The 57671-nt window shown below is 42.7% G+C and carries 58 protein-coding genes and 1 riboswitch (1 of these 59 running past the window's edge); of the genes, 35 read left to right on the top strand and 23 right to left on the bottom strand.

The window, feature by feature from the left end:
- The first annotated feature begins 31 nt into the window (after positions 1-31).
- The 3 genes from ACKWCA_RS18285 to mtaB all read left to right on the top strand — a co-directional run bounded on the left by ACKWCA_RS18285 (position 32) and on the right by mtaB (position 3029).
- Positions 32-340, top strand: a complete 309-nt coding sequence (locus ACKWCA_RS18285; protein ID WP_413979672.1) for a type B 50S ribosomal protein L31 — start codon at positions 32-34, stop codon at positions 338-340.
- A gap of 89 nt (positions 341-429) precedes the next feature.
- Positions 430-1605: a GlmU family protein gene (locus ACKWCA_RS18280; RefSeq protein WP_413979671.1), complete on the top strand. Its 1176-nt coding sequence runs from the start codon at positions 430-432 to the stop codon at positions 1603-1605.
- Positions 1606-1700: 95 nt separating this feature from the next.
- Complete coding sequence (mtaB, locus tag ACKWCA_RS18275; RefSeq protein ID WP_413979670.1) at positions 1701-3029, top strand: tRNA (N(6)-L-threonylcarbamoyladenosine(37)-C(2))-methylthiotransferase MtaB; 1329 nt, start codon at positions 1701-1703, stop codon at positions 3027-3029.
- A 45-nt stretch (positions 3030-3074) separates the two neighbouring features.
- Here the strand turns inward: mtaB and ACKWCA_RS18270 are convergent, their stop codons facing one another.
- Positions 3075-3368, bottom strand: a complete 294-nt coding sequence (locus tag ACKWCA_RS18270) for a GNAT family N-acetyltransferase (protein ID WP_413979669.1) — start codon at positions 3366-3368, stop codon at positions 3075-3077.
- 172 nt (positions 3369-3540) lie between these two features.
- On the opposite strand from ACKWCA_RS18270, the gene ACKWCA_RS18265 reads away from it, so the two are divergent.
- Positions 3541-4203 (top strand): alpha/beta hydrolase, encoded by a 663-nt coding sequence (locus tag ACKWCA_RS18265; RefSeq protein ID WP_413979993.1) that lies wholly within the window; start codon positions 3541-3543, stop codon positions 4201-4203.
- Positions 4204-4248: 45 nt separating this feature from the next.
- Positions 4249-5199 (top strand): lytic transglycosylase domain-containing protein, encoded by a 951-nt coding sequence (locus tag ACKWCA_RS18260; RefSeq protein ID WP_413979668.1) that lies wholly within the window; start codon positions 4249-4251, stop codon positions 5197-5199.
- Positions 5200-5293: 94 nt separating this feature from the next.
- Here the strand turns inward: ACKWCA_RS18260 and ACKWCA_RS18255 are convergent, their stop codons facing one another.
- Positions 5294-5809 (bottom strand): DUF2892 domain-containing protein, encoded by a 516-nt coding sequence (locus ACKWCA_RS18255; RefSeq protein WP_413979667.1) that lies wholly within the window; start codon positions 5807-5809, stop codon positions 5294-5296.
- Between the two features lie 6 nt (positions 5810-5815).
- Positions 5816-6700, bottom strand: coding sequence for a DUF6263 family protein (locus ACKWCA_RS18250; RefSeq protein ID WP_413979666.1), 885 nt, complete (start codon positions 6698-6700; stop codon positions 5816-5818).
- A gap of 190 nt (positions 6701-6890) precedes the next feature.
- Between ACKWCA_RS18250 and rpmH the strand changes: the two genes are divergently transcribed.
- Together rpmH and carB are read left to right on the top strand one after the other, a co-directional pair.
- Positions 6891-7052, top strand: a complete 162-nt coding sequence (gene rpmH, locus ACKWCA_RS18245) for a 50S ribosomal protein L34 (RefSeq protein WP_084696363.1) — start codon at positions 6891-6893, stop codon at positions 7050-7052.
- A gap of 116 nt (positions 7053-7168) precedes the next feature.
- Positions 7169-10021, top strand: a complete 2853-nt coding sequence (carB, locus tag ACKWCA_RS18240) for a carbamoyl-phosphate synthase large subunit (protein ID WP_413979665.1) — start codon at positions 7169-7171, stop codon at positions 10019-10021.
- A gap of 90 nt (positions 10022-10111) precedes the next feature.
- On the opposite strand, the gene ACKWCA_RS18235 is transcribed toward carB, so the two are convergent.
- From ACKWCA_RS18235 to gndA, 3 genes are all read right to left on the bottom strand, one after another.
- Complete coding sequence (locus ACKWCA_RS18235; protein ID WP_413979664.1) at positions 10112-11626, bottom strand: NADP-dependent isocitrate dehydrogenase; 1515 nt, start codon at positions 11624-11626, stop codon at positions 10112-10114.
- Between the two features lie 190 nt (positions 11627-11816).
- Positions 11817-12872, bottom strand: coding sequence for a bestrophin family protein (locus tag ACKWCA_RS18230; protein ID WP_413979663.1), 1056 nt, complete (start codon positions 12870-12872; stop codon positions 11817-11819).
- Between the two features lie 21 nt (positions 12873-12893).
- The gene (gene gndA, locus ACKWCA_RS18225; protein WP_413979662.1) at positions 12894-14303 is read right to left on the bottom strand and encodes an NADP-dependent phosphogluconate dehydrogenase; all 1410 of its coding nucleotides are present in this window, start codon (positions 14301-14303) and stop codon (positions 12894-12896) included.
- A 255-nt stretch (positions 14304-14558) separates the two neighbouring features.
- Between gndA and zwf the strand changes: the two genes are divergently transcribed.
- Positions 14559-16088 (top strand): glucose-6-phosphate dehydrogenase, encoded by a 1530-nt coding sequence (gene zwf, locus ACKWCA_RS18220; protein WP_413979661.1) that lies wholly within the window; start codon positions 14559-14561, stop codon positions 16086-16088.
- Between the two features lie 34 nt (positions 16089-16122).
- Positions 16123-16842 (top strand): 6-phosphogluconolactonase, encoded by a 720-nt coding sequence (gene pgl / locus ACKWCA_RS18215; protein ID WP_413979660.1) that lies wholly within the window; start codon positions 16123-16125, stop codon positions 16840-16842.
- Here pgl and ACKWCA_RS18210 read toward each other — a convergent pair.
- From ACKWCA_RS18210 to ACKWCA_RS18185, 6 genes are all read right to left on the bottom strand, one after another.
- Positions 16832-17377: an acyl-CoA thioesterase gene (locus tag ACKWCA_RS18210; RefSeq protein ID WP_413979659.1), complete on the bottom strand. Its 546-nt coding sequence runs from the start codon at positions 17375-17377 to the stop codon at positions 16832-16834. The two genes, pgl and ACKWCA_RS18210, sit on opposite strands and share 11 nt — an antisense overlap.
- Before the next feature lie 9 nt (positions 17378-17386).
- Positions 17387-17752 (bottom strand): 6-phosphogluconate dehydrogenase, encoded by a 366-nt coding sequence (locus ACKWCA_RS18205; RefSeq protein ID WP_413979658.1) that lies wholly within the window; start codon positions 17750-17752, stop codon positions 17387-17389.
- Positions 17749-19116, bottom strand: coding sequence for a DNA recombination protein RmuC (locus tag ACKWCA_RS18200; RefSeq protein ID WP_413979657.1), 1368 nt, complete (start codon positions 19114-19116; stop codon positions 17749-17751). Before ACKWCA_RS18200 ends, ACKWCA_RS18205 begins: the two co-directional genes overlap by 4 nt.
- Before the next feature lie 65 nt (positions 19117-19181).
- The gene (locus ACKWCA_RS18195) at positions 19182-19964 is read right to left on the bottom strand and encodes an ABC transporter ATP-binding protein (RefSeq protein WP_413979992.1); all 783 of its coding nucleotides are present in this window, start codon (positions 19962-19964) and stop codon (positions 19182-19184) included.
- A 5-nt stretch (positions 19965-19969) separates the two neighbouring features.
- Positions 19970-21001: a FecCD family ABC transporter permease gene (locus tag ACKWCA_RS18190; RefSeq protein WP_413979656.1), complete on the bottom strand. Its 1032-nt coding sequence runs from the start codon at positions 20999-21001 to the stop codon at positions 19970-19972.
- Position 21002: 1 nt separating this feature from the next.
- On the bottom strand, positions 21003-22148 hold the full coding sequence (locus ACKWCA_RS18185) for an ABC transporter substrate-binding protein (protein ID WP_413979655.1): 1146 nt from the start codon (positions 22146-22148) through the stop codon (positions 21003-21005).
- A 70-nt stretch (positions 22149-22218) separates the two neighbouring features.
- Positions 22219-22468: riboswitch (cobalamin riboswitch) on the top strand.
- 33 nt (positions 22469-22501) lie between these two features.
- On the opposite strand from ACKWCA_RS18185, the gene ACKWCA_RS18180 reads away from it, so the two are divergent.
- Both ACKWCA_RS18180 and ACKWCA_RS18175 read left to right on the top strand, forming a co-directional pair.
- Entirely contained in the window at positions 22502-24334 is a 1833-nt protein-coding gene (locus ACKWCA_RS18180) for a TonB-dependent receptor plug domain-containing protein (RefSeq protein ID WP_413979654.1), read from the top strand.
- Positions 24335-24349: 15 nt separating this feature from the next.
- Positions 24350-25783, top strand: a complete 1434-nt coding sequence (locus ACKWCA_RS18175) for a DUF5074 domain-containing protein (protein WP_413979653.1) — start codon at positions 24350-24352, stop codon at positions 25781-25783.
- Between the two features lie 85 nt (positions 25784-25868).
- Here the strand turns inward: ACKWCA_RS18175 and ACKWCA_RS18170 are convergent, their stop codons facing one another.
- Both ACKWCA_RS18170 and ACKWCA_RS18165 read right to left on the bottom strand, forming a co-directional pair.
- Positions 25869-27353, bottom strand: a complete 1485-nt coding sequence (locus ACKWCA_RS18170) for a S41 family peptidase (RefSeq protein ID WP_413979652.1) — start codon at positions 27351-27353, stop codon at positions 25869-25871.
- Positions 27354-27403: 50 nt separating this feature from the next.
- A complete protein-coding gene (locus ACKWCA_RS18165; RefSeq protein ID WP_413979651.1) occupies positions 27404-28954 on the bottom strand; it encodes a S41 family peptidase in 1551 nt (516 codons plus the stop codon).
- A 243-nt stretch (positions 28955-29197) separates the two neighbouring features.
- Between ACKWCA_RS18165 and ACKWCA_RS18160 the strand changes: the two genes are divergently transcribed.
- From ACKWCA_RS18160 to ACKWCA_RS18135, 6 genes are all read left to right on the top strand, one after another.
- A complete protein-coding gene (locus ACKWCA_RS18160) occupies positions 29198-29707 on the top strand; it encodes an RNA polymerase sigma factor (protein WP_413979650.1) in 510 nt (169 codons plus the stop codon).
- On the top strand, positions 29694-30140 hold the full coding sequence (locus ACKWCA_RS18155) for a hypothetical protein (protein ID WP_413979649.1): 447 nt from the start codon (positions 29694-29696) through the stop codon (positions 30138-30140). The genes ACKWCA_RS18160 and ACKWCA_RS18155 overlap by 14 nt, the downstream gene beginning before the upstream one ends.
- A gap of 9 nt (positions 30141-30149) precedes the next feature.
- The gene (locus ACKWCA_RS18150) at positions 30150-30698 is read left to right on the top strand and encodes a DUF4252 domain-containing protein (protein ID WP_413979648.1); all 549 of its coding nucleotides are present in this window, start codon (positions 30150-30152) and stop codon (positions 30696-30698) included.
- 99 nt (positions 30699-30797) lie between these two features.
- Positions 30798-31343, top strand: coding sequence for a DUF4252 domain-containing protein (locus ACKWCA_RS18145; RefSeq protein WP_413979647.1), 546 nt, complete (start codon positions 30798-30800; stop codon positions 31341-31343).
- A 99-nt stretch (positions 31344-31442) separates the two neighbouring features.
- Positions 31443-31982, top strand: coding sequence for a DUF4252 domain-containing protein (locus ACKWCA_RS18140; protein WP_413979646.1), 540 nt, complete (start codon positions 31443-31445; stop codon positions 31980-31982).
- Between the two features lie 155 nt (positions 31983-32137).
- On the top strand, positions 32138-32947 hold the full coding sequence (locus ACKWCA_RS18135; protein ID WP_413979645.1) for a mechanosensitive ion channel family protein: 810 nt from the start codon (positions 32138-32140) through the stop codon (positions 32945-32947).
- A gap of 171 nt (positions 32948-33118) precedes the next feature.
- Here the strand turns inward: ACKWCA_RS18135 and purB are convergent, their stop codons facing one another.
- Entirely contained in the window at positions 33119-34462 is a 1344-nt protein-coding gene (purB, locus tag ACKWCA_RS18130) for an adenylosuccinate lyase (RefSeq protein WP_413979644.1), read from the bottom strand.
- 121 nt (positions 34463-34583) lie between these two features.
- The gene (locus ACKWCA_RS18125; RefSeq protein ID WP_413979643.1) at positions 34584-35144 is read right to left on the bottom strand and encodes an adenylosuccinate lyase; all 561 of its coding nucleotides are present in this window, start codon (positions 35142-35144) and stop codon (positions 34584-34586) included.
- Between the two features lie 36 nt (positions 35145-35180).
- Here ACKWCA_RS18125 and ACKWCA_RS18120 point away from each other — a divergent pair, with 36 nt between their 5' ends.
- Entirely contained in the window at positions 35181-35654 is a 474-nt protein-coding gene (locus ACKWCA_RS18120; RefSeq protein WP_413979642.1) for a heme-binding domain-containing protein, read from the top strand.
- Here ACKWCA_RS18120 and ACKWCA_RS18115 read toward each other — a convergent pair.
- A complete protein-coding gene (locus ACKWCA_RS18115; protein WP_413979641.1) occupies positions 35617-36312 on the bottom strand; it encodes an SIR2 family NAD-dependent protein deacylase in 696 nt (231 codons plus the stop codon). The two genes, ACKWCA_RS18120 and ACKWCA_RS18115, sit on opposite strands and share 38 nt — an antisense overlap.
- Positions 36313-36345: 33 nt before the next feature.
- On the opposite strand from ACKWCA_RS18115, the gene ACKWCA_RS18110 reads away from it, so the two are divergent.
- Together ACKWCA_RS18110 and ACKWCA_RS18105 are read left to right on the top strand one after the other, a co-directional pair.
- Entirely contained in the window at positions 36346-37002 is a 657-nt protein-coding gene (locus ACKWCA_RS18110) for a TrmH family RNA methyltransferase (protein WP_413979640.1), read from the top strand.
- 44 nt (positions 37003-37046) lie between these two features.
- Positions 37047-37577, top strand: a complete 531-nt coding sequence (locus ACKWCA_RS18105; RefSeq protein WP_413979639.1) for an SRPBCC family protein — start codon at positions 37047-37049, stop codon at positions 37575-37577.
- 77 nt (positions 37578-37654) lie between these two features.
- Here ACKWCA_RS18105 and ACKWCA_RS18100 read toward each other — a convergent pair whose 3' ends face one another.
- The 4 genes from ACKWCA_RS18100 to ACKWCA_RS18085 all read right to left on the bottom strand — a co-directional run bounded on the left by ACKWCA_RS18100 (position 37655) and on the right by ACKWCA_RS18085 (position 42850).
- Positions 37655-39346, bottom strand: coding sequence for an alpha-amylase family glycosyl hydrolase (locus ACKWCA_RS18100; RefSeq protein WP_413979638.1), 1692 nt, complete (start codon positions 39344-39346; stop codon positions 37655-37657).
- Between the two features lie 158 nt (positions 39347-39504).
- On the bottom strand, positions 39505-40290 hold the full coding sequence (locus tag ACKWCA_RS18095) for a carboxypeptidase-like regulatory domain-containing protein (protein ID WP_413979637.1): 786 nt from the start codon (positions 40288-40290) through the stop codon (positions 39505-39507).
- Between the two features lie 75 nt (positions 40291-40365).
- On the bottom strand, positions 40366-42138 hold the full coding sequence (locus tag ACKWCA_RS18090; protein WP_413979636.1) for a DEAD/DEAH box helicase: 1773 nt from the start codon (positions 42136-42138) through the stop codon (positions 40366-40368).
- A gap of 127 nt (positions 42139-42265) precedes the next feature.
- Positions 42266-42850, bottom strand: coding sequence for a non-canonical purine NTP diphosphatase (locus ACKWCA_RS18085; protein ID WP_413979635.1), 585 nt, complete (start codon positions 42848-42850; stop codon positions 42266-42268).
- A gap of 76 nt (positions 42851-42926) precedes the next feature.
- Between ACKWCA_RS18085 and ACKWCA_RS18080 the strand changes: the two genes are divergently transcribed.
- The 6 genes from ACKWCA_RS18080 (at position 42927) to serA (ending at position 48832) form a co-directional block, all read left to right on the top strand.
- A complete protein-coding gene (locus ACKWCA_RS18080; protein WP_413979634.1) occupies positions 42927-43379 on the top strand; it encodes a methyltransferase family protein in 453 nt (150 codons plus the stop codon).
- A 111-nt stretch (positions 43380-43490) separates the two neighbouring features.
- On the top strand, positions 43491-44102 hold the full coding sequence (locus tag ACKWCA_RS18075; protein ID WP_413979633.1) for a SatD family protein: 612 nt from the start codon (positions 43491-43493) through the stop codon (positions 44100-44102).
- A complete protein-coding gene (locus tag ACKWCA_RS18070) occupies positions 44099-44800 on the top strand; it encodes a DUF3307 domain-containing protein (protein ID WP_413979632.1) in 702 nt (233 codons plus the stop codon). The genes ACKWCA_RS18075 and ACKWCA_RS18070 overlap by 4 nt, the downstream gene beginning before the upstream one ends.
- Positions 44801-44811: 11 nt before the next feature.
- Complete coding sequence (locus ACKWCA_RS18065; protein WP_413979631.1) at positions 44812-45969, top strand: glycoside hydrolase 5 family protein; 1158 nt, start codon at positions 44812-44814, stop codon at positions 45967-45969.
- 4 nt (positions 45970-45973) lie between these two features.
- A complete protein-coding gene (locus ACKWCA_RS18060; protein ID WP_413979630.1) occupies positions 45974-46753 on the top strand; it encodes an alpha/beta fold hydrolase in 780 nt (259 codons plus the stop codon).
- A gap of 186 nt (positions 46754-46939) precedes the next feature.
- Positions 46940-48832, top strand: a complete 1893-nt coding sequence (gene serA / locus ACKWCA_RS18055) for a phosphoglycerate dehydrogenase (protein ID WP_413979629.1) — start codon at positions 46940-46942, stop codon at positions 48830-48832.
- Between the two features lie 28 nt (positions 48833-48860).
- On the opposite strand, the gene rlmH is transcribed toward serA, so the two are convergent.
- Positions 48861-49334, bottom strand: a complete 474-nt coding sequence (rlmH, locus tag ACKWCA_RS18050; protein ID WP_413979628.1) for a 23S rRNA (pseudouridine(1915)-N(3))-methyltransferase RlmH — start codon at positions 49332-49334, stop codon at positions 48861-48863.
- An 86-nt stretch (positions 49335-49420) separates the two neighbouring features.
- Here rlmH and nadC point away from each other — a divergent pair, with 86 nt between their 5' ends.
- The 4 genes from nadC to priA are packed head-to-tail and all read left to right on the top strand — an operon-like array spanning position 49421 to position 54155.
- Positions 49421-50278: a carboxylating nicotinate-nucleotide diphosphorylase gene (gene nadC, locus ACKWCA_RS18045; RefSeq protein ID WP_413979627.1), complete on the top strand. Its 858-nt coding sequence runs from the start codon at positions 49421-49423 to the stop codon at positions 50276-50278.
- 4 nt (positions 50279-50282) lie between these two features.
- Complete coding sequence (locus tag ACKWCA_RS18040; protein WP_413979626.1) at positions 50283-51263, top strand: YihY/virulence factor BrkB family protein; 981 nt, start codon at positions 50283-50285, stop codon at positions 51261-51263.
- Positions 51247-51684 carry a DUF2147 domain-containing protein gene (locus tag ACKWCA_RS18035; RefSeq protein ID WP_413979625.1) on the top strand — a complete coding sequence of 146 codons (438 nt, stop codon included), beginning with the start codon at positions 51247-51249 and terminating at the stop codon, positions 51682-51684. The genes ACKWCA_RS18040 and ACKWCA_RS18035 overlap by 17 nt, the downstream gene beginning before the upstream one ends.
- Before the next feature lie 14 nt (positions 51685-51698).
- A complete protein-coding gene (gene priA, locus ACKWCA_RS18030) occupies positions 51699-54155 on the top strand; it encodes a replication restart helicase PriA (RefSeq protein ID WP_413979624.1) in 2457 nt (818 codons plus the stop codon).
- A 131-nt stretch (positions 54156-54286) separates the two neighbouring features.
- Here priA and ACKWCA_RS18025 read toward each other — a convergent pair whose 3' ends face one another.
- A complete protein-coding gene (locus ACKWCA_RS18025; protein ID WP_413979623.1) occupies positions 54287-54979 on the bottom strand; it encodes a LytR/AlgR family response regulator transcription factor in 693 nt (230 codons plus the stop codon).
- 244 nt (positions 54980-55223) lie between these two features.
- Here ACKWCA_RS18025 and rpsF point away from each other — a divergent pair, with 244 nt between their 5' ends.
- From rpsF to hisS, 5 genes are all read left to right on the top strand, one after another.
- The gene (gene rpsF, locus ACKWCA_RS18020) at positions 55224-55565 is read left to right on the top strand and encodes a 30S ribosomal protein S6 (protein WP_413979622.1); all 342 of its coding nucleotides are present in this window, start codon (positions 55224-55226) and stop codon (positions 55563-55565) included.
- Between the two features lie 5 nt (positions 55566-55570).
- Positions 55571-55867: a 30S ribosomal protein S18 gene (gene rpsR / locus ACKWCA_RS18015; protein ID WP_413979621.1), complete on the top strand. Its 297-nt coding sequence runs from the start codon at positions 55571-55573 to the stop codon at positions 55865-55867.
- Between the two features lie 13 nt (positions 55868-55880).
- Entirely contained in the window at positions 55881-56330 is a 450-nt protein-coding gene (gene rplI / locus ACKWCA_RS18010; RefSeq protein WP_413979620.1) for a 50S ribosomal protein L9, read from the top strand.
- Positions 56331-56419: 89 nt separating this feature from the next.
- The gene (locus ACKWCA_RS18005) at positions 56420-56896 is read left to right on the top strand and encodes a DUF6495 family protein (RefSeq protein ID WP_413979619.1); all 477 of its coding nucleotides are present in this window, start codon (positions 56420-56422) and stop codon (positions 56894-56896) included.
- Positions 56897-56955: 59 nt separating this feature from the next.
- Positions 56956-57671 carry the 5' portion of a histidine--tRNA ligase gene (gene hisS / locus ACKWCA_RS18000; protein WP_413979618.1) on the top strand. It continues 661 nt past the right edge of the window, so only the first 716 of its 1377 coding nucleotides appear in the window; its start codon is at positions 56956-56958; its stop codon lies beyond the right edge, outside the window.

Genomic DNA, 57671 nt, shown 5'->3' with positions numbered 1-57671 from the left:
TGTCGGAATGGGTGCGTTAAATTTTATAACCATGAAAAAAGGAATACACCCAGAAAATTACAGGTTAGTAGCCTTCAAAGATATGTCCAATGACGATGTGTTTTTGACGAAATCGACTGCCGAGACCAAGGAAACCTTAGAGGTGGACGGCGTCGAATATCCATTAGTGAAGTTAGAGATTTCAAGAACATCCCATCCGTTTTACACTGGTAAAGCCAAATTCTTGGATACTGCAGGACGAATCGATAAGTTCAAAAGCAAGTACGACAAATTCAAGAAAAAAGCGGCACCTGCAGCTGAAGAAGCTCCTAAAGCTGAAGAAAGCAAGGAGGAGAAATAAGGAGTATCTTGTAGAATATACATACCGAACGCCTCCGATACTCAGTGTCGGAGGCGTTTTTTGTTACTTTTGCCCAAAATTCTATTTTGATGAACTACATCCTTTTTGATGGCCCGGTGCGGGATGCTTTGCTTCCCTTCACCTTTACAAGACCGGTAGCGGATATCCGTGTCGGTATTTTGACCATCCGTGAGAAATGGGAAAAATACCTCGGGAATACGATCACGACAATTACAGAAGATTATTTGACGGAGAAGTTTCCCATGGTCGAGATGCCTGAGAATGTGTTGATCAATGCTTCTTTTTTACCCACTGAACAACTGGTCAGTGCGATTCAGGATTTGAAGGAGAACGAAGCGATTTTTATGGAGGATGAGGTGATTGCCTTTTATTCCAAAGAATCGCAACAAGAAGTGGATTTCACCACCTATCACTGTATAGCTTTTAAGGAGGAGGTCTTTCGAATTGAACATACTTGGGATATTTTCTCGAAAAACGGGGAAGCTTTACAGGCCGATTTTGATTTGATTACGGCGGGAAGGAAAAGTGCTCCCATTTCCGATACCAATAACGTTATCCATGCAGAGCATATCTTTCTTGAAGAAGGCGCGAGTGTGGAATACAGTATTTTGAATGCCACCGAAGGGCCTATCTATATTGGCAAAAATGCACAAATCTGGGAAGGTAGCCTCATCCGGGGTGGTTTTGCCCTGTGTGATCATGCCGTGGTGAAGATGGGGGGTAAGATGTACGGTCCGACCACAATAGGCCCCCATTCAAAAGTATGTGGCGAAGTTAGCAATGCCGTAATATTTGGGTATTCCAGTAAGGGTCACGAAGGCTATTTAGGGAATGCGGTATTGGGGGAGTGGTGTAATATCGGTGCGGATAGCAATAATTCCAATTTGAAAAATAACTATGCTAAAGTGCGTATTTGGAATTATGAAACAGAAAGTTTTGATCAAACCGGACTCCAATTTTGCGGGTTGATGATGGGCGATCACAGTAAGACGGCCATCAACACCATGTTCAATACGGGAACAGTCATCGGCGTCAATTGCAATATCTACGTACCGGGATTTCCACGAAATTTCGTCCCTAGTTTTAGTTGGGGCGGTGCATCCGGTTTTACAGAGTATTTGCCCAAACGGGCCTTTGAGGCCGCCAAGGTCATGATGGCAAGACGGGGAGTAGAGTTCAATGAAACCGAAGCCAAGATTTTGGAGCATGTTTTTGAGCTGACCAAGAAATGGCGTAATTATTAAAATAGGAACTCCTTTTCATAAAAGGCAATGGAGTTTTGGTTGAAGTACTTCGTTCAAGTGCCAAAATCGTTGAATGAAACCATATCATCAGTATAGTGAAAAAAAAAGTCGCATTTTATACTTTAGGCTGTAAGCTGAACTTTTCGGAAACCTCTACGATTGCCAGAAGTTTTCAGGAAGAAGGATTTGAACGGGTGGACTTTTCCGATCATGCCGATTTATATGTCATCAATACCTGCTCGGTCACCGAGAATGCCGATAAGCGTTTTAAGACCATAGTGCGACAGGCCCAGAAAGTGAATCCTGAGGCCTTCGTGGCGGCAATTGGTTGCTATGCCCAATTAAAGCCTGAGGAACTTGTTGCGATCGACGGTGTGGATTTAGTGTTAGGAGCTACCGAAAAATTCAAGATCACCGACTATGTGAATGACCTTACCAAAAACGATTTGGGAGCGATACACTCCTGTGAAATAGAAGAGGCGGATTTCTATGTAGGCAGTTACGCCATCGGAGATCGTACGCGGGCCTTCTTAAAAGTGCAAGATGGTTGTGATTACAAATGTACGTATTGTACCATTCCGCTGGCTCGTGGGATATCTCGCAGCGATACTTTAGCAAATGTGTTACGCAATGCGGCCGAGATTTCAGCGAAGGGAATCAAGGAAATAGTGCTCACTGGAGTGAATATTGGTGATTATGGAAAAGGTGAATTCGGAAATAAGAAACATGAGCATACCTTTTTGGATTTGGTCAAAGCCCTAGATGAAGTGGACGGTATTCATCGCCTACGTATTTCGTCGATCGAGCCCAATCTTCTAAAAAACGAAACCATTGATTTTGTGGCTCAGAGTAACTCATTTGTGCCACATTTCCATATTCCGCTGCAAAGCGGTTCCGATGCGCTGTTAAAAAAGATGCGTCGACGGTATATGAGTGATCTATACGTCGAGCGGGTCAACCGAATAAAGGAGGTCATGCCCCACGCCTGTATCGGAGTAGATGTTATTGTTGGTTTTCCTGGAGAAACAGATGCCCATTTTTTAGAGACTTACCACTTTTTGAATGCTCTTGAGATATCTTACCTACATGTCTTTACCTATTCTGAACGGGATAATACGCCGGCCGCTGAAATGGATGATGCAGTGCCCAAAAAGGTGCGTAACAAGCGCAGTAAGATGTTACGCGGGCTCTCGGTCAAAAAGCGAAGGGCATTTTATGAGAGTCAATTGGGTACCACGCGAACGGTATTGTTCGAAAGCGAAAATAAACAGGGCTATATTCATGGCTTTACCGAAAATTATGTAAAGGTCAAGGCTCCTTGGAATCCTGAATTGGTCAATACCCTACATCAGGTTAGGCTAACCGAAATCGTCGAGGACGGTTTGGTGCGTTTTGAGTTTATGCCCAGTACGGTACAGGCATAAAAAAACCTCCTAAAAGGAGGTTTTCAATGTGCTTGAACTGTAGGGTTAGATACGTATTCCAACCGGTAGCATTTCTTTGTATTGCCTGTTCTTTCTTAAAAAACCTGCAATTTGAGGGCTTGTTGGTACCACCCTTTGATTTTTTTCTTGAATGTGGTGCAAAACAGATTTGATGAAATCTTCTCTAAAATCTTTTTTTTCAATAGCTTCGGGGATAACCAGTTTGGTTAAAAAAACCTTTCGTTCTTGCGAAGAATATTCAATCTTAGCTAGATGTCCGTCAACACTAGTTTCAAATTGACGCAAGAAACTGTTGTCCTTAATTTCTACTTCATTCATATAGTTTGATTTTAATATTTGGTTCAAGACAAAAAAATTACGGGGTTCTCAGTCCGTAATTTTATCTACTTTTACGTTAGTTGTTAAGGAGTAGGCCCTTTTTTTCTAAAGTAGTTTACAAAATTAGTGAAAAAAATGTGAAATTCCTAAAAAACCAAGCTTGAAAGCCCCAATGACAGATGATAAGATACATGTGTATTTGATGCCCGGGATGGCAGCCAATCCTTCTATATTTAGATATATTCAATTGCCGGAAGCCCAGTTTGAGCTTCATACACTGCATTGGTTCGTTCCACAGAAGAATATGAGTCTGTCTGAGTACGCTTTGAAGATGACAGAAGAAATAAAACATGAAACCCCGGTCTTATTAGGTGTTTCTTTTGGGGGAATGTTGGTACAAGAGATGGCCAGATACGTAAAGACCAAAAAAGTCATCGTAGTCTCAAGTGTCAAACACGAGTCTGAATTGCCAAAACGGATGCAATTTGCGAAGTACACCAAAATTCATAAATTATTACCAACCGGGATTGTGAACAATGTGGAGCTATTGGCTAAATACGCCTTTGGGGAAACCGTTACCAAGCGTTTGGCGCTCTACGAAGAATATCTTTCGATACGTGATAAACATTACATCGATTGGTCTATCGATCAAATCGTGAACTGGAAACCAGGTTATTGTCCTGATGGTATGGTTCATATTCATGGTGAAAAAGACAATGTGTTTCCTATTTCGAATATTAAGGATTGTATTCCTATTAAACAGGGCACACATACGATGATCATTCATCGAGCAAAATGGTTTAATGAGCACCTCCCCACAATTATTTTGCAATAAGCGAGTTGTATCTATACCTTTGAGTAACCAAATTAATCAAAAGCTATGAAAATCCTTAAGAATTTATTGATGGCCATCGGCGTCATTGTCGTCGTGAGTACCTTAATTTTTGCGGTGCAAAGTAAGAATGAGTTAATTCACTTAAAGGAGGAAATCGCCGAAAAAAATGTCGCTGATGGATACCAAATATCCGCTATAGATATTCCAGAGGATTTGAACTTCGCGGGCGAGAAAGTGCCTCAAGAAGATCCCGAGATTCTCGAACGTGTCGATCGTGAGTTTTTGGTGAATACGTATTGGCAGTCCAATGCCGTCTTATTGATGAAGCGAGCACACAAGTACTTTCCTATCATTGAACCGATTTTAGCCAAAAATGGCGTGCCCGATGATTTCAAGTATTTGGCAGTCGCTGAAAGTGGATTGCAAAATGTAGTTTCCCATGCGAAAGCTACTGGTTTTTGGCAGATTATGAAGGCTACCGGAAAACAGTACGGGTTAGAAATAAACCAGAACGTCGACGAACGTTATCATTTGGAAAAATCGACCGAGGTGGCGTGCAGGTACTTGAAGAAATACAAAGAAAAATACGGTTCATGGACCTTGGCTGCAGCAGCATATAACACGGGAACGGGATCGGTAGATAAGTATTTGAGAACTCAAAAGGTGCACGACTATTACGATTTGCTATTGGGCCAAGAAACCGGCCGCTATGTATTTAGGATTATGGCAATCAAGGAGATTTTATCCGATCCCCAAAAATATGGTTTTGAGCTGGAGGATGAGGATAAGTACCAAGCAGTGCCTACTTTTACTATAGAAGTGGATACGCCGGTCACGAACTTCGCTGATTTTGCAAAACAGTATGAAATCAACTATAAGATTTTAAAACGTCACAATCCCTGGTTGCGCGAACCACATCTGAACAATCAATCTGGAAAGAAATATACGATCGAGATTCCCAATAAGGGGTATTACAGGGAAACCACTGCGCCCTAATCGAATTTTAAAAGTAGAGTCATAAAAAACCCCGTATTCCGCTGTTAAGAAGAATACGGGGTTTTTCATGCCGTATAGAAATGATTCCAACTGGTTAAATTCGCTTCATCTGCTGTTGCATCATTCGAATCTGCTCTGTAAGCATATTGTTTTTATCCAATTTTTTGGCTTCGGACAGCAGCATGGTCGCTTCTCTTTTTCGCCGTTTTTGCATGGCGATACCAGCCAAACTAAGTTTTGCCATAGCGACATCGTAATCCATGGTCAAGCCTAACTTTAAGGCTTTTTTAAAGAATTTCTCGGCTTGTGTCAAATTTGTTTGGGAATGAATGATACCATGTAAGTAGTTGTAATACCCTTGCTGTTTCGTGGTTAGCGCCGCTTCGGGCTTACTTATTTTATCAAGCCATTTTTGCGTGCCCTGTAGATCTTGCTTTCGCATTCTAAGGAACGCGAGTAAGATCATTTCGTTTCTAAAATATAGGAAAATGAATATTAAGGAGAGCAAGATCAAGAAAATTCCGTTTCCGATATTTCCTTCGTAAAATTGATATCCTGCATAGGCGATAATGAGTCCCGCTATGATGAGTTTGAAAACTTTATTGAACATATGTCTTTATTCTTCTATTAGTTTGTATGTGATGGTTGATGTAATTGTGGTCGGTATTTCTTGATCACCCAATTGCGCCATAGTGGAAACCCCTTTTGCCTCGCTCTCGACGGTCATAAACTCGATAAAGCCTGTATTGCGATCGGCCGTTATTTCAGTGGTCTGTGACCCCATTAAGTTCATTGTGGTCGCCTGTTCGTTAATGTCCATCGTTACATCAGCGTTTCCTGAAATGGTCACGGTTTTATCTTCAAGTGCCTCCAAAGTCCAAGTATTTTGGGCATTCAGCTTACCGGTGTATTCATTCTGCCATGTATCGCCGACGGCTACCTGATGATCACTATATATGAAAGTCATCTGCTTATAACTACTGGAAAGCGCTTCCGAGCCAAATTCTTTCTCCAATGATTTTTTCATTAGGTTCTTTGAAAACTCATCTTCAAGTCCTGAAGAATTTGCCATTTGGGCCACTAAGCTATCTCCCCCGACGACCTCTAAAATATTACCTGTTTTTGCGAGCATCATTTCCACCGGCTGGTCCAAGAGGCTATTGAACATTTTTGATTGGATATCCTCCTCGGAAACCTCCTTGGCGCGAACGTTCATTAGTTCCCCCTGAATACTGGAGTCCATCAGCAGATTCAAATCCTTGAACTGAAAGGCAATGGTATAGGCATCATTGGATTCGCCGATGACGGTAAATTCTAGAATACCATCAAGAGTATTGGTCAGTACGTGTGACGCTCCATCCAGTTCTTGCGTAATGAGTTGCTTGGCATTTTGCTTTACCTTGAAGACATCCCCTTTTTTAAGTTGATACCCAAGAACGGTTTGCCCATTTAGGGTTATGCTGAAAAAAAAGATATAGAGTACCGCTAGTGTGTATTTCATAGAGCGATTTTAGACCTGAAAACGAATTCTGGCAAAAATACTAAAATCAAAACGTAGGGTAGCAGACGAGGCTGAAAAATATTTTCTCATTTGCATTTGGCAAAGAAAAAACTCTTCGTATATTTGCGCCCAGTTTTAGGCAAGCAATTTGGACTTGACCTTCACACAAGTTTTTAATACGTATTAAACGATGAGCAAAAGAACATTTCAACCTTCGAAGAGGAAAAGAAAAAATAAACACGGTTTTAGAGAGCGTATGGCTTCTGTAAACGGTAGAAAAGTTCTTGCCAGAAGAAGAGCTAAGGGTAGAAAAAAATTAACTGTATCATCCGAGCCGAGACACAAAAAATAAATGATTCCGTATTTTTAAAAATATTGAAGGTGTTACTTTTTTAAAGTAGCACCTTTTTTTTATGCCTTATTTACACTCTAAGTATCTAATTTTTAATTGCAAAGCACCTATAGAACATGCCGAAAAGAAAAAATTTAAAATCCGTTTTGATTATTGGTTCGGGCCCGATTATTATTGGCCAAGCCTGCGAGTTTGATTACGCCGGTTCGCAATCACTGCGCTCCCTGCGTGAAGATGGTATTGAGACCATATTGATCAATAGCAACCCAGCGACCATAATGACCGACCCTTCGATGGCCGATTTCGTGTATTTAAAACCGTTGACGACCAAATCGATTATCGAAATTCTGAAAATACATCCTCATATTGATGCTGTATTACCTACGATGGGAGGGCAAACTGCCCTAAACTTATGTATTGAGGCAGATGAGAAAGGTATTTGGGATGATTTCGATGTAGCCATGATCGGCGTCGATATCGATGCCATAAATATTACGGAAGATCGCGAGAAATTCCGAGAACTAATGGGCAAAATAGGAGTTGGCATGGCTCCTCAGGCCACAGCGACCTCTTTCTTAAAAGGAAAGGAAATCGCTCAAGAATTTGGTTTTCCATTAGTGATACGAGCTTCGTATACGCTTGGTGGAGCCGGGGCTTCCATAGTCTATAGACCTGAAGACTTCGACGAACTGCTCAGTAGAGGGCTAGAGATCTCACCTATTCATGAGGTGATGATCGATAAAGCCATGATGGGATGGAAAGAATTTGAGTTGGAGCTTCTTCGCGATAAGAACGACAATGTGGTCATCATTTGTGCGATTGAAAATATGGATCCCATGGGCATTCACACAGGTGATTCCATTACCGTGGCACCGGCCATGACCCTTTCGGATAAAACCTATCAAAAAATGCGTGATATGGCTATTCATATGATGCGCAGTATCGGTGATTTTGAAGGCGGATGTAATGTGCAGTTCGCAGTGAGTCCGGATGAAGCGGAAGAAATCATAGCGATTGAAATCAACCCAAGGGTTTCGCGTTCCTCGGCCTTGGCGTCTAAAGCAACAGGATATCCCATTGCAAAAGTCGCTACAAAACTCGCCATTGGCTATACTTTAGATGAATTGGAAAATCAGATTACCAAATCGACATCTGCACTTTTCGAACCTACCTTGGACTACGTTATCGTTAAAATACCGCGATGGAACTTCGATAAATTTGAAGGGTCTGACCGTACCTTGGGTCTACAAATGAAAGCAGTAGGTGAAGTAATGGGTATCGGCCGATCATTTCAGGAGGCTTTACACAAGGCCACCCAGTCCCTAGAAATCAAAAGAAACGGTTTAGGCGCCGATGGAAAGGGTTATAAGGATTATGACCAAATCATCAGCAAGTTGACAATTCCGAGCTGGGACAGGGTATTTGTGATTTATGATGCCATACAGATGGGCATTCCCTTAAGTCGAATACACGATATCACCAGAATAGACATGTGGTTCTTGAAGCAGTATGAAGAACTCTACCAACTGGAAAAGGAAATCTCGAAATACACCATCGCTACGCTTTCAAAGGAATTGTTGCTTGAAGCAAAGCAAAAAGGTTTTGCAGATCGCCAGATCGCGCATATGCTGGATTGTTATGAGAGTGAAGTATACAATAAGCGTACGGAGTTGAGTATCAATCGGGTGTATAAACTGGTCGATACCTGTGCCGCGGAGTTTAAAGCGATGACCCCCTATTACTACTCCACTTTCGAGGCAGAAGTCGAAACGGCCCAAGGCGAACGGTATGTCGCCAACGATAGTGTTGTGACCGATAGAAAGAAAATAGTTGTATTGGGTTCAGGACCGAACCGAATCGGGCAGGGGATAGAGTTTGATTATTGCTGTGTTCATGGAGTTCTGGCCGCATCAGAGGCCGGTTATGAAACGATTATGATCAACTGTAATCCCGAAACGGTTTCCACCGACTTCGATACTGCCGATAAGCTTTATTTTGAACCTGTATTTTGGGAACATATTTACGACATTATCCGTCACGAAAAACCAGAAGGGGTTATTGTACAGTTGGGGGGGCAAACCGCGCTGAAACTTGCTGAAAAGTTATCGAAATATGGCATCAAGATTATTGGAACAAGTTTCGAATCGTTGGATTTGGCAGAAGATCGTGGAAGCTTCTCCAAATTATTGAAAGAAAATGATATTCCTTATCCAAGATTCGGAGTGGCCGAAACTGCAGATGAGGCCTTACAATTGTCCGATGAGTTAGGATTTCCGTTATTGGTAAGACCTTCTTACGTATTGGGCGGACAAGGAATGAAGATTGTGATTAACAAAGAGGATCTTGAAGCCCATGTCGTTGATTTATTGCGAAAGATTCCTAATAACAAACTGTTGCTCGACCATTACCTCGATGGGGCCATAGAGGCCGAAGCAGATGCTATCTGTGACGGCGAAGATGTATACATCATAGGAATCATGGAACATATTGAGCCTTGCGGTATCCACTCTGGGGATTCCAATGCAACACTACCCCCTTTCAACCTGGGCGAGTTTGTGATGCAGCAGATAAAGGACCATACCAAAAAAATAGCGTTGGCTTTGAATACGGTAGGACTTATCAATATTCAATTTGCCATCAAAGATGATAAGGTATATATAATTGAGGCGAACCCAAGGGCATCGCGTACGGTACCCTTTATTGCCAAAGCCTACAAGGAGCCGTATGTCAATTATGCGACCAAGGTAATGTTAGGTCACAATAAAGTCAAGGACTTCGATTTCAAACCAGAGCTTGAAGGTTTTGCCATAAAGCAACCTGTTTTCTCATTCAATAAATTCCCGAATGTGAATAAGAACCTGGGACCTGAGATGAAGAGTACCGGAGAGAGCATTTTGTTTATTGACAGCCTCAAAGATGATCAGTTTTATGATCTTTACGGGAGGAGAAAGATGTACCTGTCAAAATAAAAGATTACAAAAGAACACTACGTACAATGTAAAAACCCCATTCAGCCTAACGAATGGGGTTTTTCTAACAAACAAACACTTCAACTTAATTTATTCACCTTGCCCTAGGGAAAAACTTCTTTTTCCATCGAATTCATATAGGTTTTCGGTCTTGATTACTTGAAAACCTTTTTGATGTAATTTTGATAATAGGGCGACTACCTGCTCGAACTCAACGTTCTCATAGGTAGGAATAGCTCTTTTTATATTGGCATCCACAGCAACAAAACGGCATCTCCAATGATCCGTGCAATAGGTTTCTTCCAACCCGTTAGGAAAGACCTTGACACCTCGATTGGTGATCATCTTGAGTTTTAGGTTATGCGCCTTCATCTTTGATAGTTCAGTTCCGATCCATTGTGGGTCTTTGCCCTGCCAATCGATAAACACGTCAACTCCGACCAGTTCTTTTTTACTTGCCTTTCTTTGATATTCTGGAATCGTAATGGTTCCTGAACCTTTACTCATGTTGCTCCCAGAAAGATTTATAGGATTCTTTCCTAAACGAGCGATGATTTCGTTGGCAAATTCGTCCGTGTTGACCAACTGAGCACTAGTGTTCTCTTGATAGATATCCGCAGTATGGTATCCATCTTCTATAGTAGTAAGCCAGGCATTTTTTATCTTATCGGCCACATCGGCTTGACCGATATGGGCCAGCATCATTGTGGCCGCGTTCAACAACCCTGATGGGTTGGCTATCTTCTGGCCGGCGATGTCGGGGGCCGAACCGTGTATGGCCTCAAACATCGCCACATTGGTGCCAATGTTCGCTGAACCTGCCATACCTACGGAGCCGCCGATCTCAGCAACGATATCGGAAATGATGTCCCCATAGAGATTGGAAGTAACGATTACATCATAGTTTTCTGGACTTGCGGCCAATTTTGCCGACCCAATGTCTATGATCTGCGACTCGCTCTTTATTTCGGGATATTCTTTCGCAATTTCCTTGAAAACCGAATGGAACAAGCCATCGGTCAATTTCATAATATTGTCTTTCACCATACAGGTGACTTTCTTTCTCCCATACGCTTTGGCATATTCAAATGCATAGCGTACAATTTTTTCACAGCCAGGTCTTGAAATCAGTTTTAGGCATTGAACCACGTCTTCGGTCTGCTGATGTTCGATTCCGGCGTAGAGATCCTCTTCATTCTCACGTACCACGACCACATCCATTTTAGGAAAATTGGTCTTTACATACGGGTGGAGTGCCGATACTGGTCTAATGTTCGCAAATAGACCCAAAGATTTTCGGAGCGTGACGTTTAAACTCTTATACCCTTTTCCTTGAGGAGTAGTGATGGGCGCTTTCAAAATAATCTTGTTTCTTGAAATAACATCCCAAGCGCTTTTTTCGATACCCGCTGAATTGCCTGCGAGGTACACTTGTTCACCTATGGACATGGTTTCCGTCTCGATCTGTGCACCGGCGGCTTTTAAGACCTTCAGTGTGGCCTTCATTATTTCAGGACCTATTCCATCACCTTCGGCAATCGCTATTTTGACGATTGCCGAAGTTTTTCTACTTTCTTTTTCTTTTACTAGCACTTCGTTTCCCATTCGTTTGTTTTTGTTGGGGTAAAGGTCTAAAAATTATATCATAAGTGTTTATTTATATTTATCATGATAAGCATAAAAATAACTTATTAATCAAAAGTTGGTCATGCTAGGGGTCGGGAACGGAAATACTCTCTTAAGTGCGCAAAGTGAAGGCGCATGGGGCAGAGTCGAGAAAAGAGGACGGAAATTCTTAGAACTGGGTGTGATGTTTGACAGGGAACTGTTTTGGGATTTCCTCATCGGATTCCCCAAGATTTTGGCGCAAATCAATTTCAATTCCACGGGCAATGGTAGAAATGGGCACATCATTTGCCGTACCCTCAAAAGGATTTTCTCCAGTACGACCAATGCGTTCCATCGTATGGAATATCCAAGCGACAATTACATAAAAGGGGATGCAAAACCAAACAAAATAGTTTCCGATGACGGGCTGTACTTCTTTCAGTTCATTACCGATTTCAGCAAATTGAGGTACTAGGGCCAGCGGTAACAATAGTACAAAAACCCACATGAAAAAATGGTTCAAGGTTGCAAAATGTCTCGGATATGGAAAATTCTTGATGCGTTCGCTTTTGCCCTGTAATGAAAACAGTTCTTGAAGTAGCGCTTCCAATTCCAAAAAGGAAAACTCCCAAATGAGACCTTTCTCTTTGAGTTGTCTCAAATGGTGCGATTGTTGGTAGAGTAGTGCCGTCTGTTTGTTGTTTTTACTTAGAGCGTCTTTGATGTCGTCTTCCGAAAGATAGGAAATCAGATCTTCTTCCAACTCCGCATCAAATTCAGGAGGTTGGATGCCCCATTCCCTATCGGTTCTTTGATGCACTACGGTTTCCCAAGGTTTTGATTCACGCATAGCATGCCTTAAGGCGGTCATCCAAGCGATATGTCGATAGGTAAGCGTTTTGACCTCTCTTGCGATTTCTTCTTTTGAAAAAGGGGTTTCGGCGTATTCGTTAGTGAGCATATCTTGAATATACATACCAAATGTGCGGGAGGTATTGACGATACCGCCCCAAATTTTACGCGCCTCCCAGATTCTTCCATAAGACGAATTATTCTGAAAACCGATGACAAATGCAACGGCTGTACCTATGAGGGCGAGCGGTGTCCAGGGAATCTTGAACCATGACAGATCCAAAAAATAATTAACCGCCACCCAAGCTGTAATGATCACAACGAAAAGCAAAGTTTCGAAACGGGTCCAAATCGCCATTTCAAGGGCGGTATAGTTCTTCTTTGTATGCATGATGGTTTATTTTCTGATGTATTACTCCTCCCAGTCCGTATGAAAAACACCTTCACGATCGATTCGCTCATAGGTATGTGAGCCAAAGTAATCGCGTTGTGCTTGAATCATATTTAAAGGTAATCTGGCCGAAGTGTAGGCATCAAAGTATGTCAATGAATTGGAAAGTCCGGGAACGGGAATCCCATTCTTCGCCGCATAGGCCACCAATTCACGGGCAGCGTCAACCGCAGCTTGTACTTTAGTTACAAACGTAGGAGAGAGCAGGAGGTTGGGTAGGTCTGGCTGTGCTTTAAACGCTTCGGTGATATCCGCTAAAAGGCCAGCGCGAATGATACAACCGGCCCGCCAAATTTTAGCGATTTCGGCAATGTCCAATTCATATCCATATTCTTTGGAGGCGTCCGCAAGTTGATGTAGGCCTTGTCCATACGTCACGATGAAGGAAAAGTATAGGGCTTTTTCGGCCAAGTCTTTGAGTTGTTCTTTATCCATCTTGGCAACTTGAGGCCTTTCATAGAGCCTATCGGCCTGGATGCGTTCTTCTTTCAAAGCTGAAATTTCACGCATGCTGACCGCAATATCGATCGAGGGTACGGGAATACCCAAGTCCATGGCATTTTGAGAGGTCCACTTTCCGGTTCCTTTCTGTTTGGCTTTGTCTAAAATTTTATCTACCAATCTCCCTTCACCGAGATCATCGTCCTGTTCAAGAATCTCCGAGGTGATTTCGACCAAAAAGGACTGTAATCGTCCTTCGTTCCATTCGGCATAGGTTTGGTGTAGTTCATCATTATTGAAATTCCCTCCCTTTTTTAAGAGGTCATATAGCTCAGAAGTCAATTGCATGAGTCCGTACTCGATACCGTTGTGCACCATTTTGACATAATTTCCGGCGGACTTAGGCCCAAGGTAAGCAACACAGGGTTCTCCTTTGTATTTAGCCGATACCGCTTCAAAAATGGGTTTGACATGCTGATAGGCCTCGCGATTTCCGCCAGGCATGATACTCGGTCCGAGTCTGGCACCCTTGGCGCCACCAGATACCCCGGCCCCGAAGAAATGAATCCCTTTTTCAGCTAAATAGGCCTCTCGACGATCGGTATCCGTAAAGAAGGAATTTCCTCCATCGATAATAATATCATCTGCATCCAAAAGGGGAAGTAGACTTTCGATGACCCTATCGACTACTTTCCCAGCAGGAACCAAAAGCATGATTTTTCTGGGCGATGAGAGTGCACTGACAAATACCTTGGCATCTGTAGATGCATTTATTTTTTCCGTATCCCCTCCTTCTTCGATCAAGGCATTTACCTTATCGATATCAAGATCATTTCCGAAAGCGGAAAATCCGTTATCACCTACATTCAATATGAAATTGCGCCCCATGACGCCTAATCCTACTAATCCGAAATCGTACTTTTTTTCCATGGATGTGTTCTTGTTTATCAGGAAAGGCCCTTCAAATCAAAAATAAATGAATTTATTGAAACGCGTGATGATCTTATAGTAAAGTTGTTGCTTATGCTTTTTCTTTTCGATACATTTAGATTTCGCTCGATAATCGAGATGGTATGCGCCGACGTCGGTCTTTAGAACCCACAGGCTTGTATCGATTTACTACATTTGTTTTTCCATAAATGCATCGTGGGCTTGCGCTCCGATGGTTGACTAAAAAAAGTATATATGACGAAGACCGACAATCAAATGCTCGTGATTTTTGGTGCCTCTGGTGATTTGACCGCACGCAAACTGATTCCCGCGATATACAACTTATACAAAGGCGGACATCTGCCCAAGAACTTTGCAGTTTTGGGAGCTAGCAGAAGTGACTGGAGCGATGATGATTTCAGACGAAACGTGGTCGAGGAAAGTCCGTACCTGAAAGACCAGATCAAGCGTGAGGACAAGGCCTTTGTAAAGGGCTTTTGTGATATTCTTTTTTACCACGAACTCAGTGATGATCAAGATGATGATTACGGTCCGTTAAAAAAACGGATTACCCAACTGAACAACGATCATAAGACCGAGAGTAACTATATCTTTTATTTTTCGGTTCCCCCGGCGGCCTACGAACCTATTGCCAAAAATATTCATGAACAAGGGCTACATGATGAGCAAGACGGTTGGAAGCGCTTAATCGTTGAAAAGCCCTTTGGCTATAGTCTTGAAACGGCCAAAAACCTGAACAATGCCCTTCACAGGTATTTCCAGGAACCCCAGATTTTCCGTATCGACCATTATTTGGGAAAAGAAACCGTACAGAACCTTTTGGTAACGCGTTTTGCCAATAGCATTTTCGAACCGTTATGGAACCGAAACTATATTCATCATGTTGAGGTGACCAACGCCGAAAGCGTAGGTGTGGAGAAGCGCGGTGGGTACTATGATAAATCCGGTGCGTTACGAGACATGTTTCAGAACCACCTATTACAGATTGTTTCACTCATCATTATGGAACCCCCGATCGGTGCCCATGCCGAAGAAATCCGTAATGAAAAGGTCAAAGCTCTGAAATCGTTGCGCATCATGACCGACCATTCAACCTTGCATCAAAATACCATTCGCGCCCAATATGTGAGTGCCGTAGTCGATGGTGAAAACGTAAAGGGCTACCGCGAAGAGGAGGGCGTCGATCCTGAATCGACTACCGAGACGTATGCGGCCATTAAGTTTTATGTGGATAATTGGCGCTGGGCCGATGTGCCTTTTTATGTCCGTACGGCGAAAAAGATGCCCACGAAAGTTACCGAGGTGGTCATTCATTTCAAGTCGACGCACCATATGATTTTTAAAGATTCAGGAATGAGCAATAAGGATAATAAATTGGTCATACGCATTCAACCTGACGAAGGGGTGTTGATCAAGTTCGGGGTCAAGGTTCCCGGCCAAGGATTCAAAGTGGAGCGGGCCAACCTCGATTTTTACTATTCGAGCTTATCGGAAACCTATGTCATGACGGCTTATGAGCGGTTGCTATTGGATGCGATGCAAGGCGATGCAACCCTTTATGCCCGTGCCGATGAGGTGGAGGCGGCTTGGGAGTTCGTTGATCCCATTTTGGAATTCTGGAAGAATTCCGATGCCAAAGTCTATGGCTATTCCGCCGGAGTCTGGGGCCCTGAAAATGCAGACGAGCTTATCGAGGGTCTGGGACGATGGCGAAATCCAGGTGCGAATTTGGCCGATGACCCAGGATTTTGCGTCATTAACTAATTTTCCCATAAAAATCAGTAACAAAATCGATAAAATGACCTTGAAAACATTCAAAACAAAGCAAGATGTGGCGTTGAATTTCTCGAGATACCTAGCCATAGTCATCGCTGCCCGTGAAAAAGTACATATCGCCCTATCAGGGGGCAGCACGCCAAAAGTTGTTTTTGATGAACTCGCCGACAACTTTCAAGATGATATTGATTGGAGCGGAGTGCATCTGTATTGGGGAGATGAGCGCTGTGTACCACCCGACCATAACGACAGCAATTATAAGATGACTGTGGAACATTTACTATCGAAAATCGATATTCCCGAAGCGCATATTCATCGAATCTACGGTGAGAATAATCCAGAGGAAGAAGCAAAGCGCTATGCGGATCTGCTGGAAGAACAATTGCCCTTGGAAAATGGTATCCCCCAATTTGATCTGGTGATTTTAGGGATGGGGGATGACGGTCATACCGCATCGATTTTTCCACATGAAATCGAACTTTGGTATTCTGAGCGGTATTGTGAGGTGGCCAACCATCCGGAAAGCGGTCAGCAGCGGATTACGGTAACGGGTCAAGTCATTAATAATGCCAGGCTGGTGGCTTTTTTGGTAACGGGTAAAAGCAAGGAGGAAAAGGTTAAGGAAATCCTTGGGGAAGAAAGTGGTGCCGAACGTTATCCAGCTTCTTTAGTGAAGCCGACCGATGGCAAATTGGTCTGGTTTATGGATGAAGAAGCAGCAGCTAGACTTCCTAAAGATTGATCTGCACATTTTCCGTTCGGAGTAATTCGACCTCCTCCTCGTTAGGTTCAAACTTGGTTTGATCGAATTTGGTATCCCGCCGAAACGCTTCCTCTTTTCTATTCTTGCTACGGGAAAATCTGCGCAAGCCTTGTTTGTTTTCGATAATCAGTCCGGGAACAGGTGTGCTCTTGCCATCCTCATCTTTGGCAACCATAGTGAAGTAGGAAGAATTACAGTGTTTTTTCTTGCCGGAAGTAATATTTTGTGATTCCACACGTACCCCTACTACCATTGACGTGCGCCCCGTGTAATTGATTGAGGCCTTTAAAGTGACCAATTCGCCTACCTCCACAGGTTGCAAGAAATCGACACGATTTACCGATGCCGTTACACAATAACGCTGTGAGTGCTTGGAAGCACATGCAAAAGCAATTTGATCCATCAGGTTCAGAATGTAACCGCCATGTACCTTACCCCCGAAATTGGAGTGCGACGGAAGCATTAATTCGGTTATGGAAATGTGGGATTCACGGGCGGACTTGAATTTTTCCATAGCGGTGACTTAATTCTTTAAATGCGGAGAGGCTTCCTTCTCCACTTGGGTAACGAAATATTGAGTATCGCCCAACCAGAAAAAGGTAGCGTAGCGTTCGATGTATGTCAATTTCACATACTGTCCTTGAAATTCCTGTAGTTTTTCAACCACCTCCTCATCGCGGTTCAAAACGGAAAATTGAAAGATTTGGGCCCCGGAAATACCTTGGCTGATTTCCCCTTCCCAAGTTTTGGATATGACACCTTTGTGACTGATTTTAATCAATTCACCTGATCGTACGCCTTCGCTATAGGGAACGAAATAGATAAAGGCATAGATAAGCGCGAAAATGGCAACAATGCCAAATAGAACAATGCCTAGTGCTTTCTTCATAACTTGAGTTTTGGTTCTTCAAAACCTGCCTCATCGTCGGACAGGTCATCTTCTTGGGCCCTTTTTAGGATAGGTTCGGGAATGGACTTTTTCGCTTTGGCACCCATTTTTTTCAGTTTTTCGATACTGACGATGATGTTACCACGTCCTTCTACTAACTTGTTCATGGCACCTTTGTATTCGTCTTTGGCATCGTCCATTTTTTTACCCACCTTGGTCAGATCGCCCACGAAGCCCTCAAATTTGTCGTACAACGCCCCGGCCTGTCTGGCGATTTCAATAGCATTCCGTTGTTGTTTTTCATTGTTCCACATGCTGTCAATAGTGCGCAAAGTGGCCAATAGGGTAGAGGGCGTGACAATCACTATATTTTGCTCAAAGGCCTTGTTGTATAACGTATTATCATTATTGATCGCAATGGCAAAGGCAGGCTCAATAGGTACGAACATCAGCACGAAATCAGGACTTTCCATTTCGTATAGGTCCTCATATTTTTTAGAGGACAATTGGTCTACATGCCGGCGAAGGGAGTTGATATGGTCTTTGAGGTATCGTTCCTTATCCAGCTCTTCTTCGGCATTGACCAAGCGTTCATAATCCGTGAGGGATACCTTTGAATCGACGATCATCTTTTTGCCGTCCGGCAAGTTGATGATAACATCAGGGAGTACTCTTGAACCATCTTCGAGAGTGAAGCTCTGCTGCACTACATATTCACGATCCTTTTCTAAACCTGATTTTTCCAGTACCCGTTCCAATACCAATTCACCCCAGTTGCCCTGCATTTTGCTATCGCCTTTTAGGGCCTTGGTAAGGTTTTCGGCTTCTTGGGTGATTTTTAGATTCTGGGTCTGTAAATGGAGCAGCTGTTCTTTCAGGGCGGAGTGGATGCTGATATTCTCTTTTTGACTTTCTTCTACCTTCTTTTCGAAGAGTTGAATCTTCTCCTGAAGCGGATTTAAGATGTTTTTGATATTCTTCTCATTGCGCTCCGTAAACTTCGTGCTTTTTTCCTCAAGGATCTTATTCGCCAAATTCTCGAATTCCTTGGTGAATTTTTCTTGGAGTTTTTCTACCTCCTCCTTTTGTTCCGTATTTTTCAATCTGAGATTTTCCATATCCGACTGATACCGAACCAATTGATTTCCTAGATGCTCCTTCTCCTGTTGTAAGTGCGTTTTGTGCTCTTCAACGTCACTTAAACGGCCTTCAAGCGCCGCGAGGCTGTTTCGCAGTTGCGTCTCCCGTTCCTCCAAAGTGCTTTGATTTGACTTCGTCTTAAGGTTTTGAATATAGGTGCCCAGAAAATAACCTAGGGCAAGGCAAACCAATCCTATAAGTATGTAAATCAGGTATATGTTCATTGAAAAAATATAGATAGTAAAGATACGAGTTTGGCCCTTAATTTTGATTGGGGTTGCTGTCTGAATTAGTCCCTGACCTGAAAAGTTTGGGTTTCAGAATTGAATGTGACACTTTCATGCGGAAATAGTTTGTCAAAGGCTCCCGTATCCGTAAGGTGTCGAGGGGTACCGAAAGGGAATCCCTCACTACCCATTAAAAGCATTTTGTCACAAAGTTGTATGGCCAATTCGATTTCATGACTTGTGAAGAGAATGGTCTTTTGAGTCTCTTGAGCTATTTTTTTCAATAATTTCAAGATGCTAACTTTATGGTGTAGGTCTAAATGGGAGGTAGGTTCATCCAATAAAATGATTTGTGTATCCTGTGCTAACGCCCTGGCGATCAATACCCGTTGCAGTTGTCCATCGCTCAACTCAAAACACTTTCGGTGCGCAATCGTATTCAGGGTCAACCTATCGATGACCTCGTTTATTTTATGGGTATCCGAGGCCGTAAGGGTGCCGATCCAATTGGTATACGGCTGACGGCCTAAAGCAATGAGTTCAAAGACCGTCAGGTTTTTAGACGCAATGGGTTCGGTCAGTACCAAGCTGGTTATCTTGGCCCAAGTAAGATTCCGATATGCCGTCAATGGAGTTCCCTTAATCTGTATGATACCCGAAAGCGCGGGTTGAATTCTTGCGAGGGTACGTAGTAGGGTTGATTTTCCGATACCGTTGCGCCCAACAATTGCAGTAAGTTGGCCTTTTAGCACCTTAAAGTCAAGATCCGAGGCGATGACCACCTCTTTTTTCTTATGGCGGTATCCAATGGAAAGTCCGGTAACGGTAATCTCGTTATGTGACACAGTGCTCAAAATACCATTTTTTGTTTTCTTACCAATAACCAAATCACTACAGGCGCTCCAAATAAACTGGTTACCGCATTAATGGGTAAAACCTTGGCTGAACCCGGTAATTGGGCCAAAAGGTCACAAAACAACATCAAAATAGCTCCGCATAGGAGTACGGCCGGTACCAAGATGCGATGATCGGACGTATTAAAAAGCTGTCGCGTCAAATGCGGAACGGCTAGACCAACAAAGGCAATGGGTCCGGCAAAAGCGGTAATACTTCCGGCCAGCAGGCCTGTAGCCACAATCAGGATGAAGCGTGATTTTTTCATATCGATGCCCATACTTTGGGCGTAGTGCTCTCCGAGTAATAGGGTATTCAATACTTTTATCGATAGGATACTCAAGATACTGCCCAAGAGGATCATAGTAAGCAGCAGGGTCAATTGGGGCCAACTTAGGTCGCCTACGCTTCCGAACGACCAAAAAACAAACCGTTGTAGTCTTTCGGCACTTGAGAAATAGGAGAGCACACTGACAATGGCTGCCGAAATACTGCCGAACATCAAACCAATAATCAATAAAGCCATAGTATCCCTCACTTTTGAAGCCATGGTCATGACGACAAACAGCACTAAAAAACTGCCTATACTGGCAGCTACCGTGATGGAAATATCCCCTATCAAGCCTTGGGTCAATACGCCTGAAAAAAAAGATGCTCCCATGATCAATAGGGCAGTGCCTAAACTGGCCCCAGAGCTTATACCGAGCACAAACGGACCTGCCAACGGGTTTCTGAACAACGTCTGCATCAGTAAGCCGCTTAGTGCCAAACCGGCACCAACAAGTATGGCGGTAAGTCCTTTGGGTATTCTGTAGTTCCAGATGATGTATTGCCATGAGTCCGTTTCGGTAGGTTGCCCCAAAAGGGCATTAAGGGTTTCTTCAAATGGGATGTGGATGGAGCCCCAACTGATATTCACCAGAAAACCAACGACCAAGACCAAGGTCAACAGGAAGAAGGGTAGGCGATATGATTTTTTTTCGTTCAAGTTAATCCAAGGGTGTAAAGAAAAAAGGTTGGTATTCGGGCAAAAGTGTTGGGTGCAATATATGGATGAGGTCTTTCAGTACGATATCCGGTCGATGCGGTGCAAGTTCATAGTAGAGGAGTCCCTCGGTTTCGCCCTTGGTTTTGGCAAACGTGTACACCCGTTTTTCTTGAAAGGCATCAAACTGACTATAATGTGGACTAGCGTGCTTGAGGTCTTCATAAGCTGTGAACTGTGCAGGACCAATCCAAAAATCGTCATGTTGTGATTGCTCTAAAACGGCTTCCCAGCTTAGGTTCAGGCTTCCGGTCTCTGTAGTGTTCGCCCAAACGTATTCCGCATTGGCATCGTTGAAAAACTGTGCCGCCCAACTTTTTCCTCCAGGGCAGTACCATACATCCTTGTACAAAGCGCCACTAAATACGCTTGGTCTTTCAGTGGCTGTCTTCGCCAATAATTTGGACTCATTATAGGAGGTCTCGATTGCGTTAAAAATTTCTTCTGCTGCTTTTTCCTTTTGAAAAAAAGGCGCGAAAAACTTGACCCATTCCGCTTTTCCCAAAGGGGTTTCTTCCGTCCAATCCCCGTTATAGACTATGGGAATATTGGAGCGCTTTAGCGTTTCATATGACTTATTTTCACCTGTAACCCCAAAGCCGACGATCAGGTCGGGTTGTAGCGCAAGTACCATCTCCGTGTTCAAGGATTCGTTACTCCCCAATTCCTTGATTTCTCCAGAAGCGATGCGTTTGCGGGTTTTTTCGGAAGAGATATATTGCGTATCGGGGAATCCGATCAGGTGATGGTCCGCTTCCAAGGCTTCCAAGGCAGGAATATGAGTGGTTGATGTGACTACAACACGTTCTACAGGTACGGTGATGATAGCATCATAGGCATCTTTGTTTAAGGTTACGATCGCTAGTTTATCACGGGGAACCAGTGCGTAGGTAAATGCCGATTCGGCGTTCGGCCATGGCGATGTGATGGTAATCGTATATATTCCGTTAGTGCCTTTTTCGAGGGTGAATCCTTTGGCATACTTTATTTCTTGGGCTTTTGGGGAAGCCTGAATAGGGGGAATCGATTTTTTCTCTCCACGACAAGCGAGAAGAATGAAGACGAGACAGCAACTAAAAATCTTTTTCAAAGGAAATTCTTAAGGTGTCTCAAAAGTAATATTATTTCATCTTTAAGCGTAAAGATTAAACAAAATGTCTACTTTCGTCTAGAATTTAGGTTTTCATCGTTTTCAAAAGTGATGAAATTAAAAGGGAATCCGGTTAGAATCCGGAACTGTTCCCGCAACTGTATGCTTCTACTGAACCTGGCTGTCAAAGCCTTGGTGTATCGGTAGTTCTTTTTCGGAAGGAGTGTTACTTCTACAATGCCACTGGTCGCTGTACGTGAACTGGGAAGGCCGAGTAACACAAAGCAAGTCAGGAGACCTGCCAAATTCATAACTAAAATCAATAGACTTTCGGGTAAAAGGTCTTTAGAACTATGAGACAGCTAGTCATAGCCATTGTTGTTGTATTGTCTTTTTTTAGGCAATTACCGGCCCAAGAGGCAACGCCAATCTGGGAATTGGAAGAAGTTATTGTGTCCGATACCCGCCTAAAACAGTATGCTGAAGGGCATAAAACAGAAGTTTTAGCGGATAGTACGGTGCAACGGAATGGTGCTTTTCTGACGTCGCTCTTAGCCTATAATTCGAATATTTATTTCAAGGAGAATGGATTTGGAATGGTTTCCTCCCCGTCCTTTCGAGGTACCAATGCTTCCCACACTGCGGTAGTATGGAATGGCATCAATATCAATTCGCAACTGAACGGACAGGTCGATTTCAACACGATCAATCCCTTCAATTATACCGAGGTCGGCATACGAAGTGGCGGCGGAAGCGTGCAGTATGGTACGGGGGCCATAGGGGGTAGTATCCATCTCAATAACGATTTACGCTTTGAGAAACATTTCGACCATCAATTCTTTAGTGGGTACGGTAGTTTTGATACGAAAACCGTGAACTATAAGATGACCACCGGAAATGAGAAGTATTCTTCCAGTTTTGGAGTTAACTACAATGCTTCGGATAATGATTATCGCTATTTGGAGACCGACGAACGGAATATCAACGGAGAATTCGAAAACCTGAACTTCAACTTTAATGCAGGATATGTCCTTTCCGGAAAACAAGTACTGAGACTATACCATCAGAGCTTTATCGGCAATCGGAATCTTTCGGGCAATTTGGTCGCCCCAGGTCGTAGTCGGTATAAAGACAATCAGTACCGGACCCAATTGGAATGGGGGCGTTACGGAGAAAAAACAATATCAAGATTTAAAGTGGCCCATATGCAGGAGGCCTTCCGTTACTTTGAAAATAAAGATAGTGATCTCTTTTCCGATGGAAGGGTAACCACTTTATTGGCCCGTTATGCTTTAGATATGAAGCTTTCCGAAGCCCTTAGGTTGAATTCGTACCTGGAGTACGACCATTTTAGGGGCAATGGCAGTAGTTTCGGGAGTCCGCAACGCAACGATATTTCGGCTACTGCCACGCTAAAGCATGATTTATCCGAAAAGCTCGTGTACAATTTCAGTATGCGGAAAGACTTTTCCTCTGATTTTTCGAGCCCTTTGATTTTCTCTTTGGATGGAAATTATGATGTAAATGATTGGTACACCATTCAGCTCAGCGCCTCCAGAAACTTTAGAATGCCCACCTTTAATGACTTGTATTGGCAGCCGGGAGGTAACCTTGATTTGGATATTGAAAGTTCGTATCAGGTTGATTTGGGACAACATCTCAAATTCGATACTGTTTCGATTCACTTAAATGGGTATTACATTGCTACGGACGATATGATCCGTTGGCTGCCCAATACGGAAGGTTTATGGTCGCCGACGAATGTAGATAAGGTAGCGGTCTATGGTCTGGAAGCTGAATTCGCGCTGGCGTGCCCGATAGGCAAAACCCAAAAAATCGATTTGAAGTCCCACTACGCTTATACGGTTTCCAAAGACCAGGAAACCGATCAACAGTTGATTTACGTGCCCTTTCATAGGGCGAATGCTTCCCTTGCCTATAGCATCTCGGATTTTAGTTTATTCTATCAGCACTTGTACAATGGCTCGGTCAGCATTATCGGAGGTGAATTGGAGGCGTATCAAGTTGCGAATTTTGGAGGCACCTACCATCTCAAGACGAAGGGAAAACTGAATTACAGCTTGGGGGTTACGCTACAGAACCTTTTTAATACCTATTATGAGAATGTAGCGCTGCGGCCCATGCCCAATAGAAATATTCAAACAAGAATTCTAGTTAACTTTTAAAACCTAATCGAGAAAATGAAAATGTACTATTTGAGATTCAGAAAACTAATATGCGCTACAATTTTGGGCATGGTACTGTTTACCAGCTGCGAGAATGATGACAATCAACCTGTAACGGGTACCATTACTATCTCGGTTGCCGAAAATTCCGTGGCGGAGGATGTGGGTTCCATAGCGGTAACCGTTACCGCGGGTACTACTTTTCCAATGGATGTGGTTATTACATACGAGGTATCAGGTTCGGCGAGCTCCGGAGAAGATTTTGAAGCGCTTTCAGGCTTGGCCACTTTGCCAGCGGGTGATACCAGTTTAGTGCAAAATCTGATCATTTTAGATGATAGTGAGGTCGAATCGGCAGAACAGATTATCATTCGTATCACCGCTATTGATGGTGCTCAGGATCTGGTCGGAGGAGATGGGGAAATCACCTTGACCATTACGGATAACGACTCGTTTGCTTTCGAAAATGGCGTTTTGGTACTACACGAAGGTAATTTTGGCGCTGGTAATGCTTCGGTTTCCTTTTTACCAGATGATTTAAGTGATGTACAGAATGGTATTTTTAAATCGGTCAATACGGTCGATAGCTGGGGTGATACGGCTCAGAGCATTACATTCAATGGTGATATGGCGTATATCATTGTAAACAATTCGCAAAAAATAGAGGTAGTCAATCGTTATACCTTTACATCCGTGACTACCATAGGTGGGTCGGGAAGTACTGATTTTCTTAATCCGAGGTACATGGCTGTTGCCAACGGAAAAGGGTACGTGACCAATTGGGGTGACGGAACAAATCCTGATGATGATTATGTAGCCATTGTCAATTTAGAGACCAATACCGTTGAATCCAAGATTCCCGTTGCGGAAGGACCAGAGGCCCTAGTGGCAAATGAGACTACGGTTTATGTGGCGCACCAAGGTGGGTTTAATCAAAACAACATTGTTTCTGTTATTGATGTGACCAGTAACGAGGTGAGCACAACGGTGACCGTTGCGGACCGTCCGAACTCCCTTCAGTTAGATACCAATGGAGATCTTTGGGTGCTTTCGGGTGGCAATCCCATTTGGACCGGTAATGAAACGGCCGGCCAATTGGATAAAATAAGTACTGCGGATAATGCTGTTGTGCAGACGCTTGCCTTTGAGGTTTCCGAACATCCAGGTGCACTGTCCTTAGAGGGTTCGAACTTGTACTACTATTTGTCGGGAGCCGTATTTAAAATGGACGATATGGCTACGGCCTTACCCGAAACTGCCGAGCTGAGTGATTTGAATTGGGCGGATATGGCTGTAAATGACGGTAAGCTCTACGGCGTTGATGCCAAAGACTTTGTGAGCAATGGCTCTTTAGAAATCTACGATTTGGGAGACAATTCAATGGTGACCTCGAAAGCCGTTTCCGTTATTCCGACGGGGGTGTATTTTAATGGTACGGCGGATCGTTAAAGAAAAGATGAACCAAGTAAAAGGCACCTTCCTAGAGCTCTGGGAAGGTGCTTTTCTTTTTCTCAACGTACTTGTGGAAAATCCACTATTGCTCGTCGAGTATGGTATTCATAAACATATTATCACGTAGTGGTGTGAACATTTCGGAGCCGATATATATTTCGATCGGCATTTTCACCGTAAAGTCACGTTTACCGGTTTCTCCCGTAATCTGTTCAATTGCTTTGGCCAATAAGGGTTCGCTTAAATCACCCAGAACACCAAGATTCGCCAAATCTTCCGGTAAAGGAACGTCAGGATTTAGGCCGTCCGTATAATCGAAAAAGCCAGCTGAATTTTCATTTCTGCCCGTCAACGGTTGAAGCGCCCATTCGTTATTTTGAGGGATTTTATTAACCCGCGAAGGGGTGTAGAGGTAATCATTATCGCGATCATCAACTAAGGTGACCGAGAATTCGTTCTTCCCTCGGGTAGCGTCTCCCACATGTACGACATCCATATAAGGATCTAGACCGTTGATCAACAATTCACTGGCAGAGGCCGACGCACGGGTGGCCAAGACGTACACTTTATTAAGCCCTAAGGAATTGATGGCGGCACCGGCAGGGGTTTTGCTCTTGAAGAAGCGACGTACGTCAGAACCTCTATCCGCTAGCACCTGAAGGTATTTATCGTTCCACTTTGCCTTGAGGAATACATCATTTGTATTGGTACCATGGATCATACTTCCCAAAAGAACAGTGGTGTTTACAGAGCCACCGGGATTGTAACGCAAATCCAATACTAAATCGGTTACGCCCGCAGATTTGAATCTGCCGAACACTTCATTCAGCGGTTCATCAAATTCATCCAAAAACTGTTGGTAGACCAAATAGCCTATTTTTTTCCCCTGAATTTCAAAAATCTTATCCAAAAATATAGGGTCTTCCTGTAATCCCTCTTGCTTCGTTAAAATGACATCTTCTCCATTTAAGACCACTTCATCATTTTCAAAACTCGCCATATTAAGGGTATAGGTATCTGAATTATCCCCAAAAAGTAGGTCTCGATAATTACTTTCGGTCAGTAACTGGCCGTTTACACCTCTGAACAGGTCTCCCCTTCCGATGTTCTTCGTACTGGCATCCGATTCAGCGATAACGTAGCGCACATAGCCAAAGATATCTGTAGTCCCCGAAGGATTGATCAAGCCGAACTTCAGTCCGTTGCTCTTATTGATGCCGGAGAGAGACTGTGTCAATACTCGGTAATCGGGATTGAACGTACTAAATCGATCCTCGCCAAACCTGAGTTGATTCGTAAAAAAGTCGGCCGGATTATCCTCGGACAGTAAAAATTCGGTATAGGCCTCAGAACCTGCCGCGTTCACCGGAAACTTATCATCGGCTAGATTGGGCACTTCCGCCTGCCAAAAATACCAGTAGTTCATGGCCTTCCACATAAAATCTTGAACGCCCACCCCAGCATTAGGGTCAGGATCTACCGTACGGGGAATGGTAGGGCTATCGTCCGTACTACAAGAGGTAATAAAGACCCAAAGGAGTATGGGTGCGATTTTCAAATATTTCATTCTTAACTTTTATTTGTTCTATTCGATTTGGTCTAAGTAGTGCAATCAATTCACTTATTTAACTTGCTTTGCAATCTTTCGCTTAATAGCGCAGGAATATCCCTAAAGATAAGCCTTCCGCCATTAGCGCTTTCCAGCGAGCTACTGTAAATCATGTCAACAGGATACTTTGCACTTAAATTCGTTTTGGCGGATACACCGTTTATCTCTTGCAACGCTCTGGCCAGTAAACGTTCAGTAGGATTACCCAGTTCCCCCAGGTCGCTAAAGTCCTCGTCAATAGGGATCGTCGGCGGTAAGCCTGCGGAGTAGTCTCCAAAACCCTCTGAATTCTCAGTCTGACTCGTAATCGGTTGAATGGCCCAGCTATTGTTCGGGTTAATTTCGTCTTCTCGATCGGGGTTGTACCCAAATCCTGTTGCGGGACTATCTACCAAGGTAAACGACCCTTGATTTTTACCCACCGTGGTCGAACCAATATGGACGACTTCCACATAAGGCCGCAATCCGTTGATCAGCAATTCACTTGCGGAAGCCGAATTGCCAGTGGCGATGACATAAATTTTGTTCAAATCTAAGCTGTTCAAGGGGATTTCGGAATTGTTGTCTTCCGTACCGGTATCGGCCACAAAGTTAGTTTTAAGTCCGCCCTGTATTTCCAAAGCCTCCTCATATTTGCTGTTGAACCGTCGCGTATAAAACAGCTTTAGCGGGTCAGGCTGGTGAATCAAACTGCCCAGAATTTGGGTGATATATCCTAAACCTCCAGGGTTGTACCTCAAATCGAGTACCAAATCGCTTATTCCTTCGCTTTTGAATTCACCGAAGACATCATTCAGGGGTTCACCTGAATTTCCAGCGAATTGATTGTACATTAAATACCCTACTTTTTGTCCACCGACATCGAGTACTTTATTGACAAGAATGGGATCTTCAACCAGACCCTCTTGTTTGGTCAAGGTTACTTCCTTGCCGTTTAAAACGAACTCATTCCCATCAAAATCAGCCATGCCCAAAGTGTAGGTATCGGCATTACGAAGTAAGGAGGTGTTGTTGCTTTCAGGTGAATCAAAAAACAAGGGTTCTCCATTGATGGAGGTAAAGAGGTCTCCTCTCTTAATATCTTTGGTAGCAGCATCCGAATTCTTGACGATATATCTCACATACCCATAAATCACCTCGCTATTATTAAAGCGGGCCAGACTATATTCAAGACCGTTACTTTTGGAAATACCGGAAAACCCTGCTGTCAAGGTCTTATAGTCCTCATTTAGAAAACTGAAACGGTCTTCGCTGAAGAGGAGTTTGTTGTTGTAAAAGTCGGCAGGATTGGATTCCGATGCTATGAAATCAACATATTCATCCAAAGTAGCATAGTTACCCTCATCTAGATTCGGCACGTCGTTCACATAAAAATAATAGAGGTTCATGGCTTGCCACATAAAATCTTGAACGGGATAGTCCGCTCTTGATTTGGTTTCGACAACCGGATCGATCGGATTTTCCGTAATATCCGGATTGACAACCGGTTCATCATCATTTTTACTACAACTGATAGAAGCCACTCCAATAGAGAGGAACAGGAGGAAATACTTTTTCATGCGCGCAATTTTCTTTTTTCTTTTTCAATGGTATAACAATACAGTTCGCAAAAACCCTTCCAAGAAAAAAACAGTTCAGGCGGGCGGTATTGTATAGTACGTACGTATGTACTTGTGTATTAGTTTAAAAAGGCCCAATTTACTTACAGTAGGCCGAATAAAAAATTTTTTGTAACAAAATTCGTTGTAGGTCGTCTTGCTTATGTAAACCCCTTAAAAAGGGTTAAAAACAACCACCAACCCATGCGGCAGTCAGAGTTTATAAACATAGTGATGCCTTTTAAAGACAAGCTCTTTCGAATGGCGAAACGTTTACTGGTATCGACCGAAGAAGCAGAGGATGCCACGCAGGAAATTTTGATGAAACTCTGGACGAAAAACGAATCGTTTGCCAAGTACAAGAATGTGGAAGCTTTTGCCATGACGATGACCAAAAACTTTTGTTTAGATCGATTAAAATCGAAACAAGCCGGAAACTTGAAGTTGGTACATAGCAATTATGGGGAGTCGGGTAGTGGTTTACAAACACAGGTAGAAGCAAAGGATAGTGTCAACTGGGTACAAAAAATCATGGAAGAGCTGCCTGAACAACAGAAAATGGTATTGCAATTACGGGATGTAGAGGAATACGATTTTGATGAAATAAGTGAAATGTTGGGGATGCAACCCACCGCAGTGCGGGTCACTCTATCAAGAGCAAGAAAAACAGTACGTGAAAAATTAGCACAAAAGCATAGTTATGGAATTGGATAACATCGAACAATTAGTAGAAAAATATTTTGAAGCCACCACAACGGTCGCCGAAGAAGAAATCTTGAGACAGTACTTTGCCCAAGAAAATGTGGCACCACATTTGGAACAGTATGCTCCGATGTTCAATTATTTTTCTAACGCCAAAGAAGAACGGTTTACCAAGACGCTTCCGTTGACCACGAATACGGTGGTTTCCAGAGCCCGATATTTTAAATGGGCCTCGGTAGCTGCAGTAGTGCTCTTGTTCGGGGTCTATTTCGGTAAAAGTTATCAAGAACAACGAGCCGAAGAAAAGGCAAAGGCCGAATACGCCTATCAACAAACAAAGAAGGCCTTGAGTCTTTTAGCTGAAAATTTTAACAAAGGCACCGAAAAAGTAGCCTATTTGAACGAGTTCGAATCCACAAAACAAAAAATTTATAACAATAAATAAATAGAAACGATGAAAAAGACCCTCATACTCATATTCGTATTGGCCCTAGTGCCCCTGACCGGATTTTCACAATCATTATTCGATAAATACGAAGATTTGGATAATGTTACCTCAGTAGTAGTGAACAAAAGCATGTTCAATCTGTTGAGTAAGATCGATGTTGAAGTAGATGACCCCGAAGCAAAGGATTTTATGGATATCGCCAGAAGCGTGAATAGCTTAAAAGTCTTTACCACTGAAGATAAGGCCATAGGCACCGATATGAAAGCTTCGGTCAATAAATACCTGCAATCGGCCTCTTTAGAAGAGTTGATGCGTATCAAGGATAAAGATGCCAATGTCAAATTCTATATTAAGAGCGGTAAAGATGACGATCACGTAAGCGAGTTGTTAATGTTCGTTACCGGAATGAAAAACGTCGATGTCGATGTTAATGGTAGAAAATTCGAAACTGTCTTGCTTTCCTTGACCGGAGATATCGATTTGAATAAAATCAATTCACTGACCAAGAAAATGAACCTCCCTGAAGAATTGAACAAGGCAGGAAACAAACAATAAATCACCAATTCAATATACATTCATCAATCAATTCATTTAATCAATTCTGGGCTACTTGGGTAAAGATCTAGGCAGTTTCAGCACAAAAAACACACAGTCATGAAAAAAATCACAGTAATTTTAGCAGTAATTCTTTTACCTTTATTTGGGTTCTCACAATCGATGTTCGACAAGTATGAAGACATGGATAACGTTGGTACCGTAGTAGTTAATAAGGCCATGATCGATTTGGTAACCCATATCGGTGAAATGTCAGATGACCCGGAGGCCAAAGAATTTATGGAAGCCGCAGAAGGGCTCAAGAGCATTAAGGTTTTTATCACCGAAGATCAGGGTGTTTCTTCGGAAATGGCGGGGACCGTCAAAAAATACCTGAAGTCGTCTTCTATGGAAGAGCTGATGCGCGTAAAGGACAAAGATGTCAACGTGAAGTTCTATATAAAGAACGGGAAGAAAAAAGATCACGTCAGCGAATTGCTGATGTTCGTATCAGGAATGAAAAACATAGATGTCGACATGAAGGGCAGAAAGTTTGAAACCGTATTGGTTTCCATGACCGGCGATATCGACCTGAACAAAATAGGAGAGATTACAAATAAAATGAATCTGCCAGACGAGCTGAAAAAAGCGGATAAAGGCGAGTAACACAAAATTACACTGTAATCGGCAGTAGCGACAAGTGCAAGTAATTGATTTACTCGCTGGTCGCTACTGCCCATTTCGGTTTCAATAAAACATACAGAAATGAAAAAAACAATCCAATTTATGGTGCTGATGGCAGTGACCATCTTTACCGCTTGCTCTTCAACACAAAGTCTTCAAGAGTATTATGTCGATAGCTCGGAGAATCCGAATTTTTTGTCTTTCGATGTGCCGACCAGTATTTTGAGCTTAGAGGAGGCCGATTTGACGCCTGTTCAAAAAGAAGCGGTCGAATCGTTGCGCAAACTGAATGTACTGGCGTTTAAGAAAAGCAGTTCAAATGGGGCCGAATATGAAGTTGAAAAAACCAAGGTCAAAGCCATTCTTCGTAATAAAGAGTATACTGAGCTCATGAAAATGAATACCGAGTACGGCAAGGCCACGGTGAAATTTTTGGGTGACGATACGGCAATCGATGAGGTCATTATTTATGGCAACAGCGACGAGAAGGGGTTTGCCCTGATTCGAGTTTTAGGAGATGATATGAACCCGGCCCACTTGGTACAGTTGTTACAAGCCATACAAAAATCGGATTTTAAGGGAGAAGGACTCCAAAAAGTGAGTGAGCTTTTCAAGAAATAAAGGAGTAAACCAATCCATGGAAACCGTTTGAGATGTATTCTTGAACGGTTTTTTTATTGGCGAAAATTTAAATTCGAAAATTGAATTGTTTATCCCCTTCTCATTATATTAGCTTTTCATTATTAAAACACTAACCCTTTAACACGAATTTGAACATGGAAAAAGCACAAGAATGGATTAACTATGCCATTGAACTAGGTAAAGAATTTGGCCCTAAATTGATTACCGCGATTCTCATTTATATTGTAGGCTCTTGGATTATCAAAAGAATAATCGGTTTTGCCAGGAAAGGAATGGCCAAAAGTCAATATGATGAATCGCTCCAGAAGTTTTTGATCAACCTGATTTCATGGACGCTAAAAATCTTCTTGATCTTATTGGTAATTTCTCAACTCGGAGTTGACGTAACCACCTTCGCTGCTGTCATAGCTGCGGCCGGTCTGGCAATTGGTTTGGCGCTTCAGGGCTCATTATCGAATTTTGCCGGCGGCGTCTTGATCATGATTTTTAAACCGTATAAGATCGGTGATTTAATAGAAGCGCAAGGAGTTCTGGGAAGCGTCAAGGAAATAGAGATTTTCACGACAAAACTTATCACCCCACAGAATAAGTTAGCGATAGTTCCCAATGGAGCCATGGCGAACGGCAATATTATTAATTTCACCGCGGAAGGTAAAATGCGGGTAGATACCACCGTAGGGGTGGATTATGGCTCGGATATCAAAAAGACCAAAGAAGTCTTACTGGAGATGTTAAAAGCGAATCCAAAGGTACTACAAGATCCGGCACCTTCCGTAAATGTCTCTGAATTGGCCGATAGTTCAGTGAATCTTGCCGTACGTCCTTTCTGTAAGCCAGAAGACTATTGGGATGTCTATTTTGCCACAGTTGAAGGTTCTAAAGCGGCCTTGGATAAAGCAGGAATCGAAATTCCTTATCCACACGAAGTACAGATCAACAAATAGGATTGCCTATTTCGTAGGATGATAAGATTTTAGCCCTCTTCCCTTAACGGGTCGGGGGCTTTTTTAATAAAAACAACCCACTAAAGATGCTCCTTCCCCTGCTAGGGGAAAGAGCTTTTTCTCCTCTGGTAGTTAAAGATTAATTGCCGAATTCGGCTGGGGCGAATCAGATTAGATACCCGTATAGTTCGCTGGAGTAATCGCTTTTAATTCCGATTTGATGTCATCCGAGACTTCTAGGGAATCGATAAAATCGGCAATGGATGCCTGGTCTATTTTGGTGTTTGTTCGTGTAAGTCCCTTAAGGGCCTCATACGGATTGGGATACGCCTCACGGCGTAAAATCGTTTGTATGGCCTCTGCTACTACTGCCCAATTATTCTCCAAATCTCCTTCGAGCTTTTCAACATTCAATAACAATTTGCCTAGGCCTTTCAAAGTAGATTGAAACGCAATGAGTGTATGTGAAAAGGGCACACCAATATTTCGTAACACGGTACTATCCGTAAGGTCACGTTGTAGTCTAGAGACGGGTAGTTTGGCCGAAAGATGCTCAAAAAGCGCATTTGCAATACCCAAATTACCTTCCGAGTTCTCAAAATCAATGGGATTGACCTTATGTGGCATCGCGGAGGACCCGACTTCCCCAGCTTTTATTCGCTGTTTAAAATAATCCATGGAGACGTAGGTCCAAAAATCCCTGTTCAAATCGATAAGTATGGTGTTGATGCGCTTCAACGTATCGAACAGGGCGGCCATATGGTCGTAATGTTCTATTTGGGTCGTTGGAAAGGAATGGTGTAAGCCCAATTTTTCTTGTACGAATTTTTTGCCGAACGCTTTCCAATCGATATCAGGGTAGGCGACCTGATGCGCATTAAAGTTACCCGTGGCACCTCCGAACTTTGCCGCGCTAGGGATATCGTTCAATAGATTGAACTGTTCTTTCAACCGTTCGGTAAACACATCTATTTCCTTTCCCAAGCGGGTAGGGGAGGCCGGTTGCCCATGTGTTCTGGCAAGCATTGGAATGTTCGCCCATTCAGTCGCTAGTTCTTTCATTTTTTCTAGGACCTTGAAATACAACGGAACGTATACGTCATTCATCGCTTCTTTCAATGAAAGGGGAATGGCCGTGTTATTGATGTCTTGAGAAGTCAACCCAAAGTGGATAAACTCTTTGAAAGCCCCTAAACCAAGTCTGTCAAACGCCTTTTTAATAAAATATTCTACCGCTTTGACATCATGATTCGTCGTTTTTTCGATGGTTTTGATCTCTTGTGCGTCATCAGCATCAAAATTGGTGTAGAGTTCACGTAAAACCTCGAATTTCGAAGAATCGAAATCAGATAACTGAGGTAACGGAATTTCGCATAATGCAATAAAATATTCGATTTCGACTCGAACCCGATAGTTGATCAAAGCGGCTTCCGAAAAATAGGGAGCGAGGTTTTCGACTTTGTTTCGGTAACGACCATCAATAGGGGAAATCGCGTTCAAGGAATTCAATGACATAAGCGTGTATTTTGACTGATTTTTGGAAAAACGCAAAGATAGCGAATAGAAAGGAAGTTAAAGAAAAAGTGTCCGTTCGAGACTAAAAAAATAGGAACCCACTTAAGGTGATGTTTCACACTTACTTCAATTTGTCAAGTGTATGTCGTGCCCGTGCCTTGTAAGCAGCGCTTCCGTCCGCATAATTTTGCTCAAGTACCATTTTGAGTTCGGGGTGTACCCAGTTATATTTCCTTCCCAACAAGAGCAAACAGGTCATCGAATATGCTTTGGCAGCGACCTTATGGTTTCCGATAAGCCAATCGAAACAAGCGGTCGTTATTTTTTCCAAATGATCAGGAGTCAGTACTTCCGTTGTAGTAGTATTGGTTTTATGGAAGTAGCTTTTGATCAGGTATTCACAAATTTTGGCCATTGGGCGTACGGAAGAATCAAGGTGCACGTTTCCGATGCTATCCGTAAAGGTATCAAGGTATGGAAAGAGATAAGACAGATTTTCCTTAGCTGTAAATTCCATGACCCAGCAGGCTTTCGAGGAAACCGGGTGGTCGACATCAAATGCTATGGCCAACAAAGGCGAGACCAATTTTGGATTATTGGAGACTAGCGTTGCCATTTCCAAACGTTTTTCCCTCGAATGATCTACATAGTCCAAGGCCTGATATAGTTGGTCTTTGGTCATAAAATAGGTACTTTAGAGAGGACATACATCCTACCTATGAAAGTACTAAAAAGAATTACATTTTTACTTCTTGTGATCCTCATCGGGATACAATTTTACCGCCCTGAACAAAATAGCTTACCCGGGGATCATATGGCCGATTTCATTACCGAAACGAATCCTTCCGATGAGGTCAGGATGATCTTGAAGCAAAGCTGTTATGATTGTCATAGCAACCATACCGAATACCCTTGGTACAATAGCATCGCACCGGTTTCGCATTGGATTGCCGACCATGTGAAAGATGGAAAGAAACATTTGAATTTTTCGGAATGGTCGACCTATGAATTAAAGAAAAAAGACCATAAGTTGGAAGAATTGATAGAAGAGGTGGAAGAAAGTGAAATGCCTTTGCGAGAGTATACTTGGACACATAAAGAGGCACAGTTAAGTGCCGAACAAAAAGCCGCGCTTATGGATTGGGCCAAACGGACTAGGGCATTGTACCAATTAAATCTTCGACCAGAGTAGGAACTCCTTTTGCGGCCGTATTTTGGATAATGGTCAAGTTACCATATTCTGATGAGGAGACGCTGGGTTTGGGGTCGACAAAATAAATTGGGGTTCTGGGCGCAACAAAATTGATGAGTCCGGCGGCGGGATAAACCTGCATTGAAGTACCAATAATTACTAGAATATCGGCATCCTCTGTAATTTCCACAGCTTTGTCTAGCATGGGTACTTGCTCGCCGAACCAAACGATATGCGGGCGCAGCTGATGACCACTTTCACAGACATCGCCCAAAAAAAGATCCTTCTCCCAGTGGTTCACTTCATGCTCAACGCCGATACAACGTACTTTTAATAATTCACCGTGCAAATGCACTACCGAAGAACTTCCGGCGCGTTCATGCAAGTCGTCTACATTTTGGGTAATGATCTGCACGTCGAAATAGGCCTCTAATTTTTTTAAAGCCATATGGGCCGCGTTGGGTAAAACGCTAAACAATTGTTTTCTTCTCTGGTTGTAAAAATCCAGTACGAGTTCAGGGTTCTTTTCAAAGCCCTGGGGCGAGGCAACTTCCATAACATCATGGCCTTCCCAAAGTCCATCCGAGTCCCTAAAGGTCTTGATTCCGCTTTCGGCACTGATACCAGCTCCGGTCAATACAACTACTTTTCGTTTCATTTGATAAAAATATAGATTTCTTATATTCGAAATATGGTTGATTTGCAACTTTTGGAGTATTTGGAAGGTTTTATATCCGAAGAACGAAAAGATCGCTTTTTAGAAGTATTGGAGGAGCGTACCAAGTATATTACCGTGGCTATAGAAGATGTTTTTCAATTACACAATACCAGTGCGGTCATCAGGAGTTGTGAGATTTTTGGAATACAGGAGGCCCATGTTATTGAAGGTCGTTTTGGAAAGCGTTTGGACAAGAACATTGCCATGGGGGCCGAAAAATGGGTCGATGTTCATCGCTATGAGAATACCCTCGATTGTATTTCAACTTTGCGCAGTCATGGGTATAGCATCATTGCGACCACTCCCCATAAGGAGACCTGCCTCTTAAATGACTTTAGTATCGATAGCAAAACCGCTTTAGTATTCGGAACCGAGAAAGAAGGCTTAAGTGACGAGGCGTTGCGAGAGGCTGACGGTTTTTTGAAAATACCAATGGCCGGGTTTACCGAGAGTTTTAACATATCGGTATCCGCAGCCATAATTTTACAGAACCTTACGGAAAAATTAAAGAAGACGGATGTTAATTGGCAATTAAACGAGACTGAAAAATTGGCGAAGCGATTGGACTGGACAAAAAAAAGTATCAAAAGTATTGATGCTATCATGGCGCGATATGTGACCGATAACTAAATTTTTATTACATTTAATTCAACAACCAATTAATTGATAAGCAAATGTTTACAGTACTCTACATCATCGGAGGGCTCCTTGCCTTGGTCTTGATATTACATCTTCTAGGCCCAAAAAACTACAATGTATTTCGAACAGTGGAAATTTCAAGACCCAAGAACGAGGTCTTTACCTACCTAAAGTCCTTAAAGAATATGGACGATTGGTCACCTTGGGCCAAGAAAGACCCAAATATGGAAAAGAAGTTTACCGGTACTGACGGTGAAGTGGGTGCGTTAAGCTATTGGAATGGAAATAAGGAAGTAGGTGAGGGGGAGCAAGAAATCACCAAAATCATCGATGGAGAACGCATAGAATCCGAATTGCGATTTCTAAAACCTTGGAAGTCGACCTCCGATTGCTATATGGATGTTGAAGAATTGTCCAATGGCAATACACAAGTAAAATGGGGCTTTTCAGGAAACAACAAATTTCCTATGACGATCATGTCTCTTTTCAAAAGCATGGACAGTATGGTCGGTCCTGATTTTGAGGAGGGTATGGCAAGCCTGAAGGCACAAATGGAAAAATCATAACCACGGGTGGCACGGCTAGACAGACGTTTTAAGTTCTCATGTCTGGTATTGAACACCTTAGAGCCTATTGGATGATGTCAATGTGCTAATTCCAAAAGGGCAATGTCGTGTTCATTTTCGAGAATGACCTTGCCATTTTGCACCGTGACCTCTGTTTGTGAGTAGGTGTCAAAAAGCTTCGTGCCATCGCCAAAAAAGCCCTTTACCCAAAGGGATTTTTTGCCTTTTGGTAAATCGAGACCGATGACCACTTTATCTTTATAGTCATCTTTGGTATAGGTTCTACTAAAGACATAAGGTTTTTTACCAAGGCGCTTGTGCTTTCCGGCCCCGACGGCGGGATGATTGTTTCTGAATTGACCTAGTTTTTTCCAATGGGCAAGTATGTTTTGGGTCGCCGTTACGCTGTCGATTTCGTTCCAGTTCATATACGAACGCAAGGTCGCATCACCAACCGCACCTTCAATAGTCAAATCTCGGGCGCTTTCATCCCCATAATAAATTTGCGACACTCCTGGCGTCAATAAAAGCAGGTTTGCGGCCTTTTTAGGAAATTTGCGTTCTTTATCGAAAGGTTCACCATCATCATGTGAGGTCAGGTAGTTGACGACACTTTTCCCTTTGAGTTTGGTGTTCAATAACGTATGGTACTTTTTGAAAATGGATTCATAATCTTTTTGCGCATCGTTCTTGAGTTCGAAATTGATTAGGCTATTGAAACCGTAGTCATAGTAGTCCACCTTTTTATCGCCGAAATCGAATTCCCGCCCCCCTGAAATACCATAATTGTACACTTCGCCCATCATGTAGAAAGGGGTTTCATCAAGGACCTTGTTCGCATTTTTCTTTTTCCAAATCTCAAAAGCGTAGGCTGCTTGTTCATAGAGCTCGGCCCATGATTTTTCATCCGCGTGCTTTACGGTATCGACCCGAAAACCGTCAATACCATAATCTCCGACATAATCGGTCAGCCATTTGATAATATAAGCTCTCGGACTTCTTGGGTATCCCGTTCTTTCGAAAAATAATTCAAGCTCATCCAATTCTTGGCTTAGACGTCCCTCAGCCTTCCATTTCGCTAATAAGCCATCAGGAAGTTCAACGGCCTCATCCGATTCCGTAAGAATATCGGGGAGGTTCTTGACCAAAGTACAACTCGTCGTATTTTCATAGGTGGTGAATTCGCAGACCGGCGTTTCACGTACCCACTCCGAAGGCCAGACTGGATCTTTGGCGGTTCCCGGTCCGGTATGGTTGACAACCACGTCCATAACAATTCGAATACCTTTCGTATGTGCTGTTTCGACCAGACGTCCCAAATCTTCCATGGTTCCGAAATTGGGATCTAAGGCGGTCCAATCTTTTGTCCAGTACCCGTGATATCCATAGGTATTACCCGTAGTCTCGTCCGTATCTCCATGAATTTGTTCGACCACTGGGGTGAACCAGATTGCATTCACACCGAGGTCCGTAAAGTAGCCTGAGTTGATTTTTTGGGTGATTCCTTTGATATCACCACCCATAAAACCCCGTAACACCCCAGTTTTGTTCGTACGTTCAAAATTGATATCATTTAAGGTATCCGCGTTGTGAAATCGGTCGGTCAATAAGAAATAGATATTGGCTCCCTCCCAAACAAAAGGTGTAGTAGGTTCTTGAATTTCAATCGTTTCGGTTACCGCTGGTTGTTTGGGAATTGATTCCTTTTTGGCCTGATTACATGCGGATAACAGGACACAAATGAATAGGGCGGTAAGCAGTTTTTGCATTTGAAACTATTTTGTCTAAAGCTATAAAATGCTGTGCTAACATGAAAATTTATTTCGGGAGGAAAGCGATGAACGCCTTGTGCGCACCTTTTGGTCATACAGGAGGTGTTATAAGACAACACAATCAGTATACCACCATTGCGTGATGCGCCTTGATTTTATTTTTGGTTCTTGCCCCGGTTCAATACTTTGAAATCTTCGTAGCAAGCGCTGATGGCATCAAGTATTTGAAGGTCGTTTGCAGTAGTGATGAACGATTTGGAGTAACTACAATTATTGAGAATATCCTCGATGTCCACTTTTTCTAATTGGAGTAGCTCCGTTAAGGTTTCGCGATCAAACTTTGAAGCCAGTAAATTTCGAATTTCATCATCCTCTTTTACCTGTCGCAATTTTCGCATTTGATTTGGCTTCTTCCCGAATAGATTTCGAAGCAGGTCTGCAGGATTCAGAATGGCCCCTAGAACTTTGGTGACCGCACTTGGACTTTTGTTTCCAGCCTCGTAACTCACCCCAAGCCCAGAAATACTATACTGATAGGCGCTATTAACCGGTAAGTTCTTTACGTCTATTTCGAGATATCCCGTAAGTTGGTACGGCCGAACAATGACCTCTTCAAGGGCATATGCCAATTCCGTAAGGGATATTTTGGTATCCTCGAATTTAAACATATCATTAGTCACCCTGATTTTCTGTGATTTAAACCCTAAAAACGAAAAATAAAGGGTGTCATTGACCGCAGCAGTAATGGAGAATCTACCTTTGTCGTCGGTAATCGTTCCTACAACTTGATTTAAGTTCACCACGTGCACGCTTTCCATGGGGAAACCGGTCTGTGCATTGACAACTAAAGCATTAAAGGCCTTACTCTGATTATCGGCCGTATCATTTTGGGAGAAGCCCAAAAACGCGACGAATAAAAAAACGAATGTGAATTTTCCCATGAAGCGATTATCAAACTAAAAGTACTAAACAAAACAAAAAAATAAGCCTACAAGTACCTTTTAATATAGAATTAACTAAAAGAAATCACTTTTTCGTCGTTTGCTTCTTCGCTTGCCCGAATTTTCACTTTTTGAAAAGCTACGTTCTCGCCTTTTACCAGTATCCTTACTTTTCTTGCGATTGCGGTCTCTTCCGCCTCCCTTTCTTCGGTCTCGTCTTCCGCCACCGCTGCCACCAGGATTTTTGGAGACTTCAACGTTCACGAATCGGCCATCGACCTGAAATTCATCGAAAGCGGTCAATACTTGGGCCATAACGGCGGCGTCGGTATTGAAGAATGAAAAACTGTCTTTCACATCGACCCTGAACAGGTCATCACGACCTAGACCGGCGGTATCCCTTATGAAATCTTTTAAAGACATCCAGTCATAACCATCTTTTTCCCCGACATTGATAAAATAGCGTACGGAGCCTGAGGAAGAAGCCTCACCACCTCCGTTTTTGTCGTTGCGATTTCCTGAATCCGTGGTATTGAGGTCTTTGCTCTTGTTATAATAATTGTAGAAACGCGTAAATTCAACGGATACGATTTTTTTGATCAATTCTTCACGGTCAATGCCTTGAAGTACATCATTTATTGCCGGCAGATAGCCCTCTACGTCTTCGTTTATTTTAGTATCCTTGATTTTGTTGGCCAAATGATAGAGCTGTATTTCGCAGATTTCCATCCCGGTCGGAATCTTTTTGGAAATAAAATCCTGTTTGATCTTGTTCTCTATGGATTTTATTTTTCGCAGTTCACTTCTTGTCACGATGACCATAGAGATACCCGATTTACCCGCACGCCCTGTACGTCCACTTCGGTGAGTGTAGGTCTCTATTTCATCGGGCAGTTGATAATTGATGACATGCGTAATATCATCCACATCGATGCCCCGCGCGGCTACATCAGTGGCGACCAACATTTGGATTTGTTTTTTACGGAACGAGTTCATGACCAAATCACGTTGGTTTTGACTGAGGTCACCATGTAGGGCGCCTGCACTATACCCGTCTTCGATCAATTTTTCGGCGACTTTTTGAGTGTCTCTTTTGGTTCTGCAAAAGATGACGGAGAAAATATCGGGATTGGTATCCGCCAAGCGTTTTAGGGCCGGATAACGATCTCTACCCCCAACAACATAATATTCATGTTGCACATTCGAGGTTCCCGCATTTTTGGTGCCTACGGTAATCTCCTGTGGGCTGTGCATGAACTTCTTTGCGATATGGGCCACCTCTTTTGGCATGGTGGCGGAGAATAACCAGGTCGATTTTTCTTCCGGCGTATTCGAAAGAATATCCTTGATGTCCTCGAAAAAACCCATGTTCAACATTTCATCGGCCTCATCTAAGATGCAGTAATCGATTTTCGAAATGTCGACCAAACGTCTGCTGATCATATCTTTCATACGACCTGGGGTCGCTACAATAATTTGAGCTCCCCGTTTGATTTGCCGTGATTGCTCCGTTATACTGGCCCCGCCGTAAATGGCGACCGTATTGATCTGTTTCTCGTGCTTTGAATAGGATTGCATCTCCTTCGTAATCTGCAGACAGAGTTCTCGGGTTGGTGAAAGGATGAGACCTTGGGTGGTTCGGCTGTTACTATCTATTTTTTGAATGAGCGGAAAACCGAAGGCAGCTGTTTTTCCCGTTCCGGTCTGCGCAAGGGCGACCAAATCGGTTTCGTTTTCCAATAAAATAGGGATTGCTTTTTCCTGTACTTCCGAAGGGGTTTCAAAACCCATGTCGGTAATAGCATCCAATAGGGACTGTTGCAGCCCCAATGCTTCAAATTTTGTCATAATAATGGTTTACGTTAATCGCAAATATGTATGTTGCATAGAGCGATTATCGACATAACCAAATGAGACTCGTTACAACACATGCTATACTAGCGGCAATTCTTAAAGCGGCAAAGATACCTTAAATTTATTTGACGGGATAGTGTTCTAAATGTGCTATTAGTTGTTGCATGGCCCTGCCGCGATGACTGATCTTGTTTTTTACCGCTAAGGAAAGCTCTCCGAAAGACTTTTCATACCCATCTGGCTGAAATATCGGGTCGTAGCCGAATCCATTTTCACCTCTTTTTTCCATCGTAATCTGTCCGGTTACGGTTCCTTCGAAGAAAAAACGCGCTCCATTGAGGTTCAAGGCGATACTGGTCTGAAATCGGGCTGCCCTATTTTGGGTTTCCTTTAATTTAGATAACAATTTGGCCATATTGTCCGCAGCATTTTTTTGTTCGCCTGCATATCGTGCGGAGTATACACCGGGAGCTCCGTTGAGTGCGTCGACCAAGAGTCCGGTATCGTCGGCAAAACAGGACAGGCCGTATTTTTCCGTTACGTAATCGGCTTTGATCTGTGCATTTCCTTCCAAGGTACGAGCTGTTTCGGGAATGTCTTCATGACAGCCTAGTTCGGTCAAGGATAGCAGTTCAAAGTGTTGCGGTAGCAGAAGTTTGACCTCGTTGAACTTATTCTTATTATGGGTGGCGAAGACCAATTTCATACCTATTGAAATCTAATGTTAAACTGTTTTTACGCGTTCAAAAGTAGTAAATTTGAAGGTTCTTAATACTCGTGAAATGAAGTTAAAAGTACCTCCTGTTTTTGTTTTCCTGACATTCGGTCTACTGATGTATGTGTTGGCAAAATTTTTACCAGTAGGCTATTTTGATTTTTTCGGGAGGAGGTATTTGATTATGGCACTTTTGGCTATCGCAATAGGGGTGGGAACTATCGCCTTGATTCAGTTTATCAAATCAAAGACTACCGTAGATCCGTCAAACCCGTCAAAAGCCTCTAAGCTGGTTTCGACAGGCATTTATCAATATTCTCGAAACCCCATGTATTTGGGAATGCTTTTGCTTCTTCTGGCTTGGGGATTATGGCTGGGCAATGCGTTCAACACCTTGTCAGCTGCTGGTTTCGTGGGGTATATGAACAGATTTCAGATTATTCCAGAGGAGGAAGTCTTATCGGATATATTCGGTAAAGCCTATGCGCAATACTGCACCTTGGTGCGAAGATGGTTCTGAGTAGTAGCGGATATGCTTATAATCAGTAAATATTAGCGAATATGCTTATAATTGCATATTATTAGCTAATTAGCTTATATTTTAATATATTAGCGCTTTAGCTTATATTTTATGATTGCAATCCTAACAGGCGATATTATCAATTCAGAAGGGCACAAAGCCTCGGAATGGATCGATGTACTCAAGAAAAAATTATCCGAATGGGGGCAACACCCTTCCGATTGGGAGATTTATCGAGGTGATGAATTTCAGGTCAGAATAGCACCTGAAGAGGCTTTACGCGCTGGTATTCAGTTGAAGGCCCTCATTAAATCGATGAAAAATCTAGACGTGCGCATGGCCATTGGCTTAGGTTCCGAAGATTTTAAAGGAATTCGTGTGAGCGAATCAAATGGTACCGCTTATCAACGTTCAGGTCGCACTTTTGAAAATCTGAAAGCCGATAAACGCAGTTTGGCTATTACTAGCGGTAATGACAAAAAAGACCGGATGCTTAATCTTATGCTTAAGCTGGCCCTTGATTTTATGGATGAATGGACTTCCGTTTCCGCAGAATTGGTAGCCATTGCCTTGGAGAACCCCGACTTGTCACAACAAGAGATCGCCCAGCAGCTGCATATTCAACAATCTGCCGTAAGTCAACGCCAAAAAAGAGCCCGTCTTGACTTGGTCTTTGATGTATTACACTTTTATTCGGAAACCGTAAAAAGCATGGAACCATGAGTTTGATTTTTACAAAATTGCTTTTAGCACATCTAATTTGCGATTTCTTGTTACAACCTAAAAAATGGGTAATTCATAAAGAGGCGAACAAGGTAGGTTCCAAATACCTTTATGCCCATGTATTGTTACACTTTTTAGTGACCCTATTGGTGCTGTGGGATTTGAATTATTGGAAGATTGCCTTGGTGATTATGGCAACCCACTACCTTATCGATTTGGCCAAGCTCTATACAACCCCACTTTTCAAAAACCAAAGTATTCCGTTTTTTATCGACCAAGCGCTTCATGTTGTCGTCTTGTACTGCTGTGCGTATATTTCGAATTTACAAGAAGAAACGATACAACTCATCAGTGCGTTGGATTGGAGTCTGATTACCGCGATGGTCTTTGTTACCTTTCCTGCGGCAATTATCATGGGGAAGTTGTTAGAGCCCATGTCGGATCAAATTGAGTTGGATCACAAATCGCTGCCGAATGCCGGAAAGTATATTGGTATTATCGAACGGCTTTTCGTGTTGACCTTTATCATACTGGGGCGGTGGGAAGCTATCGGTCTCCTTATTACGGCGAAATCCGTATTTCGATTTAATGACCTAAAAGAACGGAATAGCCGAAAACTTACCGAATACATCCTAATCGGTACGTTGTTGAGTTTTGGTTTGGCCATCATCGCCGGAATTATATATGTCAGTATATAAATAACGAAAATATGAGACGAATTCTCCTGATTGTTTTTGCGTTCATCGTCGCTTCTTGCGTCGAAAAAAGAAAAGATGTCCCGACCGAAAAGACCGCAGAGGAAATCGGTTTGCGTTGGTCCGAACAGAAAGCATGGGATTGGTACAACGAGCAACCTTGGTTGGTCGGTACGAATTTCAACCCGAGTACGGCCATCAACCAGCTTGAATTCTGGCAGGCAGATACCTTCGACCCGCAAACCATTGAACGCGAATTAAAGTGGTCTGCAGATCTCGGTATGAACTTGCACCGGGTGTATTTGCATAATCTGTTATGGAAACAAGATTCGGTAGGTTTTCTAAACCGATTGGAAGACTACCTGAAAATTTCGAATAAGTACGGCATCAAAACCATGTTTGTGTTATTGGATGATGTTTGGCATCCTGTCCCGAAACTGGGCAAACAACCAGAGCCCGTTCCCCATGTGCATAACTCGGGCTGGGTACAGGCCCCAGGAGCTGAAATATTAGGTGACACTACCCGGCATGATGAGCTCAAAGGGTATGTTAAGGGAGTTTTGGACCGCTTTAAGAGCGATGATCGCGTTTTACTTTGGGACGTATACAATGAACCCGATAATGTGGCGGGCCAACCAGGTCGAAAAGAGTTGGAGGTGCTGAACAAACAAGAGTATTCGTTGGCCCTATTGAAGAAAGTGATGCATTGGTCAAGGTCCGTTAACCCTTCGCAGCCTTTGACCAGCGGAATCTGGCGGGGCACTATCGACCATTGGGGTACACCGGACAGCTTGCCCACAGTAGACCGCTATATGATCGAGAATTCCGACGTGATTTCTTTTCATGCCTATGATGGGGATACGCTGGATGTCAAGCGAAAAATTCAAGAATTGAAAAAATACAAAAGACCATTGCTATGCACTGAATATATCGCACGAGGGGTAGGGAACACCTTTCAAGCCGTCATGCCTATTTTTAAGGCGAATAACATCGCCGCCATCAATTGGGGCTTCGTTTCTGGGAAAACGAATACAATCTATCCATGGATCAGTTGGGATATGCGGTTCACTGATGAACCTGAAATTTGGCATCATGATATCCTTCGTGAAGACGGTACCCCATATAAGCAAAATGAAGTCGATTTTATTCGGGAAATCATAACATCGGAATAGGTATATGAAACACGGTTTTTTTTTACTGGCACTTCTTTTCACGAGTATTACGACCCAGGGGCAAACCAAATACTTTACTTCTTTTGACGATACTAAAATTGCCTATACAGATGAGGGAAAAGGCAAACCTGTTTTATTGATACATGGTTTTATTAATACACGAAAGAATTGGGACAAATCTGAATTGAAAAAAGAGTTGTTGGCCGAGGGCTACCGTGTTATCGTACCTGATCTTCGGGGTAATGGTGATTCCGACAAGCCGCAAGACGACGAGGCGTATGCGCAAGATTCCGAAATCTTGGATCTGATGTTTTTGATGGCCGAATTGAAAATACCGAAATATACGGCCATAGGCTATTCTCGGGGAAGTATTCTTCTCGCCCGATTGATGACCAAAGACCGTCGGTTGAAAAAAGCGGTGTTGGGTGGCATGGGTATCGATTTTACCAATCCACTTTGGAAGCGGCGTCTTATGTTTAGGGATGCTTTTTTTGGTAAACCAAATGTCGAAACGCAGGGTGCTGTCGACTATGCAAAATCGGTCGGAGCAGATCTTAAATCCCTTTACCTTCAACAAAAATACCAACCGGTTACGACCCAAAAACAGTTGGGGCAACTAAAAATCAAGGTACTCGTGATTGCCGGAGCTGAAGACGTGGACAATGGCGACCCGAAAGCACTGCAAAATGCGATACCGAAGAGTAAATTGAAAATCGTACCAGGAGACCATAATAACACTTATAAATCCAAAGCATTCGCAAAAGCCATTATCGACTTCCTTTGATCACTTCCGCCCATATGTTACATTTGGGTCAAAACCTTGGCTATTCTGAATAACTTTTTATAACAATTAGAAGACGTCGATGGAATTAATAATTAATTTTACGGCTTAATTTTTAGACAATCACATAATTTTTGTTCCCGAATTAAATCGTTTCGGCTTTTTAAAAAGGGTAATAGTCAATAGGATATGGTAGAGGAGCGCAGAAAATACGTTTTCGATTTTGATAGCACATTGACCAGGGTCGAGGCATTGGACGTCTTGGCGGAAATGACGCTGCAGGGTAAATCGAATAAGGAAGAGGTTATTGAAGAGATACAGAAGATCACTAATCTAGGCATTGATGGCGATATCTCATTTACAGAGTCCTTAGAACGTCGCATCAAGTTATTGAAAGCGAATAAAAGCGATCTGGAAGGACTGGTTTCCGAATTGCGTCAAAAAATCTCGAAATCCATAGAATCTAATAAAGAATTCTTTGAAAAGTTTTCTGATGACATTTACGTGATTTCCTGTGGATTCAAAGAATTCATCGATCCTATTGTTGAAGAATATAATATTCCTTCTGATCGTGTCTATGCCAATACCTTCGAGTTTGATGAGGAGGGGAATATCGTGGGATTTGATGAGAAAAACCCGTTATCACAACACAACGGAAAAATCGAATGTCTAAAACAGATGAACCTCAATGGTGAAGTGCAAGTAATTGGAGACGGTTACAGTGATTATGTCATGCGCGAAGCCGGTATTGCCGACAAGTTTTTTGCCTATACCGAAAATGTGCATCGTGATAAAGCCGCGAACAACGCCGATCACGTAACCCCAAATCTAGACGAGTTTTTATTCGTCAACGATTTGCCTAGAAATATCTCCTATCCCAAGAACCGGATTAAGATTTTATTGTTGGAAAACGTACATCCTGCTGCTTTCGACAACCTCTCTGAGGATGGTTTTTCGGTAGAACTGGTAAAGCACAGCCTTTCCGAAGAAGAATTGATCGAAAAAATCAAGGGAGTGCATGTATTGGGTATCCGTTCGAAAACACAGGTGACGAAAAAGGTACTTGATGCCGCCAATAAGCTCTTGGTCGTCGGCGCTTTCTGCATCGGTACTACCCAAATCGATTTGGAGAACTGTCGTAAGAATGGGGTGGTGGTATTTAATGCTCCCTACAGCAATACGAGATCTGTTGTTGAGCTGGCCATCGGAGAAATCATCATGTTGATGCGAAGCATTTTCCCCAGAAGTACCGAAATCCATAATGGACAATGGCAGAAAACGGCGGTAGGTTCCCGAGAAGTTCGAGGAAAAAACCTGGGGATCGTGGGTTATGGAAATATTGGCAAACAATTATCGGTTTTAGCCGAATCGCTAGGTATGCGTGTGTATTATTACGATGTTGATGATAAACTGGCCTTAGGGAACGCAGTTAAATGCAACACCCTTGAGGATTTATTGAACGTTTCCGATGTGGTCACACTCCACATCGATGACAATAAAGCCAATAAAAATTTCATCGGCGAACGTGAAATCAACCAAATGAAGCATGGTGCGATCTTCGTCAATCTGGCTAGAGGTTTTGTCGTGGATATCGAGGCGCTCGCGAATGCTTTAAAATCGGGAAAAATCGGGGGTGCGGCCATCGACGTGTACCCTGAAGAGCCACGAAGTAATGGTGAGTTTAAGACCCAACTACAAGGATTGGACAACGTCATTTTGACACCGCATATTGGAGGAAGTACTGAGGAGGCACAACGCGATATTGCGGATTTCGTTCCTAACAAGATTATGGATTACATCAATTCGGGCAATACGGTAGATGCCGTGAATTTTCCGAATATCAGACTTCCGAAACAGCGAAACGCCCATCGATTTTTGCATATACATAGAAATGTTCCTGGTGTGATGGCCAAGATCAACGAAGTATCGGCGACCTATGAGATGAACATTTTAGGTCAATACCTATCTACCGATAACGAAGTGGGGTATGTGATTACTGATTTGGACAAAGAGTACAACAAAGATGTCATTAAGGCCCTAAAGAAAGTCGAAAACACCATCAAGTTTAGGGTGCTGTATTAAACGTTTTAACCACAGAAAAACGGTTTTTTCACCTGTGATGATATGGCTCGTTCTTAAGAATGGTCAAAGCGCGATAGATTTGTTCCACAACGAAGAGTCGGATCATCTGGTGTGAAAAGGTCATTTTTGAGAGACTAATTTTACCTTGTGCTTTTTGGTATACCGCATCACTGAATCCATAAGGGCCGCCGATAACAAAAACCAATCTTTTGATACCTGAATTCATCTTCTTTTGAAGATAGTTCGAAAAATCGATAGATGAGTAGTGCGTTCCGTTTTCATCCAGTAAGAGCATCACATCCGTTGCTTCTATTTTCTTAAGAATGTTCTCGCCTTCCTTGACCTTTTGCTGGCTTTCGGATAAGTTTTTAGCATTTTTGATATCCGGAATACTGTCCAACTCGAATTTGATATAATGCTTTAATCGTCCTTCATAGGTGTTAATCAATTCAAGTAAGGCCTTACTGTCCGTTTTGCCGACAGCGATTAGTTTGATGGTCATGCTTCAAAGTTAAAGGAATTTCTTTTGGGGTATCTACAATAAGTTAGGGCTCATTTCATAAATTAGCGCAAAGCAAAGACCGGTATATGATTACACAAGAACAATTCCAAAAAGAAGTTGACTTGATCATTGAAAATGCCATTCGTGAGGATGTGGGTGATGGAGACCATAGTTCACTCTCCTGTATCCCCGAATCGGCCTTTGGAAAAGCCAAACTATTGGTGAAAGATGAAGGAGTTATTGCCGGGATCGATTTTGCGAAACAGGTTTTTGCCTATGTTGACCCTCAAATGGAAGTTGAGGTATTGCTGTCAGATGGGGCTGAAGTCAAGTATGGCGATATTGCCTTTTACGTGACCGGAAGCTCGCAGAATATCCTGAAAGCTGAACGATTGGTTTTGAACGCCATGCAACGTATGAGTGCTATCGCCACCAAAACCCGCTCCTTTGTAGATTTGCTGGAGGGTACCTCGACTAAAATATTGGATACTAGAAAGACTACCCCGGGAATACGGGCCTTGGAAAAATGGGCAGTAAAAATAGGAGGAGGGGAAAACCATAGATTCGCTTTGTACGATATGATAATGCTGAAAGACAATCATATCGATTTTGCAGGAGGGATCACAAAGGCCATTGAAAAGACCAAGGCTTATTTGAAAAAGACCCACCGTGACCTCAAAATCATCGTAGAGGCTCGAAATTTGACCGAGATCGAAGAAATATTGCAATCCGAGGGAGTGTACCGAATACTTATCGACAATTTCAACTATGAAGATACCCGTACGGCCGTAGCATTGATAGGTGAAACCTGTCTTACCGAATCTTCAGGCGGCATCAATGAGCGAACGATTCGGGCCTATGCCGAATGTGGTGTGGATTATATTTCCTCGGGTGCATTGACCCATTCCGTTCACAACATGGATTTGAGCCTTAAAGCCGTATAGATAGATGTCTAAGGAAATCGAAGAAAAACTTGATAAGATTCCAGTCCTGAAATGGCTCGTCCGTTTATTGAAAAGTTTACGACTTCCTGGTTTTGAAGGACTTTCCATTTATGATTTGATCGAGATGTATATTCGAGGCATTGTCGAAGGAGCACTTTCTACACGTGCTAGTTCCATTGCCTTTAGTCTGTTTTTGGCGTTGTTTCCCCTGCTAATTTTCATGTTGACCTTGGTACCCTTTCTCATATCGATTTTCAATCTTCAAAACACTGGTTTTGATGAGAACTTCCCGGCTTTTCTCGAGTCGTTCTTGCCGACTGCGACAGGTGACTATTTTGAACAAATCTATCAACAGATCAAAGACCAAAGACGCCCGGGACTACTATCATCGACCTTTGTGATATCTATTTTTTTAATGGCAAATGGGGTCAATGCCATTTTTGGTGGATTTGAAAATTCGTATCATGTAAACCTTACCCGTAATTTTTTTAAGCAGTATGCCTATGCCCTGATGGTGGGGCTGATCCTTTCCATTTTGATCATTATAGGCTTCGTCGCCTTCGTTTATTTTGAGGTCTACGTACTGCGCTACTTAAGTGAGTTTGCTGCCCGACAAGGTGGTTATGTTTTAGGGGAAGATGATATTGTAGGGGTGCAGATCGCTAAATTCCTTTTCTTTATCATCCTTTCTTATTTGACCACCGCCACCCTCTATTATTTTGGAACAGCCGAGGGAAAACAGGCACGATTTTTTTCCGCGGGAGCCTTGATGACGACTCTTTTGTTTATTTTGACGTCTTACTTATTCGGGGTATATGTAGAGAAGTTCGCACGTTATAACGAATTGTATGGTGCTTTAGGAGGATTATTGATATTAATGGTCTACATCTGGTTAAATTCGAATATCTTGCTGCTCGGGTTTGAACTGAACGCCTCCCTGAATTGGCTCAGAAGAAATTATGACAAGGATGCAAAAAAAGGTTAAACTAGTACTGTTTTTTTTCTGTTTGGGGATGTGGTTTTGCAATGCACAAAGTGTTTTTGGAAGATGGAAGACAATCGATGATAGAACTGGAAATCCAAAGGGAATCATAGAAATCTATCAGAAAGACGGATTGATGTACGGAAAAATTCTTAAAATAGTCGAGAAGGGAAAAGAAAATGCCGTTTGCATTAAGTGCGATGGTGATTTAAAGGACAAACCGGTGGTGGGTATGACCATCATCAAGGATGGTAAGAAGAACGACGATAATGAGTGGAAAGGAAAATTCTTATTCGATCCCGAACAGGCCATGACCTTTAGATTCAAAATTTGGCTCAATCCTGACGATCCAAATGAACTCAAAGTTCGCGGATATTTAGCTTTCCTATATCGAACACAAACCTGGCTGCGCTACAAAGGCTAGAAGAGGGGAGGGCTATGCAACAGTTCATCGATGTAGTTTTACCGATTCCTCTTGAGAAACTGTTCACCTATGCCATTAGTCAAGAGGAGGCTGAGTTCTTGCGACCTGGTATGCGTGTGGCTGTTCCTTTTGGGAAATCAAAAATTTATACGGCTCTAGTGCATCATCTGCATGCTTCACCTCCATTGGCATATGATCCCAAGGAAATTCATCAGATTTTAGGGGAGCAACCCCTGGTGAACAGCATACAATTGCAGCATTGGCATTGGATAGCCAAGTATTACATGTGTACTCTTGGCGAAGTCTTCCGTAGTGCCGTTCCAAGTGCTTTTCTTTTGGAAAGTGAAACCCTGATACTCAAAAACGATCGAGTAGCGGTGGATGAAATGAATCTCAAAGATGATGAATTCTTGATCTATGAAGCCCTTCAACACCAATCTTCACTAAAAGTCCATGAGGTAAGCGCAATTGTAGAACGAAAAAATGTACTCCCCATTTTGAATCGATTGATAGAAAAAAATGTCATTCTGTTGAAGGAGGAGTTATACGAACAATACAAACCTAAGCTGGTTCGCTTTGTCAAATTGGCCGACGCCCATACTTCAGAGAAAGACCTTGAAAACCTCTTGCAATCGTTGACTAGGGCTCCAAAGCAGAGTCAAGTGATACTGTCGTTATTTCAATTAAACGCATCGCAGGAAAAGCCCATTAAGGTAACGGAATTGGAAAGGGCCAGTGGCGGTTCCAAGGCGGTCATTAAATCATTGGTCGACAAGGGTGTTTTGGAAGAATATTTTATACGTACCGACCGGGTAACCTATGATGATGGACAAGGCGGTCATGAGGTGAAGACTTTGAACCCCTATCAAGAAGAGGCACTGACCGCTATTAAAAACTCTTTTGAAAGCGAAAAAGTGACCTTACTTCGCGGGGTCACTTCCTCGGGTAAGACCGAGGTCTATGTCAAACTCATTGAGCAGTGCATTTCAAGAGGAAAACAGGCTTTATATCTTCTTCCTGAAATTGCCTTGACCACTCAACTGATAGGCCGTTTACAAGAGTATTTTGGCGCTAAGGTTTCCGTTTACCATTCGAAGTATAGTATACAAGAACGGGTGGAAGTTTGGAACAATGTACTTGAAAACAAGCAAAAAGCGCAAGTAGTGATCGGTGCGCGCTCTGCGCTGTTCTTACCTTTTTTGCATTTGGGACTCATTATCATTGATGAAGAACATGAAGGTTCGTTTAAGCAGTTCGATCCCGCTCCCCGGTACCACGCTCGTGATGCCGCCATAGTTTTAGGCAACCTGCATAAGGCTAATGTGCTGTTGGGCTCGGCGACACCGAGTATCGAAAGTTTCTACAACGTAGCGAAAGGTAAATACGGTTACGCCGAAATTACTCGTAGGTATGGCGATGTGGTAATGCCCGATATTGAATTGGTCGATATTAAGGAACAAACACGAAAGAAACGAATGAAGGGGCACTTCTCCGAGCGTCTAATGGAAGAGATTACCACAACGCTGGAAGAAGGCCTACAAGTCATTCTATTTCAAAATCGGCGGGGGTATGCACCGATCGTTGAATGCACCACTTGCGGACATTCGCCCCAATGCCCCAATTGTGATGTTAGTCTGACCTATCACCAGTATAGAAAGCAGCTGCGTTGCCATTATTGCGGCTATCATATGGCCTTGCAAGAAAGCTGCCAGGCTTGCGGGAGTCCTACACTGGATACCAAGGGTTTCGGGACGGAACAAGTTGAACAGGAAATAGGGCAGCTCTTTCCCGATGCGAAAGTGGGTCGGATGGATTTGGATACTACCCGGGGAAAACATGGATATGAAAAGATAATCACGGCTTTTGAACAACAGGAATTGGATATTTTGGTCGGTACGCAAATGCTCACCAAAGGCCTCGATTTTAGGAATGTCAACTTAGTGGGCATCATGAATGCCGATTCGTTGTTGAACTTTCCGGATTACAGAGCACATGAGCGTGCATTCCAATTATTGACCCAAGTGGCTGGTAGGGCAGGGAGAACCAAGAAAAGAGGTAAGGTCATCATACAGAGTTATAACCCCTACCATCAAATTTTAAAGCAAGTGTCCACACATTCTTACGATGAAATGTTCAAAGAACAGTTATATGAACGCGAGCAGTATAAGTATCCGCCCATCAACAAGATTATCAAGATTACCTTGAAGCATAAGGAGTACAATAAACTGAACGAAGCGGCAGAATGGTTTTCCAAATCATTACGCAATGTTTTTGGAGGAAGTGTTCTTGGTCCTGAATACCCGCCTGTGGCTCGCATACGAAATCAGTATTTGAAGAACATCATCGTAAAAATCAATCAAGACCAATCCCTTCCAAAGACAAAGAACAGTATCCGCAGAATCGAAAAATCATTTAAGTCGATTTCGTTTTACCGTAGCGTGCGGGTCATTTACAATGTGGATCATATTTAAAGAGGTCCGCTAGGGCAACTGGGTAAGTCGTTGAACCAGGGAAAGTAGATTCTTCGAAAAGAGGACACAAAAAAAGAAAACCGATGGTCATATGACCATCGGTTTTCTGTATAAGTTTATGTCGTTGAAACTTAGACGTTACTTAGCGCTTCGGCCAATTCGGTCTTTTTGTTTCGGCTCAATGGAATAGATCTTCCACTGACTTCAACATTTTTGCTATTGAATTTCTCAACTTTTTCGAGATTCACGATATACGACTTGTGAATTCTCAAAAACTTCTCTTCCGGCAATTGCTTTTCGAAAGACTTCATTGTTGATAAAATAACGATATTGGCCTCATCTGTAACTAGTTTGATGTAGTCACCTAAGGCTTCTATCCATTTGATATCGTTTAAGATAACCTTTCTTTTCTTTAGGTTACTCTTGACAAAGATATGCTCTTCGTCTTCATGCACTCGGTGCATTTGTTCATACTTGGCTACTGCGCGACGAACGGAAGCATCAAAACGCGCCATCGTAATAGGCTTGTGCAAATAATCCGTAACATCATAATCAAAAGCCTTGAGGGCATAATCGGGTTTTCCGGTAATCAAAATTACCTGAGGGCTGTTTTCAAGGGATTCGAGTAGGTCAAATCCATTGATTATAGGCATTTCAACATCTAAGAAGATCAAGTCGATCTCGTTGTTTTTAATGCCGTTTTTCGCCTCGATTGCGTTGCTGTATTCGGCCACCATAGCTAAATTCGGATGATTGTTTACCAATTTGGCGACTGCCATCCGCTGCATTGATGAATCGTCTACGATAATACTTCGTAATTTCATAAATGGGTTGATTTGTGGGGTTAAATCATCGACAAATTACTTAAAAAACCTGTTGAACTACAACTAAAGTTGTAAACACGGTACGGTTTTCTGTGTAAAAGGTAAATGACATAAGTTTGAGATTTGGGTTTAGGTTAAGCTTATTTTTAATGATTCATTCCATATATAACGAAGATTTTTCCGTTTTCTTGTGGGACGACGTAAATTATTATTATTTTTGCACTCCTTTTAAATAAATTAATATATGAATCATTACGAAACTGTTTTCATTTTGAATCCCGTTCTATCTGACTCGCAGATAGAGGAAACAGTTAAGAAATTTGAAGATTTCTTAATTAAGAATGGTGCCAAAATGGTAGCCAAAGAGAATTGGGGGCTAAAGAAATTAGCCTATGCCATACAACACAAGAAAAGTGGTTTTTATCACTTGTTCGAATTTACCGCACCTGGTGAGATCCTTACTCCTTATGAGCAGGAGTTTTCCAGGGACGAACGTATCATGCGTTTTTTGACGGTAAAACTAGACAAACACGCCGTCGCGTGGGCAGAGAAAAGAAGAACAAGATTAAAAACAGCTAAAGCGTAAGTAGTATGGCATCAATAGAACAACAGGCCAAAGGCAAAAAAGATGGGGAGATCAGATATCTAACCCCACTGAACATTGAAACCAATACCAAGAAAAAGTATTGTCGTTTCAAGAAAAACGGAATCAAGTACATCGATTATAAGGATGCGGACTTCTTGATGATGTTGGTCAATGAGCAAGGTAAATTGTTACCTAGAAGACTTACCGGTACCTCCTTAAAATACCAAAGAAAGGTAGCACAGGCCGTTAAAAGAGCACGTCATCTTGCACTAATGCCCTACGTTGGCGATTTACTAAAATAAAGATAAAGGAACGATGGAAGTTATATTGAAAGAAGACGTTCAGAACCTAGGGTTCAAAGACGATTTAGTAAGCGTTAAAAACGGCTATGGAAGAAACTTTTTAATACCGAAAGGACTAGCCGCTTTGGCTACCCCCTCGGCAAAGAAAGTATTGGCCGAGAACTTGAGGCAGAGAGCCCACAAAGAGAAGAAAGTAGTTGATGCAGCGAATAAAACAGCTGAGGCGTTGAAATCGCTAGAGTTGAAAATCGCCGCTAAAACTGGAGCGGGAGATAAATTATTCGGTTCAGTCACGACTATCGATTTAGCAGCCGCTTTGGAAAAAGAAGGCCATGAAATCGACAAGAAATTCATCAGCATCAATGGCGGAACTGTAAAAAGAACCGGTCCGGCTAACGCGCAAGTCCGCTTGCATAGAGATGTCGTTGTCGATTTTCCTTTTGAGGTAGTTGCAGAAAAGTAATTAGGTCACAAAGACATTGACACAGAATGAACACAAAAAGAGCTATGCATATAGCTCTTTTTTTTATGAAATGATTTTACCGAAACGGAATGAAATATACTAGACTTACAAAAGAACAACTCGAGGAACTACATGAAGAGTTCATCAACTTTTTGGGTACCCAATCGATAACTGGGGAGGAATGGAAAACTCTGAAGAACGAAAAACCAGAGGTTGCGGAAGACGAAATCGACGTTTTCAGTGATTTGATCTGGGAAGGCGTATTGAGCAAGGTGGCGTATCTTGAAAATGTTTCCGCTCAGCAGATGCACCTTTTCTATTGTGCTGAAAAAGAAATGAAACTCTTTTCGGTAAAAGTTATGAATCCGGAAATCGACCTCACTTCAAACGAAGGATTCGGATGGTTCAAAAAGAACTGGCAATCCGACTTTGTGGAGTACCTTACCGCTTCAAAAGCATATACAGAAGATAAAAATTTGGATATTTTCAAGTTGATACAGCAGGGGGCGGTGATTACCAAAGGAGGTCTATATCAATGGTTCGAATCTATGATGGACACTCCTTAAATACCATGAACATGGTCATGACTTTCCAAACATCTATATTTGTAGTTTAATACTGATAAATGGCTCAAAAACCCTCCATTCCCAAAGGCACGCGCGACTTTTCACCTGCTGAAGTGACCAAACGCGATTATATTTTCGATACCGTGAAAAGGCAGTTCGAGATTTTTGGTTTTCAGCCCATAGAAACCCCATCTTTTGAGAATTTCGAAACGCTGATGGGCAAGTATGGTGATGAAGGCGATCGGCTGATCTTTAAGATTTTGAAATCGGGAGATTTTATCAGTAAGGTCGATGATGTGACCTACAGTTCAAAGAAATCGAACTCGCTCATGCCGAAGATTTCAGATAAGGCGTTGCGCTATGATTTGACTGTGCCTTTCGCAAGATATGTAGTGATGCACCAGAATGAAATTGATTTTCCGTTCAAACGCTATCAAATTCAACCGGTTTGGAGGGCCGATAGGCCGCAGAAAGGTCGGTTTAGGGAATTTTATCAATGTGATGCGGATGTGGTGGGATCTGATTCTCTTTTGCAGGAAGTAGAGTTGATCAAATTGTATGACGCCGTCTTTACCGATTTAAAATTAGAGGGCGTAAAAATAAAGTTGAACAACCGAAAGATTTTGGCGGGTATCGCTGAAGTCATTGGCGTAAAACACCTTTTGGTCGATTTCACCGTTGCTCTTGATAAACTGGACAAAATAGGCGAAGAGGGAGTTCGTAAGGAAATGCTGGAGAAGGGCATTTCGGAACAATCCATAGAAAAACTAACCCC

The organism is Maribacter corallii, assembly GCF_047345415.1.
Classification (GTDB): Bacteria; Bacteroidota; Bacteroidia; order Flavobacteriales; family Flavobacteriaceae; genus Maribacter_C.
This window is presented reverse-complemented; position numbering and strand designations above follow the sequence as displayed.

Coding starts and splice junctions, on each gene's coding strand:
- ACKWCA_RS18265 (WP_413979993.1), top strand. CDS start 3,541: ATGACAGATGATAAGATACATGTGTATTTGATGCCCGGGATGGCAGCC.
- ACKWCA_RS18285 (WP_413979672.1), top strand. CDS start 32: ATGAAAAAAGGAATACACCCAGAAAATTACAGGTTAGTAGCCTTCAAA.
- ACKWCA_RS18060 (WP_413979630.1), top strand. CDS start 45,974: ATGAAACACGGTTTTTTTTTACTGGCACTTCTTTTCACGAGTATTACG.
- ACKWCA_RS18085 (WP_413979635.1), bottom strand. CDS start 42,850: ATGAAATTGGTCTTCGCCACCCATAATAAGAATAAGTTCAACGAGGTC.
- ACKWCA_RS18155 (WP_413979649.1), top strand. CDS start 29,694: ATGGAATTGGATAACATCGAACAATTAGTAGAAAAATATTTTGAAGCC.
- ACKWCA_RS18070 (WP_413979632.1), top strand. CDS start 44,099: ATGAGTTTGATTTTTACAAAATTGCTTTTAGCACATCTAATTTGCGAT.
- ACKWCA_RS18165 (WP_413979651.1), bottom strand. CDS start 28,954: ATGAAAAAGTATTTCCTCCTGTTCCTCTCTATTGGAGTGGCTTCTATC.
- ACKWCA_RS18135 (WP_413979645.1), top strand. CDS start 32,138: ATGGAAAAAGCACAAGAATGGATTAACTATGCCATTGAACTAGGTAAA.
- carB (WP_413979665.1), top strand. CDS start 7,169: ATGCCGAAAAGAAAAAATTTAAAATCCGTTTTGATTATTGGTTCGGGC.
- ACKWCA_RS18270 (WP_413979669.1), bottom strand. CDS start 3,368: ATGAATGAAGTAGAAATTAAGGACAACAGTTTCTTGCGTCAATTTGAA.
- pgl (WP_413979660.1), top strand. CDS start 16,123: ATGACCTTGAAAACATTCAAAACAAAGCAAGATGTGGCGTTGAATTTC.
- ACKWCA_RS18255 (WP_413979667.1), bottom strand. CDS start 5,809: ATGTTCAATAAAGTTTTCAAACTCATCATAGCGGGACTCATTATCGCC.
- ACKWCA_RS18145 (WP_413979647.1), top strand. CDS start 30,798: ATGAAAAAAATCACAGTAATTTTAGCAGTAATTCTTTTACCTTTATTT.
- ACKWCA_RS18035 (WP_413979625.1), top strand. CDS start 51,247: ATGCAAAAAAAGGTTAAACTAGTACTGTTTTTTTTCTGTTTGGGGATG.
- ACKWCA_RS18235 (WP_413979664.1), bottom strand. CDS start 11,626: ATGGGAAACGAAGTGCTAGTAAAAGAAAAAGAAAGTAGAAAAACTTCG.
- ACKWCA_RS18105 (WP_413979639.1), top strand. CDS start 37,047: ATGTTTACAGTACTCTACATCATCGGAGGGCTCCTTGCCTTGGTCTTG.
- rlmH (WP_413979628.1), bottom strand. CDS start 49,334: ATGACCATCAAACTAATCGCTGTCGGCAAAACGGACAGTAAGGCCTTA.
- ACKWCA_RS18205 (WP_413979658.1), bottom strand. CDS start 17,752: ATGAAGAAAGCACTAGGCATTGTTCTATTTGGCATTGTTGCCATTTTC.
- ACKWCA_RS18280 (WP_413979671.1), top strand. CDS start 430: ATGAACTACATCCTTTTTGATGGCCCGGTGCGGGATGCTTTGCTTCCC.
- ACKWCA_RS18140 (WP_413979646.1), top strand. CDS start 31,443: ATGAAAAAAACAATCCAATTTATGGTGCTGATGGCAGTGACCATCTTT.
- ACKWCA_RS18065 (WP_413979631.1), top strand. CDS start 44,812: ATGAGACGAATTCTCCTGATTGTTTTTGCGTTCATCGTCGCTTCTTGC.
- ACKWCA_RS18125 (WP_413979643.1), bottom strand. CDS start 35,144: ATGACCAAAGACCAACTATATCAGGCCTTGGACTATGTAGATCATTCG.
- ACKWCA_RS18095 (WP_413979637.1), bottom strand. CDS start 40,290: ATGGGAAAATTCACATTCGTTTTTTTATTCGTCGCGTTTTTGGGCTTC.
- nadC (WP_413979627.1), top strand. CDS start 49,421: ATGATTACACAAGAACAATTCCAAAAAGAAGTTGACTTGATCATTGAA.
- rplI (WP_413979620.1), top strand. CDS start 55,881: ATGGAAGTTATATTGAAAGAAGACGTTCAGAACCTAGGGTTCAAAGAC.
- ACKWCA_RS18250 (WP_413979666.1), bottom strand. CDS start 6,700: ATGAAATACACACTAGCGGTACTCTATATCTTTTTTTTCAGCATAACC.
- rpsR (WP_413979621.1), top strand. CDS start 55,571: ATGGCATCAATAGAACAACAGGCCAAAGGCAAAAAAGATGGGGAGATC.
- ACKWCA_RS18170 (WP_413979652.1), bottom strand. CDS start 27,353: ATGAAATATTTGAAAATCGCACCCATACTCCTTTGGGTCTTTATTACC.
- gndA (WP_413979662.1), bottom strand. CDS start 14,303: ATGGAAAAAAAGTACGATTTCGGATTAGTAGGATTAGGCGTCATGGGG.
- purB (WP_413979644.1), bottom strand. CDS start 34,462: ATGTCATTGAATTCCTTGAACGCGATTTCCCCTATTGATGGTCGTTAC.
- ACKWCA_RS18115 (WP_413979641.1), bottom strand. CDS start 36,312: ATGAAACGAAAAGTAGTTGTATTGACCGGAGCTGGTATCAGTGCCGAA.
- ACKWCA_RS18260 (WP_413979668.1), top strand. CDS start 4,249: ATGAAAATCCTTAAGAATTTATTGATGGCCATCGGCGTCATTGTCGTC.
- rpsF (WP_413979622.1), top strand. CDS start 55,224: ATGAATCATTACGAAACTGTTTTCATTTTGAATCCCGTTCTATCTGAC.
- ACKWCA_RS18025 (WP_413979623.1), bottom strand. CDS start 54,979: ATGAAATTACGAAGTATTATCGTAGACGATTCATCAATGCAGCGGATG.
- ACKWCA_RS18100 (WP_413979638.1), bottom strand. CDS start 39,346: ATGCAAAAACTGCTTACCGCCCTATTCATTTGTGTCCTGTTATCCGCA.
- ACKWCA_RS18230 (WP_413979663.1), bottom strand. CDS start 12,872: ATGCATACAAAGAAGAACTATACCGCCCTTGAAATGGCGATTTGGACC.
- serA (WP_413979629.1), top strand. CDS start 46,940: ATGGTAGAGGAGCGCAGAAAATACGTTTTCGATTTTGATAGCACATTG.
- ACKWCA_RS18210 (WP_413979659.1), bottom strand. CDS start 17,377: ATGGAAAAATTCAAGTCCGCCCGTGAATCCCACATTTCCATAACCGAA.
- ACKWCA_RS18080 (WP_413979634.1), top strand. CDS start 42,927: ATGAAGTTAAAAGTACCTCCTGTTTTTGTTTTCCTGACATTCGGTCTA.
- ACKWCA_RS18005 (WP_413979619.1), top strand. CDS start 56,420: ATGAAATATACTAGACTTACAAAAGAACAACTCGAGGAACTACATGAA.
- ACKWCA_RS18040 (WP_413979626.1), top strand. CDS start 50,283: ATGTCTAAGGAAATCGAAGAAAAACTTGATAAGATTCCAGTCCTGAAA.
- zwf (WP_413979661.1), top strand. CDS start 14,559: ATGACGAAGACCGACAATCAAATGCTCGTGATTTTTGGTGCCTCTGGT.
- priA (WP_413979624.1), top strand. CDS start 51,699: ATGCAACAGTTCATCGATGTAGTTTTACCGATTCCTCTTGAGAAACTG.
- ACKWCA_RS18180 (WP_413979654.1), top strand. CDS start 22,502: ATGAGACAGCTAGTCATAGCCATTGTTGTTGTATTGTCTTTTTTTAGG.
- ACKWCA_RS18160 (WP_413979650.1), top strand. CDS start 29,198: ATGCGGCAGTCAGAGTTTATAAACATAGTGATGCCTTTTAAAGACAAG.
- ACKWCA_RS18075 (WP_413979633.1), top strand. CDS start 43,491: ATGATTGCAATCCTAACAGGCGATATTATCAATTCAGAAGGGCACAAA.
- rpmH (WP_084696363.1), top strand. CDS start 6,891: ATGAGCAAAAGAACATTTCAACCTTCGAAGAGGAAAAGAAAAAATAAA.
- ACKWCA_RS18110 (WP_413979640.1), top strand. CDS start 36,346: ATGGTTGATTTGCAACTTTTGGAGTATTTGGAAGGTTTTATATCCGAA.
- ACKWCA_RS18090 (WP_413979636.1), bottom strand. CDS start 42,138: ATGACAAAATTTGAAGCATTGGGGCTGCAACAGTCCCTATTGGATGCT.
- ACKWCA_RS18200 (WP_413979657.1), bottom strand. CDS start 19,116: ATGAACATATACCTGATTTACATACTTATAGGATTGGTTTGCCTTGCC.
- ACKWCA_RS18120 (WP_413979642.1), top strand. CDS start 35,181: ATGAAAGTACTAAAAAGAATTACATTTTTACTTCTTGTGATCCTCATC.
- ACKWCA_RS18175 (WP_413979653.1), top strand. CDS start 24,350: ATGAAAATGTACTATTTGAGATTCAGAAAACTAATATGCGCTACAATT.
- ACKWCA_RS18150 (WP_413979648.1), top strand. CDS start 30,150: ATGAAAAAGACCCTCATACTCATATTCGTATTGGCCCTAGTGCCCCTG.